The organism is Evansella tamaricis (assembly GCF_019042215.1).
GTDB lineage: Bacteria > Bacillota > Bacilli > Bacillales > Salisediminibacteriaceae > Evansella > Evansella tamaricis.
The window spans coordinates 1-42,803 of record NZ_JAHQCS010000134.1 but is presented as its reverse complement, the minus strand read 5'-3'; the positions used below and the strand labels follow the sequence as shown (position 1 = coordinate 42,803).

General features: G+C 37.7%; 48 protein-coding genes. 17 read left to right on the top strand and 31 right to left on the bottom strand.

What is annotated here, in order from left to right; all coding sequences use genetic code 11:
- Positions 1-430: 430 nt before the first annotated feature.
- The 3 genes from KS419_RS16805 to gpr all read right to left on the bottom strand — a co-directional run bounded on the left by KS419_RS16805 (position 431) and on the right by gpr (position 3,417).
- A complete protein-coding gene (locus tag KS419_RS16805; RefSeq protein WP_217067549.1) occupies positions 431-859 on the bottom strand; it encodes a hypothetical protein in 429 nt (142 codons plus the stop codon).
- Entirely contained in the window at positions 859-2,070 is a 1,212-nt protein-coding gene (locus KS419_RS16800) for a stage II sporulation protein P (RefSeq protein WP_217067548.1), read from the bottom strand. The genes KS419_RS16805 and KS419_RS16800 overlap by 1 nt, the downstream gene beginning before the upstream one ends.
- Before the next feature lie 180 nt (positions 2,071-2,250).
- On the bottom strand, positions 2,251-3,417 hold the full coding sequence (gene gpr / locus KS419_RS16795; protein ID WP_217067547.1) for a GPR endopeptidase: 1,167 nt from the start codon (positions 3,415-3,417) through the stop codon (positions 2,251-2,253).
- A gap of 202 nt (positions 3,418-3,619) precedes the next feature.
- Here gpr and rpsT point away from each other — a divergent pair, with 202 nt between their 5' ends.
- Positions 3,620-3,886 carry a 30S ribosomal protein S20 gene (gene rpsT, locus KS419_RS16790; protein ID WP_217067546.1) on the top strand — a complete coding sequence of 89 codons (267 nt, stop codon included), beginning with the start codon at positions 3,620-3,622 and terminating at the stop codon, positions 3,884-3,886.
- A 58-nt stretch (positions 3,887-3,944) separates the two neighbouring features.
- Here the strand turns inward: rpsT and holA are convergent, their stop codons facing one another.
- Entirely contained in the window at positions 3,945-4,970 is a 1,026-nt protein-coding gene (gene holA, locus KS419_RS16785; protein ID WP_217067545.1) for a DNA polymerase III subunit delta, read from the bottom strand.
- A 410-nt stretch (positions 4,971-5,380) separates the two neighbouring features.
- Between holA and KS419_RS16780 the strand changes: the two genes are divergently transcribed.
- The gene (locus KS419_RS16780) at positions 5,381-5,518 is read left to right on the top strand and encodes a YqzM family protein (RefSeq protein ID WP_217067544.1); all 138 of its coding nucleotides are present in this window, start codon (positions 5,381-5,383) and stop codon (positions 5,516-5,518) included.
- Positions 5,519-5,615: 97 nt separating this feature from the next.
- On the opposite strand, the gene KS419_RS16775 is transcribed toward KS419_RS16780, so the two are convergent.
- The 3 genes from KS419_RS16775 to KS419_RS16765 form a co-directional block, all read right to left on the bottom strand.
- Complete coding sequence (locus KS419_RS16775) at positions 5,616-7,913, bottom strand: DNA internalization-related competence protein ComEC/Rec2 (protein ID WP_217067543.1); 2,298 nt, start codon at positions 7,911-7,913, stop codon at positions 5,616-5,618.
- A gap of 80 nt (positions 7,914-7,993) precedes the next feature.
- Positions 7,994-8,560 (bottom strand): ComE operon protein 2, encoded by a 567-nt coding sequence (locus KS419_RS16770; RefSeq protein ID WP_217067542.1) that lies wholly within the window; start codon positions 8,558-8,560, stop codon positions 7,994-7,996.
- 108 nt (positions 8,561-8,668) lie between these two features.
- Positions 8,669-9,307 carry a helix-hairpin-helix domain-containing protein gene (locus KS419_RS16765; RefSeq protein WP_217067541.1) on the bottom strand — a complete coding sequence of 213 codons (639 nt, stop codon included), beginning with the start codon at positions 9,305-9,307 and terminating at the stop codon, positions 8,669-8,671.
- Between the two features lie 81 nt (positions 9,308-9,388).
- Here KS419_RS16765 and comER point away from each other — a divergent pair, with 81 nt between their 5' ends.
- The gene (gene comER / locus KS419_RS16760; RefSeq protein ID WP_246594219.1) at positions 9,389-10,234 is read left to right on the top strand and encodes a late competence protein ComER; all 846 of its coding nucleotides are present in this window, start codon (positions 9,389-9,391) and stop codon (positions 10,232-10,234) included.
- 53 nt (positions 10,235-10,287) lie between these two features.
- Here the strand turns inward: comER and KS419_RS16755 are convergent, their stop codons facing one another.
- From KS419_RS16755 to yqeH, 7 genes are read right to left on the bottom strand one after another with little or no spacing between them, the layout of a single operon-like run.
- Complete coding sequence (locus KS419_RS16755; protein WP_217067539.1) at positions 10,288-11,025, bottom strand: class I SAM-dependent DNA methyltransferase; 738 nt, start codon at positions 11,023-11,025, stop codon at positions 10,288-10,290.
- A 35-nt stretch (positions 11,026-11,060) separates the two neighbouring features.
- Complete coding sequence (gene rsfS / locus KS419_RS16750) at positions 11,061-11,417, bottom strand: ribosome silencing factor (RefSeq protein ID WP_217067552.1); 357 nt, start codon at positions 11,415-11,417, stop codon at positions 11,061-11,063.
- Positions 11,418-11,424: 7 nt separating this feature from the next.
- Positions 11,425-11,997, bottom strand: a complete 573-nt coding sequence (gene yqeK, locus KS419_RS16745; RefSeq protein ID WP_217067538.1) for a bis(5'-nucleosyl)-tetraphosphatase (symmetrical) YqeK — start codon at positions 11,995-11,997, stop codon at positions 11,425-11,427.
- Positions 11,990-12,568, bottom strand: a complete 579-nt coding sequence (locus KS419_RS16740) for a nicotinate-nucleotide adenylyltransferase (protein ID WP_217067537.1) — start codon at positions 12,566-12,568, stop codon at positions 11,990-11,992. The genes yqeK and KS419_RS16740 overlap by 8 nt, the downstream gene beginning before the upstream one ends.
- A gap of 12 nt (positions 12,569-12,580) precedes the next feature.
- A complete protein-coding gene (gene yhbY, locus KS419_RS16735; RefSeq protein ID WP_217067536.1) occupies positions 12,581-12,874 on the bottom strand; it encodes a ribosome assembly RNA-binding protein YhbY in 294 nt (97 codons plus the stop codon).
- Positions 12,875-13,708, bottom strand: coding sequence for a shikimate dehydrogenase (aroE, locus tag KS419_RS16730; protein WP_217067535.1), 834 nt, complete (start codon positions 13,706-13,708; stop codon positions 12,875-12,877).
- Between the two features lie 50 nt (positions 13,709-13,758).
- Positions 13,759-14,874, bottom strand: coding sequence for a ribosome biogenesis GTPase YqeH (gene yqeH / locus KS419_RS16725; RefSeq protein ID WP_217067534.1), 1,116 nt, complete (start codon positions 14,872-14,874; stop codon positions 13,759-13,761).
- 547 nt (positions 14,875-15,421) lie between these two features.
- Between yqeH and KS419_RS16720 the strand changes: the two genes are divergently transcribed.
- Positions 15,422-15,562 (top strand): sporulation histidine kinase inhibitor Sda, encoded by a 141-nt coding sequence (locus KS419_RS16720; RefSeq protein ID WP_217067551.1) that lies wholly within the window; start codon positions 15,422-15,424, stop codon positions 15,560-15,562.
- A gap of 19 nt (positions 15,563-15,581) precedes the next feature.
- On the opposite strand, the gene KS419_RS16715 is transcribed toward KS419_RS16720, so the two are convergent.
- Positions 15,582-15,806, bottom strand: coding sequence for a hypothetical protein (locus tag KS419_RS16715; protein ID WP_217067533.1), 225 nt, complete (start codon positions 15,804-15,806; stop codon positions 15,582-15,584).
- A gap of 328 nt (positions 15,807-16,134) precedes the next feature.
- Here KS419_RS16715 and KS419_RS16710 point away from each other — a divergent pair, with 328 nt between their 5' ends.
- The 7 genes from KS419_RS16710 to mnhG are packed head-to-tail and all read left to right on the top strand — an operon-like array spanning position 16,135 to position 21,880.
- Positions 16,135-18,525, top strand: a complete 2,391-nt coding sequence (locus KS419_RS16710; RefSeq protein WP_217067532.1) for a Na+/H+ antiporter subunit A — start codon at positions 16,135-16,137, stop codon at positions 18,523-18,525.
- Complete coding sequence (locus KS419_RS16705; RefSeq protein WP_217067531.1) at positions 18,522-18,947, top strand: Na(+)/H(+) antiporter subunit B; 426 nt, start codon at positions 18,522-18,524, stop codon at positions 18,945-18,947. Before KS419_RS16710 ends, KS419_RS16705 begins: the two co-directional genes overlap by 4 nt.
- The gene (locus KS419_RS16700) at positions 18,947-19,285 is read left to right on the top strand and encodes a Na(+)/H(+) antiporter subunit C (protein WP_217067530.1); all 339 of its coding nucleotides are present in this window, start codon (positions 18,947-18,949) and stop codon (positions 19,283-19,285) included. Before KS419_RS16705 ends, KS419_RS16700 begins: the two co-directional genes overlap by 1 nt.
- On the top strand, positions 19,278-20,768 hold the full coding sequence (locus KS419_RS16695; RefSeq protein WP_217067529.1) for a Na+/H+ antiporter subunit D: 1,491 nt from the start codon (positions 19,278-19,280) through the stop codon (positions 20,766-20,768). The genes KS419_RS16700 and KS419_RS16695 overlap by 8 nt, the downstream gene beginning before the upstream one ends.
- A gap of 5 nt (positions 20,769-20,773) precedes the next feature.
- Positions 20,774-21,250: a Na+/H+ antiporter subunit E gene (locus tag KS419_RS16690; RefSeq protein WP_217067528.1), complete on the top strand. Its 477-nt coding sequence runs from the start codon at positions 20,774-20,776 to the stop codon at positions 21,248-21,250.
- On the top strand, positions 21,250-21,531 hold the full coding sequence (locus KS419_RS16685; protein ID WP_217067527.1) for a Na(+)/H(+) antiporter subunit F1: 282 nt from the start codon (positions 21,250-21,252) through the stop codon (positions 21,529-21,531). The genes KS419_RS16690 and KS419_RS16685 overlap by 1 nt, the downstream gene beginning before the upstream one ends.
- Positions 21,512-21,880, top strand: a complete 369-nt coding sequence (gene mnhG, locus KS419_RS16680) for a monovalent cation/H(+) antiporter subunit G (protein WP_217067526.1) — start codon at positions 21,512-21,514, stop codon at positions 21,878-21,880. The genes KS419_RS16685 and mnhG overlap by 20 nt, the downstream gene beginning before the upstream one ends.
- A 46-nt stretch (positions 21,881-21,926) precedes the next feature.
- Here the strand turns inward: mnhG and KS419_RS16675 are convergent, their stop codons facing one another.
- The gene (locus tag KS419_RS16675) at positions 21,927-22,703 is read right to left on the bottom strand and encodes a phosphatidylserine decarboxylase (protein WP_217067525.1); all 777 of its coding nucleotides are present in this window, start codon (positions 22,701-22,703) and stop codon (positions 21,927-21,929) included.
- A gap of 226 nt (positions 22,704-22,929) precedes the next feature.
- Here KS419_RS16675 and KS419_RS16670 point away from each other — a divergent pair, with 226 nt between their 5' ends.
- The 3 genes from KS419_RS16670 (at position 22,930) to deoD (ending at position 27,155) form a co-directional block, all read left to right on the top strand.
- Positions 22,930-25,512: a CBS domain-containing protein gene (locus KS419_RS16670; protein ID WP_217067524.1), complete on the top strand. Its 2,583-nt coding sequence runs from the start codon at positions 22,930-22,932 to the stop codon at positions 25,510-25,512.
- Positions 25,513-25,677: 165 nt separating this feature from the next.
- Complete coding sequence (locus tag KS419_RS16665) at positions 25,678-26,325, top strand: TetR/AcrR family transcriptional regulator (RefSeq protein ID WP_217067523.1); 648 nt, start codon at positions 25,678-25,680, stop codon at positions 26,323-26,325.
- A 125-nt stretch (positions 26,326-26,450) separates the two neighbouring features.
- Complete coding sequence (deoD, locus tag KS419_RS16660; RefSeq protein WP_217067522.1) at positions 26,451-27,155, top strand: purine-nucleoside phosphorylase; 705 nt, start codon at positions 26,451-26,453, stop codon at positions 27,153-27,155.
- A gap of 164 nt (positions 27,156-27,319) precedes the next feature.
- Here the strand turns inward: deoD and sigK are convergent, their stop codons facing one another.
- A complete protein-coding gene (gene sigK / locus KS419_RS16655; RefSeq protein ID WP_217067521.1) occupies positions 27,320-28,039 on the bottom strand; it encodes an RNA polymerase sporulation sigma factor SigK in 720 nt (239 codons plus the stop codon).
- A gap of 429 nt (positions 28,040-28,468) precedes the next feature.
- On the opposite strand from sigK, the gene KS419_RS16650 reads away from it, so the two are divergent.
- Entirely contained in the window at positions 28,469-29,086 is a 618-nt protein-coding gene (locus KS419_RS16650; RefSeq protein ID WP_217067520.1) for a class I SAM-dependent methyltransferase, read from the top strand.
- Positions 29,087-29,114: 28 nt separating this feature from the next.
- On the opposite strand, the gene KS419_RS25660 is transcribed toward KS419_RS16650, so the two are convergent.
- The 3 genes from KS419_RS25660 to KS419_RS16635 all read right to left on the bottom strand — a co-directional run bounded on the left by KS419_RS25660 (position 29,115) and on the right by KS419_RS16635 (position 31,571).
- A complete protein-coding gene (locus KS419_RS25660) occupies positions 29,115-29,399 on the bottom strand; it encodes a HesB-like (seleno)protein (RefSeq protein WP_425514164.1) in 285 nt (94 codons plus the stop codon).
- 97 nt (positions 29,400-29,496) lie between these two features.
- On the bottom strand, positions 29,497-31,191 hold the full coding sequence (locus KS419_RS16640; protein WP_217067518.1) for a glycoside hydrolase family 13 protein: 1,695 nt from the start codon (positions 31,189-31,191) through the stop codon (positions 29,497-29,499).
- A gap of 137 nt (positions 31,192-31,328) precedes the next feature.
- Positions 31,329-31,571 (bottom strand): HPr family phosphocarrier protein, encoded by a 243-nt coding sequence (locus KS419_RS16635; protein WP_217067517.1) that lies wholly within the window; start codon positions 31,569-31,571, stop codon positions 31,329-31,331.
- A gap of 215 nt (positions 31,572-31,786) precedes the next feature.
- Between KS419_RS16635 and KS419_RS16630 the strand changes: the two genes are divergently transcribed.
- Positions 31,787-32,398 carry an NUDIX hydrolase gene (locus KS419_RS16630; RefSeq protein WP_217067516.1) on the top strand — a complete coding sequence of 204 codons (612 nt, stop codon included), beginning with the start codon at positions 31,787-31,789 and terminating at the stop codon, positions 32,396-32,398.
- Positions 32,399-32,422: 24 nt separating this feature from the next.
- Here the strand turns inward: KS419_RS16630 and KS419_RS16625 are convergent, their stop codons facing one another.
- The 3 genes from KS419_RS16625 to mtnN form a co-directional block, all read right to left on the bottom strand.
- Complete coding sequence (locus KS419_RS16625; RefSeq protein ID WP_217067515.1) at positions 32,423-33,913, bottom strand: MDR family MFS transporter; 1,491 nt, start codon at positions 33,911-33,913, stop codon at positions 32,423-32,425.
- Between the two features lie 117 nt (positions 33,914-34,030).
- A complete protein-coding gene (locus KS419_RS16620) occupies positions 34,031-34,252 on the bottom strand; it encodes a YrhC family protein (RefSeq protein ID WP_217067514.1) in 222 nt (73 codons plus the stop codon).
- 173 nt (positions 34,253-34,425) lie between these two features.
- Complete coding sequence (gene mtnN / locus KS419_RS16615; RefSeq protein WP_217067513.1) at positions 34,426-35,127, bottom strand: 5'-methylthioadenosine/S-adenosylhomocysteine nucleosidase; 702 nt, start codon at positions 35,125-35,127, stop codon at positions 34,426-34,428.
- A gap of 126 nt (positions 35,128-35,253) precedes the next feature.
- On the opposite strand from mtnN, the gene KS419_RS16610 reads away from it, so the two are divergent.
- Positions 35,254-35,463 (top strand): DUF2536 family protein, encoded by a 210-nt coding sequence (locus tag KS419_RS16610; protein ID WP_217067512.1) that lies wholly within the window; start codon positions 35,254-35,256, stop codon positions 35,461-35,463.
- 38 nt (positions 35,464-35,501) lie between these two features.
- Here the strand turns inward: KS419_RS16610 and KS419_RS16605 are convergent, their stop codons facing one another.
- The 8 genes from KS419_RS16605 to KS419_RS16570 form a co-directional block, all read right to left on the bottom strand.
- On the bottom strand, positions 35,502-36,164 hold the full coding sequence (locus KS419_RS16605) for a YrrS family protein (protein WP_217067511.1): 663 nt from the start codon (positions 36,162-36,164) through the stop codon (positions 35,502-35,504).
- A 104-nt stretch (positions 36,165-36,268) separates the two neighbouring features.
- On the bottom strand, positions 36,269-37,531 hold the full coding sequence (locus tag KS419_RS16600) for an ABC-2 transporter permease (RefSeq protein WP_217067510.1): 1,263 nt from the start codon (positions 37,529-37,531) through the stop codon (positions 36,269-36,271).
- Positions 37,528-38,394, bottom strand: a complete 867-nt coding sequence (locus KS419_RS16595; RefSeq protein WP_217067509.1) for an ABC transporter ATP-binding protein — start codon at positions 38,392-38,394, stop codon at positions 37,528-37,530. Before KS419_RS16595 ends, KS419_RS16600 begins: the two co-directional genes overlap by 4 nt.
- Positions 38,394-38,780 (bottom strand): GntR family transcriptional regulator, encoded by a 387-nt coding sequence (locus KS419_RS16590; protein WP_217067508.1) that lies wholly within the window; start codon positions 38,778-38,780, stop codon positions 38,394-38,396. Before KS419_RS16590 ends, KS419_RS16595 begins: the two co-directional genes overlap by 1 nt.
- Positions 38,781-38,974: 194 nt before the next feature.
- A complete protein-coding gene (gene greA, locus KS419_RS16585) occupies positions 38,975-39,448 on the bottom strand; it encodes a transcription elongation factor GreA (RefSeq protein WP_217067507.1) in 474 nt (157 codons plus the stop codon).
- 288 nt (positions 39,449-39,736) lie between these two features.
- Complete coding sequence (udk, locus tag KS419_RS16580; protein ID WP_217067506.1) at positions 39,737-40,372, bottom strand: uridine kinase; 636 nt, start codon at positions 40,370-40,372, stop codon at positions 39,737-39,739.
- The gene (locus tag KS419_RS16575) at positions 40,372-41,661 is read right to left on the bottom strand and encodes a peptidase U32 family protein (RefSeq protein WP_217067550.1); all 1,290 of its coding nucleotides are present in this window, start codon (positions 41,659-41,661) and stop codon (positions 40,372-40,374) included. Before KS419_RS16575 ends, udk begins: the two co-directional genes overlap by 1 nt.
- A 21-nt stretch (positions 41,662-41,682) precedes the next feature.
- Positions 41,683-42,618 carry a peptidase U32 family protein gene (locus KS419_RS16570; protein ID WP_217067505.1) on the bottom strand — a complete coding sequence of 312 codons (936 nt, stop codon included), beginning with the start codon at positions 42,616-42,618 and terminating at the stop codon, positions 41,683-41,685.
- Positions 42,619-42,803: the final 185 nt, after the last annotated feature.

The window sequence follows — 42,803 nt, the reverse complement described above, 5'->3', positions numbered from 1 at the left end:
GCTTTCCTGTAAAGCACGGAAGGTAATTCTTTCTATCTCTTTCATTGTGATGTTAGGTATGGTATCTTTCATAGTAAGGGTCCTTTCTCTTTGTACAGTTGGTTTCTTGGTCGTTACTTACTATACAAAAAGAGGATCCTTTTTTCATGTGATGTGCTCACACCTACCGCGCTTTCGCTTGGTGTCCTTGGTGACGAGTGGGGAATAAAACCACTTCCCCACTCGTCACCAAGGTTACATATTCTTCCTTAACTTACTTTTTTTCCACCCACAAACATTTTACTCTAACTTTAAATTAGTATTGCATTTCTAGAGATTCTCATTTAGATTTTGTAATATTTGATTTCCGAATCACATCATATGTTACACCTAAAAAAACACGCCTAAAGGATAGGCGTGTTCCAATACCATACTCTACGATTCGATTATATCATTCACCCACAAGAGAAAAGAGTTTTCGAAATGTCCCTTCAAATACCCCCGCTGTCCGTAAACCCATTTCGGAAAAAAGGTTTCCTGTATCCACTACATGAAGTTGTTTTTCCATTAAATCCCTTTGGATGTCCACACCTTCCAACAAATCTTCCAAAACCTCTTCTTTATCAGGATTATAGATCACAAGATGCTCTCCATCCTCCATGTGGATTTTCAAGTCTTGTGATTGGTCCTGTTCTTTCAATTTGAAAGGAGGGGAAGGTGACTCCTTTTCCTCTTCCTCTTCTATCGTTTTTTCCATATCCGTTTTTTTAAAAATAGAGTCAGGTCCTTCCGTCACATGGTTGGAGTAAACGATTCCGAAGATAAATCCAAGCATTAACACAGCAGACAGCAACAGAAACTTTGTGAATAGTTGGACCATTACTCATCCTCCTCTGGTGTACCTGTAACGATACCGTCATGTACTTCCCAATAATAATCACTAAATACTTCTGCAAATACCTCAACTGAACGATACACTTCCTCTAACGAATTATCCACACCGCCAAACTCAATTAAAATCGAATTGGGAGAAATATCTTGGTTGTATAGACCATTTCTACCTGGTCCTTCCCTTGTTGGATCAAAGACACCTCTTGATAATCCTGGCTTAATCCTCTCAATTTTAGCATGGAGATTTTCCATTAATTCCTGGTTAAGCTCATGATTTTCATTACTTCCACCGAGAACAAATAATATCCTTGCATACTCTTCCCCATTAATTTCTACCGTCGTCACTTCCCTGCGCTGACTATCACGATGGAGATCAAAGTAATATTCAAACTCACCGTGCTCTTCTATTGCTTCAAGTAAAACCTCACGTGACATACTATAGGAGCGGGAATATTGCCAGCCACGGTCCACTAGCTTTGCATTGATGTCACTCTTATCCACTTCAGTACCAATTCCCCGTTTTGCTAACTCAATTCCTAGCCTTTCCCCAACGAGGGTGATGTTTACCGAACCATGGAATGCATTATTAGAACTTGTTTTGTCAACGTCCTTTAATTCCGGGAAATAGGATTCCCTATTGTGGGAATGCATGATATGGACAATATTATCTAATACTTCTAACTCACTGTCTTCCATTTCTTCTCGAATCTGATCCATTTCTTCCAATCTTTCTGTGGCAGCTTCCCTTTCTGCCATCAGGATTTCCATTGGTGGTGCTGATTCTACTGGCATATGGGTGAAATCCACCCCTTCACCTGCAACAAGAATGCGTCCATCGAATTGTGCGAATCCAGGTAATTCTCTCCCCAAAAGACTTCTGTGATCTCCTGGATCTATACTTGTCATTAATTCGAACACCGTTGCTGAAACAGAGGGAGGGGAGTAATCCTCCGGTAATGCTTGCGTAAAATAAGGATTTTCCATTCCCATCATATATACAAACAGTTCCTTGGACATACCTCTGCTTGCATCGTTAATAGAAGCTGAGGATAGAGAATATCCTGGTCCAAAAGCTGTTAAAATGGATACAAAAAAGAATAGAGATACTATTCCCATGATTAAGGAGAAAATGCCCTTCTGTATGCTTGTCCCATTTGAATGAATATAACGTTTTTTCCTCCGTTTTGGCCTTTTCACCATTGGACTTTCATCCTTTCATCAACTGTCTCATGAAGATATTTATGATGAAAAATATGGATTTAGACCTTATTCCAAAAATAAATTGGACAAGCATGTAGCTATTAGGATTACACAGTTTTTAACTTAGGAAAGAACCTAGGGATAATCCGCTAGGTTCTTCACAAATACTCATTTAGTTAGTTAATGCGTATAAGATCCAACATTATCTTGGTTAATCGCCCCATGAAGGGCAGCATTTAACCCTTGAGCTAAAACATTCCCCATATCTTCAATAAATGCATCCACCTCTTTTGGTGTAACCATCAAGTTTTGACCTAATGGAGCAAGGACTTCTTGAATTAACTGACGTTTTTCCGAATCGTCTAAATTACCTACAATTCCCATGTACTGTTGCCTTTCCTGCTCCCCAGGGAGATCTTCCTCTGTAAGTTTCCGTTTCTCCCCAAAACTCATTCCGGCAGGTGCCAAAGAACGTCTTGGATTTCCTTGATCCCTCACTTCTCTCCCAAAATGCTTTAAGACAAAGTCAATCGTATCGCTCGTAATCGATACGGCATCCACTACTGTTGGAATTCCAACTGCAATCACTGGTATTCCAAGCACTTCTTTAGAAAGTTCCTTTCGTTTATTCCCAACTCCAGAACCTGGATGTATTCCCGTATCAGATATTTGTATCGTTGTGTTTACTCGCTCGATCGACCTTGATGCTAGTGCGTCAATTGCAATAATGAAGTCTGGCTTTACCTTATCAACCACTCCCCTAATAATATCACTTGTTTCAATACCGGTAATACCCATTACCCCTGGAGTTATGGCACTCACAGGACGATATCCCTCTTGAACATTCTCAGGCTGCAATTCAAATAAATGGCTGGTTACCATTAAATTATCGACCACAAGGGGTCCTAAAGCATCTGGAGTAACGTTCCAATTCCCTAAACCGACAACAAGACAGCGGGCATCTGGATTAATTCCTATTTCAGTTAAGAATTGACTGAATTCCCTCGCAAAAACTTCTTCTACTCTATCTTGCAACTCCGTATCCTTCTGCCGAATTCCTTGTACTTCAAAGGTTAAGTATTGACCTGCTTTTTTGCCAATCTGTTCTTGTGCCACTTCTGATATATCCACCTTCGTAATTTTGATCCCATCTACTTCTTTATCTTTTACAACCACCCCATCAATTGTTTCCCTCTGTTGCCCTTCTTGTTGTTCCTTCTGAATAGGCGATTGTTGTTGCTGTTTATTTTCTTTCTTCCCTCTGTTCTTCTCTAAAAGCATTTCATGTGCTTCCACTGCCAAGTCTGTTCGAACCTGAAACTGACTTAAATCTAATTCCTTATTCACCATAATCACCTCTGTTTTTAAATAAGTATTCTTTTCGCAATTCGGCAATCTTATACTGATTTCCCTAAAGTATAAAGAAGGTTTACTTGACACCTACAACATTTTCTATTGCTTTTTAAAAACGCATTTGGTACAATCCTTAGTGTTGCACGGAAATAGAAACGTTATTACGTATTAAGGTTGCATCAAGGAGGTGAATCGGATGGCAAACATTAAATCTGCTATCAAACGTGTTCAAACTAGTGAAAAGCGACGCGCTCAAAATGCTTCTTTCAAATCAGATCTTCGCACAGCTGTCAAAACGTTTAACACAAAAGCTGATAATAAAGATGTTGAAGGTGCTAAGCAAGCATTCTTGGTGGCAACCAAAAAACTTGATAAAGCAGCTAATAGAGGTCTTCTTCATAAAAATGCAGCAAACAGACAAAAATCTGCATTGCAAAAGCGTTTGAACGAAGTATCTGCATAAAAATTATCTTCTTTTTAACAAGAAGTAGGCATTCACCAATGAAGTGAATGCCTTTTTATTATCCAACTTTACTCCGTTTTGAGAAAAATAATTCTACTGCAAGGAATTTATCGATTTGTCCTGTCTTAATTTTATAATCCATCTCTGCTAATTGATCTAATAAGTCCAGTAGTTCTTCATCCTGAAACCCAGACGCTTGTCCAGATGCTAATTTCACCACATAAGGATGTAATTTGAGCTGACCTGCCATTTGCTTTTGAGAATACCCTTGTTGTGCTAATTGTTTCACTTGGTATAAGATTCGAAATTGCCTAACCATCAAGGAGATAATTTTCAATGGCTCTTCCTTTTGTTTAAGTAAATCCAAATATATAGCCCAGGATTTTGCAATATTCCGTTTTACAACACCATCTACTAAAGAAAAGATATTTTGATCCAATGATCTTGAAACTAACGAATTCACATGGTTTATTGTTATTTTTCCCCCATCACCAACGTATACTGCTAACTTCGCCAGTTCCGATGCCATCATCATCAATTGGGCACCTGTTAAAGTAATTAATTGATCTATGGCATTGACGTCCATTTCCACTCCATGTTCTTTCACTCGTTCTGTAACCCAAATATGTAATTCCTTTTCTTCCAAAGGGGATCCGTCTAAAAACACCCCATTCTTTTTGGCCAGTTTCACTATCTTTTTTCGTTCGTCCAGTTTTTCATAAGAAGCAACGATGACGAATACTGTTTCCGGTGCCGGATTCTCTAAGTATCCTTCTAATTTCTTTATGTCATGTTCTATATTGCTTTTTTCCTTTGCCGTACTGTAAAAAAAAGCGTCTTTAATAATAACAATTCTCCGTCCACCCATAAAAGGAAACGTATAAGCTTCTTCAATAGCTGTTTCCACAGAATATTCCTTCATATCATACTTGGATAAGTTGAACTCACGTTCCCCTTCAGACAATCCAGCAGCTACGATACGATGTACTGTATCTTCAATTAAATAGTCTTCTGTACCTGATAATAAATATATTGGTGATATTGTTCCTTTTCTTAAACTTTTAACGATATCTACATACGACAAGGCAAAATCTCCCCTCTCACATCTTCATAAGTAGTGTATCACAGGAATAGAAAAAGGGAAGGAAAACAGATTATGTTTCCTCCCCATTTATGATAAACGCCATTGCAAAGTACCTAGGATGCTCCGCGATGGCGATAATCCGTATTAACTCTTTATCTCTGTATTCGTTATCTTATCCTATGCAGTATACTTCTATAGGTGACAACTCTTTACAGAAAAGAATATGTATACTGGCGAAACCCCATCGTAAAGGTTTTCCCGTCATTCTATTGGAAGCCATTAAAACTCATATCCAAAAAGTACATATTAAAGGTGCTAACAAGCACAAAACAATTTTGCTCTAAATAACATTATCTGTGGATTTTTTTTTCATGTTACCGTATACTAAATTGGTGACAGGAGGGATTAAGATGAACGAATTTGAAAAGAGTGTACAGTCAAAACGAAATGATGCCATTGACAGTGGTGTAGGCTTTATTGTATCTTTCGGATTTTTTGTGACAATCTTCATCATTGCCCAAGTGATTGAGTTTTTCGGTACACGATAAAGGATCAATTTATTACATAGTAGGTTAAAGTCTCAGGGGTTTATTTATCATGTTTAAACACGTCTTGTTGAAAAAGACGTGTTTTTTAATGTTCATCCTAATCCAAATTACTTTCTTCTCTTTGGACCTTAACGGTTGCAATACCTTTCCGCATATAAATTTGAACTGCCCCATGATTATCTGTTCGAAAAACAGGGATGTTTCTTTCTTGAAACCTTTCTAAAACATCACGATGTGGATGGCCAAAACGATTGTTTTTTCCAGCGGATACAATCGCCATGTCTGGTGTCCAGTGATCCAGGAACTGGTCAGTGGAGGAAGTTTTACTTCCATGATGACCCACTTTTAATATATCAATATCCATCGGTAATCCAGATCTAACAATTCTTCTTTCTCCACCTTCCTCCAGATCTCCAGTAAATAAAATCGAAATTCCTTCGATAATGGCAAGAATGACAATCGACCTATCATTTTCATTTTTTTCATTACCAGCAGGATTTAAGACAAAAAATGTTTGTGAACCATCTTCCCAGTGATCCCCTTCTTTCGTCCATTTCCAGGACTTACTGTTTTCATACGTACACTCCAATTGCCCTTTAACTTCTTCAGGAATCTTTTCTGATACTGGGTACAATACTTCCTCTATCTTAAATCTTTTGGAAAGATAACAAGCTTCACCTGCATGATCAATATGGCCGTGAGTTAAAATAAGTCGGTCAATTTTCCCAATACCGTTCCCTTTTAAAAATGGTTCAATGACGCGCTTTCCTGGACCATCTTTAACATCCCCCTCCTCTCCCCAAACCATAATCCCACCTGTATCAATGACATAAATACTTTTTCGATAGGGAAGTTCAATGACAATGCTGTCCCCTTGACCAACATCGAGGACAGTTACTACACCATGCGGTCTCAAGTATGGAAGAGCTACTTGTAAACATAACAAAAAGAGTAGCAATAAAACTGACCATGATGTTAAATTCTTTTTCCTTTGATCCAACGCAAAAAAAAGCATCAAAATAACAATAAACAGAAATATCATCATAGTGGGTGACGGTTGTCCAAACACTACCATTAGTCCATTGCTACTTAAAATGAAATCCATAATACTGTGCATTATCTCCAATAAGTTAGCCGCTAGATAGAATGAAACTTCCCCCATGAAAGGTATGACCTGTAAAAGAAAAACAGTGAAGAAGGAAAGGGGAAGAAAAAACATGGATATAAATGGGATAAACAATAGATTAACCGGTAATGTCAATAGGGAGACTTCGAAGAAATGATAAAGAGTTAATGGCAACGAAATAAGTTGTGCAACAAAAGTTACTTTTAGCAAAATAACCATATTATTTTTACCGTTTAAAAGTCTATTCGATACAAGGAGTGCAAAACTAGTTAGGAAAGAAAGTTGAAAACCTAAGTGAAAGATAAGATAGGGGTCATAAATAAGTAAGCTAATACATACGAGGGATAAAATAGTCAAAGCCGTTACTTTCTTTTTCCAAATAGAGAAGAACAAAAAAATCATACACATAACAGAGGCACGAGCAACAGATGGTGCTCCCCCAGCAATCATGATATAAAATGGTAATATGAGAATTAAGAGTATACTTGCTTTTTCCCTTGTTAGTCCCAAACGGACCAGAAAATAATAAAGGGAAAAGGTTACTAAACCAACATGGAGTCCTGAGACTGCTAACAGATGAAGGATACCAAGCTTTTGATAATCACTTAATCGCTCCTGTGGAATGAAAGAACGATCCCCATATACTAATGCGATCATCATCGCTGCTGTTTCCTGGTTTTCCATTTTTTTTAGTGTAGTAATCCCGTGTTTTCGAAGTTGATGAATGTTTCTGGATAGGAAGGTACCGTTTTCAAAGGAACAGGAATCTTTTTTCACTTCCCCTTGTAAAATCCAGTGTATTCCTTGATGTTTCAAATAAGATCCATAATTAAACCCATACGGATTTCCTGCAGGATGAGGAATTTTTAATGTCCCCTTTATATGACACTTACTCCCGTATTGCGGGATGAATTCCTTTTGATTTAGGAAGACTTGGGTTTTCTCCCCATTTTCTAATTGGTACTGAAAAGACCACTGTGAAGAGGATGTTAAGGTAGGTTCTGTCATCACATTTCCAATAAAACTTGTTTCTTCACCATGTAGATTTGTTTCATCACCTTTTATTTTCCAATGACCAAATACAAAAAATAGCATAAATATAACGATAGCGATAAACAAATTTTTCAAAGAGTTTTTAGATCGGAAGGAGACGATTAGAGGAATGGAACCGAATGATAGAATAATCCAAAACCAGATGGAGATACCATTAAAAGCTAATAGTAATGCGGCAATCGCCACAAATGGTTGACAATAAAACCGATTCAGCAAAGGCACACCTCAATTCTCTTTTTAGTTTTCTAGGCTCGTAAATTTGATGCAAAAGGGGGAGGCGGAACTATCTTCCCGCCTCAAGGGGATGTATACAATTTATTTGCATGATGCTTTAACGTCTGTAATTCTTCTTCGTCCAATCCAAGTCTTTCTAATTGGGAAAGGAGTTCAGCAGTAAATTTGAGTTTATCATGATTATTCCGATCTAGGACCATCTCTTCCAATTCCACATGTTCAATCATCACTCCCGCTTGTTTAAACAGTTCTATAGCATAGGGATGATTTTTATAATCTGTCGCATAATAAACCTTTTTAATCCCTGCTTGAATAATCGATTTACAACAATTTAAACAAGGAAAATGTGTTACATAGATTTCTGAACCTTCTGTTGCCACTCCAAACTTAGCACACTGTAATAAAGCATTGACTTCCGCATGAATCGTTCTTACACAATGATTATCAATGACATAACAACCATCATCAATACAATGTACACCACCGGAAATGGCACCGTTATATCCCCCTGCAATAATTCGTTTTTCCCGGACAATCGTTGCTCCTACCATCAATCTGCTGCACGTACTTCTCAGAGCTAACAAATGACTTTGAGCCATGAAGTATTGATGCCATGATATTCGTTCCAAGGGAGTTCCCCCTTTCTGGGTAATTGGTTGCGATAAAGTTTGTTCACATCATTAGTTTAGACACGCCTGCCCCAATGGTCAAATGTTATTTCAAAATGATCAAACATTTTAAGGAATAGTTAGATGGTCACGCATGTTTTCCATTGTTTTCTCACCTATTCCCGGAACATTAACCAAATCTTCCACTGTCTTAAACGGTCCGTTTTCTTCACGATATTGAATTATCGCTTGTGCTTTCGCAGGCCCAATTCCGGGTATTTTAACTAAGTCTGTCTCGTCAGCTTGGTTAACTCTTATTTTTCCATCTTCTTTAGACGTTGATAACCCTTCCGAAAGAAACGTTCCATCCTCTTCTGTCCCAATGGTTGGAACAAAAATAACCATTTCATCGTAACATTTTTCAGCAAGATTCAATCCCCTCTCTTCCGCAAGAGAAGTAAAACCTCCTGCTTTTTGGATAACATCAAACACTCTATCCCCTTCTGTCACGACATAGATCCCCGGCATTTTCACCTCCCCTTTAATATCCACTACCATATTCGGAATAATTTCTTCCCCTGGCACGAGGCTTTTTTCCCCAATATCTTCTATACTATCTTCCCATGGTAGCAGAAGTCCTTCTACTTTTGGTTCACTTGGTTCCTTGGTAAACGTTTGATAAAGGATGGTCAATCCAATACCAATTGCCATACAAAACAGACCTGTGAGCAAAAACAAACCTTTTTTTTGTAATTGTCTCCAATACATAAAACTCATCCTTTCAATTCATATTCTTTCTTTCATGTCATACAATGGTTAAGAGAGATGTTTTCGAAGGAGGGGAAACGGTTGAAGAGAATAGGCTTCATCGGTACAGGAAGCATGGGGAAAATTATTATAGATTCTTTCCTTGAGGCCCATGCAATGCCCCCGGCCAATGTGACAATCACGAATCGTAGCCTTCATAAAGCACACGAGGTGGCATCTAGACATAAAGGAGTAACAGTCGTAGAAGATGCTCAATCGGTGATTGAGCAAAGCGATTGGATATTTCTATGTGTTAGACCTCTTCAAATGATTCCATTATTGGAGGAAGTAGACCACATATTAACGAAGGACAAAACTCTTATATCCATTACTAGTCCTATTTTAGTAGAAGAACTGGAGGAAATTATTAGTTCACACGTGGTTCGGTTTATACCTAGTATTGTTAATAGAGGCCATGAAGGCCCATCTTTAGTCACATTTGGAAAAACAATGTCAGAGGAGATGAAGGAGGAATTTCTAACGTTCTTTCAATTCATTTCAAGGCCAGAAGTGATAGAAGATCGGATAACAAGAGTTGCTTCTGACATTGGTTGTTGCGGTCCTGCCTTTTTAAGTTTTTTAGTGGAAAACATAATTCAAGCTGCTGTGGATGAGACAAACATTTCAAAACAGGAAGCCACAAACATCATGGAATCCATGCTCATTGGCTATGGGGAATTGTTAAAACAAAAACACTTTACACTTGAAACACTTCGAGAAAGGGTAACAGTTCCAGGAGGTGTAACAGGAGTCGGTCTAGAGGCTTTAAAAGAAGGAATCTCCACAAAGAAAGTGTTTCATCAACTATTTCAGAAAACCCATGAAAAATTTGATGAAGACCGGTTTCTCGTGCAAAAACAGTTAACAATACAAGAAAAAGAACAGTAAGAGAACAATGAGGTTGTCTCAGTAGGTCAAAAAGACCTAATGAGATAGCCCCTTTATTTTATCCCTTTAAAAAATATTCGTTCTTCCTGTCCAGTGAAGCTAGTTTGGCCGAAGTTACTCGTAATTTCAATTTGATGAAAACCAATTTCCTGTAACCATCTCGAATACCGGTCTGGGGGAAATGTCCGTTGAAAAAGTTCTTCATCCATTCGCTCATATGTACCATCCTCCCGTTTCACGAAAAACGTCAAAGCATGTTCCACACTTAATGGAAATTCACCTGGATGACAAAACCACAAATAAGTTAAATCTTGGCGATCTTCCCCATACAGCTGGCCATTAAACACATGTTCTAGTTTAAATGGAGAATGAACATCAAATAAAAAAACACCACCGGACTTTAACGAATTATAAATACATTGAAATGTATTTTTTACATCTAATTCATCAGAAAGATAATTTAATCCATCACAAAATAATGTTACACCATCAAGATCTTGAAATCCATCTAATTTTCTCATATCCTGATGGAAAAGTGGAACTTGTTGCCCAGATTCCCTTATTTTTGCTTCAGCAATAGAAAGCATGTCTCTTGAAATGTCAGAACCAGCTACCTTATATCCTGCCTTCGCCAGTAAAATGGTTAAAGTACCTGTACCACAGGCTAAATCTAATACATTCCCATGTGGAAGGATACGACTAGTGGTATATTCTAACCATTTTCCATAAGGTGCATCTTCCATTAATGTATCATAGAAAAATGCAAAGTGTTCCTCGTTACCTTTATTCATTTTAATATCAAACTCCTTAAAAAGCACAAATTCCCCTAGGTATTGAGAACTTGCTCCACAGTCATCGTCGGGGCATCACCCCATAATTTTTCAAGATTATAATATAATCGCTCTTCCTTATGAAACACATGGACGATGACATGATTTAGGTCAATTAGAACCCATCTTGATTCATCTATACCTTCGAGTCTTTTTAAATTAAGTCCTTCCTCTTGGGCGCGATCTTTGATTTCTCTCGCGATAGCTTCCACTTGTTTCTCGGAATTACCATGGCAAATGACAAAATAGTCAGCAATTAATGAAATGCCATCCATATTCAAAATAGTTATATCTGCTGCCTTTTTATCATCTGCTGCACGTACTGCCAGATCTAACACATCATTTGTATTAATCAATGTATTATTTCCTCCTTTTTATGTTTAAGCAATAGTCATTATAGGCGTTAAACGTATCTGGGTAAATGGGGATTTCCTTTTTCACCAGGAAATCTATCGTGTTCCTCAAAGTGAGAAAACAAGCCATATCTAGATCCTTTTCGGCCCAGTCACGGACTTCATTAACTGCTTCAAATGTTCTTCCCGGCTCAATATAATCGGCTAAAAAAACTACCTTTTCCACTTGAGTCATCTTTGCTCTCCCAGTGGTATGATATTTTATGGCGGTCAAAACATCTTCATCATTTACTTTTAACTCCTGTTGAACATAGTATGCACCAACAAAGGCATGAAGAATTTCATCACCATATAATAATAAATCAGTGCGGAGACCTTTTTCCTTAATTGTTCTTCTCATTTCCTCAATGGGACGGTACTTTGCATAATCGTGGAGAATAGCAGCTAATCGTACTTTCTCCACATTAACATGAAAACGTTGCGCCAATTTTGCAGCTTCCTCCACTACCCTTTCGGTGTGTTCAAACCTTCTTTTTTTTAAACTTTGCCGGACGGCATGGAAGGCCTGTTCTTCATTCATATAAACCCCGCCCTTTGATAATTCCATAAACTTCCTTTACCAATAAAAACCGATTCAACTTCTTCTCCCTGATTTTTTCCCTGATGGAAGAGGAAGAGACGTCAATTGTTGCCCCATCTATAATGGTAATTCCATTAGGGAGATCCATTCTGTCAGCCACTTCAATCCCAGGTCGTCGAATGACAATAAAAGAAACTAAAGATAATAACTTCTCACTATTATGCCACTTGTGTAATGTTCCAAGGCTATCTTCCCCAATAATAAAGAAAAATTCTGTATTGGGATGTAACTCCGTCAACTCTGCCATCGTGTCAGCCGTATACGATGGACCCTCTCGTTGTAATTCAATTTTGCACAATTTGTATTGATGGTGCTGTCGAACCATGATTTCGATCATTGCCATTCGATCCACAACTGTTGTGTCGCTTTCTTTTTCCTTATGTGGTGGAATTCGATTTGGCATCCACCAAATCTCATCCATACTCATCTGTATTCTCACTTCTTCCGCCATCAGTAAATGCCCAATATGAGGGGGGTCAAATGTGCCTCCTAAAATACCTACACGTTTCATGTTTCCACCTCTTTATGATGGCAGTTCAATTGTCTTCTTTTCCCTCGACTCCTTATAGAAAACAATTGTATTTCCTATGACTTGGACGATATGAGCTTTCGCCCCATCTGCAATAGATTCCGCCACTTCTTCCTTATCTTCCTCACAATTTTGCAAAACACTTACTTTAATAAGTTCCCTTGCTTCTAGCGCATCCCAAACTTGTTGAATTAAGTTTTTATTTACCCCACCCTTTCCAACTTGGAAAATTGGCTTTAAATGATGTGCTTTACTTTTTAAATAACGTTTTTGCTTGCTTGTTAACATTTAACTTCCTCCCAATTGACGTAATACCGTTTTTCTCATTGTTGCAATTGGAGCTTTTTCTCCTGTCCATCGTTCAAAGGCTAAGGCTCCTTGATAGACAAACATTTCCACCCCATTCAGTATATCTGCACCACTCTTTTCCGCTTCTTTTAACCATTTCGTCTTTATTGGGGTATAAATCAAATCGCAGACGAGAGATCCCTTCTTTACATTCGTTAAGGATAATGGCATGTTCTCTACTTCTGGTTTCATCCCAATAGAAGTCGTATTAATAATGATGTCATATTCCATTAAGTTCCTTGCTGCATCCTCTAATGAAATAGAGGTGGACTGAGTATATCTAGAACAATTTCGAGCCAGATCTTCCCCCTTTATAACTGTCCGATTGGTTATGGTGATCTCCTTTACACCATGCTTAGCTACTGCTAAAGAAACGGCTCGGGATGCTCCCCCTGCTCCTACGGCAAGAACTTTCTTTTCTCCAATATTACCTATTCGTTCAATAAGTGACCTCACAAAACCTTCTCCATCAGTATTATACCCCTTCAATTTACCATCCTCATTTACGATGGTGTTTACTGCACCAATTTCCTTAGCTAGTTCATCCACCTCATCTAGATAAGGAATGACAGCAACTTTATGGGGTATTGTTACATTGATGCCTCTAAATCCTAAGCTGCGTACTCCGTCAATCGCCTGCTTAAGTTGCTCTGGTTGAACTAGAAATGCATGATAGGCCATTTTCAAACCTAGCTTTTTAATGGCAGATTCATGCATTTCAGGCGATAAGGAATGACTGATGGGGAACCCTATTACACCCATAACTTCCTTCATAGGATCAACCCCTTTTTAATATAGGCTATTTAAGGCTACAAAGCCTTTATTTAAAAAATAGATGGCCTGACGCTAACATGAACACCTTTCGGCGCATACGTGCGGACAGTTGCCCCTTTACCATGTACAGTAATCCAACCTAAACCTGAATAAACAATATCTTGTTTATCTTCATCTAACTTCCATTCCTGCTTTACAAGGGGAGGGAAAAACTCAACATTCTCTTTAAATGGCGGTGAGAGTAGCCCCCCTAAATGATTTTCATATAACTCATCCGCTTTTTCTAATTTTGTACGATGAATAGTTACTTCATTCGAAAAGTAGCATACAAATGATTGGTCCTCACCATGAATAAAGTCAAAACGCCCCATCCCTCCAATAAACAATGTCTGCTCGGGTGATAATTGGAAAACTTTTGGTTTCACTTCTTTCCTTGGCGAGATTATTTTTAACTCCTTCTTATCTAATAAATGTGCCATTTGATGATGATTAATGATTCCCGGTGTATCAAACAAGGATGCTCCATCATCTAACGGTACATCGATCATATCCAATGTGGTTCCAGGTATATTGGAAGTCGTAATCAAAAATTCATCATCTGCTCCAAATTCTTTTAACAGACGGTTAATAAACGTGGATTTCCCTACGTTTGTACATCCCACAACATAAACATCGCGATCTTTTCGGTATTGTTCAATCAAATTGGCAGTTTCCAATACACCTTCTCCAGATTCTGCACTCATGAGATGAACATCTGTCGGTTTTAACCCGTACTCTTTACTGACCCGCTTCATCCATTGAATCACTTTCGCCCGTTTTACGGACTTTGGCAAAAGATCCACTTTATTTCCAACTAAGAGAATTGGATTTTTCCCGACGAACCGCGGAAGTCCTGACAACCAACTTCCATCGAAATCAAAAATATCGATAACCTTTACAATTAAGGCATCCTTTTTTCCTAATTCATTTAAGATTTTTAAGAAGTCATCATCTGTTAAGGAAACATCTTGAACTTCATTGTAATGCTTTAACCGAAAACAGCGTTGGCATATAATGACATCCCGTTCCAACGCTGACTTAGGTGTATACCCTATTTTGTCTTTTTCATCCGTTTGAATCTTTATTCCACATCCGGAACACATGATGGGGTGAGTTTCTTCTTCCATATAGATCCTCCTATGGCACTCCTAGTTTGTGTAAATTATAAGAGTCTCGTCCACATTATTTCGTTTCTATTAGTATATCCGTTTAGGAGCAAACATTAACTCCAAAATCCTACCTTTACCTATCATAATAATGTTTAGCAAAGATTACAAATGTAACTATATTTTACTAACCAAAAAATAAGTCTTTATGATGATAGATTAAAAAAATGATAAAAACTTTTCGACATTTTTTTCCAAAGTCAAACAATTGTGGATAACATTATACACATATTCACCTATAGTTTAATACGTTTTCTTTTGTTTATTTACATGATATCCACAGGTTGTCCACTGGCGAATGTGGAAAAGTAGTCCATTGAGAACGTAAGTATAACGTGGTATCATCAACATCACAAAGACATATAAGGGCCTGTTTCGTACAGGCCAATTACCATGAATCCATATGAGATAGAGTATATAAAGAGGTACCTAATGTCTATACTGGACAACCTATGTTCAAAAGGTAAAACTGCGGGGAGGTGAAGCTGCCATGGGGCGGCAAGGAGCTATGCGATATTTGTCGGATGATTTATTACTGGAAACTTATTATAAAGCACGTGAACTTAAACTGAGCAAAGATTTTATTACACTTGTGGAGCAAGAACTAAATCGGCGTTCAATCCAGGATAAATATACAAAAAGTTCATAAAACCGTTTCTCTAACGTATTTATTCTAGTCTTTCAAGGGGATCAGTATCATTCCTGCCATTCCGGATATATTCCCTTGGTCTAAACTTTCTATCTTTTCGGTTCTCACCAAAAATTAAACCGTGTATCTCATCCTCATGAATCTGTTTACCTACAATTTGATTTGTTGCATCTAGATGGAAAGGTAATGCAATAAATAACAATAAAAGAAAGACAGAACATGCATATACTATTTTTTTATTCAAACCGTATCACCTCATTATAAAGGATGGTACGGTTTTCCTTATTTTATACTACCTTTATGTTCTCTCTACCAAAATTCCAATGATTCCAATTATCCCCTTTAAACAATAACTAACCAACTATTTTTTATTACAGTAAAAAAAATTTTTTAAGTATTTTTGTTGTCTTTCTTCATATTTAATAATTCACAAGAAACCGGAGTATCCTAAGTTGGTAAGAGATGCAAGGATAAGAATTTTATATTATAATTTTACATACGCTTAAATGGGGAAATCCTTGGTAAATCCGTGTTTAATAAGGGAATCATTTTTTATAAAGGAGGTAAATCATTTGTCAACGCTTCATTATTTAGTTTTAGCACCCTTCATTATGGCAATATTTGTTCCTTTTTTATATAAAATACGCCATATACATACAGGGTGGTTTGTTCTAGCTCTCCCCCTGGTACTGTTCCTATACTTATTGCAATATATTCCCATTGGAGTATCAATGGTTCCGGTGGAGGAAATTGTTCCATGGGTTCCACGAGTAGGCATAAACTTTTCTATTTACTTAGACGGACTTAGTCTATTATTTGCCCTTTTAATTACGGGAATAGGTACTTTAGTTGTTCTGTATTCTATTTTCTACATAGCAAATAAAAAAGACGAACCTTTAAACAATTTTTACGTCTACTTGCTTATGTTTATGGGGGCAATGCTTGGAGTTGTCTTGTCCGATAACTTAATTGTAATCTATGTATTCTGGGAACTTACAAGCTTAGCATCTTCTTTATTAATCGCTTACTGGTTTCATAAGGAAAAATCACGTTACGGTGCTCAGAAATCCATGCTCATTACTGTAACAGGCGGATTTGCAATGCTAGCGGGTTTCTGCCTCTTATATATTATGGCTGGATCCTTCAGTATCAGGGAAATTATTAGTTATTTTGCACAAGTAGAGTTCAACGAATCTCTATTTATTCCAGCAATGTTATTAATCTTATTAGGTGCATTTACTAAATCAGCCCAATTCCCATTTCATATTTGGTTGCCAGATGCTATGGAAGCACCGACTCCTGTAAGTGCCTATCTCCATTCTGCAACGATGGTTAAGGCGGGGATTTATTTAGTGGCTAGGTTCACACCTGTTTTTGGAGGAACACCAGAGTGGTTTTGGATTATTACTAGCTTTGGCCTTGTGACCCTTATATGGGGATCCATTTCCGCCGTCAGACAAACTGATCTAAAAGCTATTCTCGCTTTTTCAACCATTAGTCAGTTAGGTTTAATTATGGCTTTATTAGGACTAGGTTCCGCATCCTTTTTGGACAGTGTTGCAGAAGTAGCTATCATCGCTGCGATTTTTCATCTGATCAACCATGCCACCTTTAAAGGAAGCCTGTTTATGGTAGTTGGTATCGTTGATCATGAAACAGGAACAAGGGATATTCGAAAACTGGGTGGTCTCATGGCCATTATGCCAGTTACATTTACCATATCTTTGATTGGAATAGCCTCAATGGCAGGCTTACCCCCATTCAATGGATTCTTAAGTAAAGAAATGTTCTTTACTGGGGTGTTGGAAGCAACGACCTTATCTGTGTTTAATGTTGGTACATTGGGTATCATCTTTCCTATTGTAGCGTGGATCGCCAGTATCTTTACTTTTGTTTATTGTTTAATTATGTTCTTTAAAACCTTTACTGGTAAATATCAACCTGAAAAATTAGAAAAAGACGCACACGAAGCACCGATTGGTTTACTTTTATCTCCAATTGTTCTTGCGTCCCTTGTGGTGATTTTCGGATTATTTCCGAACATGTTATCTTACACCATTATCGAGCCAGCTGCTCAGTCCATACTACCGTATATCGTTGATCCGTATATAAATATCTATCATTGGCATGGACCGAATACAGAATTGTTCATGACCATAGGCGTTGTCCTATTTGGTGTGTTAGTATTTATTAACTTGAAACGTTGGCAGGAAGCTACATTCTTCTTACATGAACGGGATCCATTAAACAGAGTGTATGATGGAGGGTTAGATGGCCTTGTTTCCGGATCCAAGCGTGTAACAAATCTTCAATTAACCGGTTTATTAAGGGATTATTTCGTCTATATGAGTGTATTTATGATCCTGCTATTAAGCTGGACGTTCTTCCGATATGATGCATTGGCATTTGACTTTACCAATGTATCAGAGATTTCACCATATCTTTGGGTCATTACATTAGTATTAATTGGCGCAACGATCAGCATTCCATTTATTCAACACCGAATTACAGCTATTATCGGTGTTGGAGTAATCGGTTTTATCGTAGCACTGCTGTTTGTCGTATTCCGAGCTCCAGACCTAGCATTAACACAACTCCTAGTGGAGACGGTCATGGTTGTTCTGTTCTTACTATGTTTCTACCACCTGCCAGAACTTAGGAAGGAGAAGTTTAAACCAAAGTTTCGAATGACCAACTTGGTGATTTCCATTGGTATGGGAGCGATTGTAACTCTTATTGCATTTAGTGCCCACGCCATGAGGCATAATTTAAACTTTACTCCTATCTCCCAATATTTTGTGGAGAACTCGAAGCCATTAGCAGGGGGATACAACATGGTAAACGTTATATTAGTTGATTTCCGTGGTCTTGATACTTTATTAGAAGTGCTAGTTCTCGCTGTTGCCGCTTTAGGGATTGTCGCTCTCATTAAATTGAAAGTAAAGGAGGGGCAGGACGTATGAAAACAAACTTTTTAATGCTCCATACCATAACAAGGATCGTTTCCTTTATCATATTGTCCTTCTCAATCTTTTTATTTTTCGCAGGGCACAACAATCCAGGTGGAGGATTTATCGGTGGCTTAATGACCGCATCTGCGCTCCTCCTCCTTTACATTAGCTTTGATATAAAAAAAATCAAAAAGGCCATACCATTTAACTATTCAACAGTTATAGCTATTGGGTTGTTAATTGCGATTGTTACAGGGTTAAACAGTATTTTATTCGGAGATCCTTTCCTGACACAGTATTTCGAGTACTACAATGTTCCTGTTTTAGGGGAAATTGAACTAACAACAGCACTGCCATTTGACCTTGGAATCTATTTAGTGGTTGTGGGTGTCGCCCTGTTATCCATATTAACCATTGCGGAGGATGATTCATAATGGAGATATTAATGATACTAACAGTTGGTGTTCTCGTCTCCGTAAGTACGTATCTTTTATTAACAAAGAGTTTACTTCGGGTAATCCTTGGAATCGTACTCTTATCGCACGGAGCACATCTCCTGTTTTTAACGATGGCAGGATTAAAGGAGGGAGCACCTCCACTACTGGGGGAAGAAGCGGCTTCCTATGCTGACCCATTACCTCAAGCGCTTATTTTAACAGCGATAGTAATTGGGTTTGGGGTAACTGCTTTTCTCTTGGTTCTAGCTTATCGAACTTATAAAGAGCATAAAACAGATGATCTTGATCAATTAAGGGGTAGTGCAGATGAATAATATCGTATTACTTCCTGTCTTGATACCTTTTATAGTAGGAGTATTCCTTATCCTGCTGAGAAAGCAAGTACACTTACAACGAATTATAAGTGGTGTAACTGCATTTTTTCTCGTGTTTCTAACGGTGTTTATTACCTATCAAATTTATCAAGACGGGATTATAACTATCGAATTAGGGAGTTGGGAAGCACCATTTGGAATCGTCCTTGTGGGGGATTTATTCTCTGGAATAATGATAGTATTGGCGAGTATTGTCGCTGTTGCCTGTTTATTCTTTGCTTTCTTAACGTTACACCCTGACAGGGAAAAATATTATTTTTATCCATTCTACTTTTTCCTTTTAACCGGTGTAAATGGATCATTCCTGACGGGAGATATATTTAACCTTTTCGTATTCTTTGAGGTAATGCTTATCTCTTCCTTCGTTTTAATCGTCATGGGTGGAACGAAATATCAACTGCGAGAATCCTTTAAATATGTAGTTATCAGCACATTTGGATCCATGTTTTTCGTTATTGCCGTTGCTTTACTCTACTCTGTAACTGGGACTTTAAATTTTGCCCATTTAGCAGATCGGATCAGCCAGGTTGATTCCGCTGATTCAGGTATTCTGACGGTTATTGCAATTCTATTTTTGATTGTGTTTGGTTTAAAAGGTGCCTTAGTCCCACTCCATTTCTGGCTTCCAAATGCCTATTTTGGACCACCTACAGCTGTCGCTGCATTACTCGGTGGACTATTAACCAAAGTGGGAGTTTACTCGATTATGAGAACATATACATTGATTTTCAGTCATAATCAGGATTTCACCTTAAACATTATTTTAATATTAGCTGGTTTAACCATGTTTATTGGTGTACTAGGTGCTGTCTCTAAGTTCGATTTCAAGAGAATATTAGCGATTCACATTATCAGTCAGGTTGGATACATGATTATGGGATTAGGGATTTTTACTCCCCTCGCCATCGCTGGATCCATTTACATTATTGCCCATAACATGATTGTAAAAACTGCACTATTTTTATTTTGCGGTGCCACAGAAAAAGTTACAGGGACAACGAATTTAAAGAAAATGAGCGGGTTATTAAAAACACACCCTTATCTCGGGTGGATGTTCTTTATTGCTGCCATATCGCTAGCTGGAATACCACCATTAAGTGGATTCTTCAGTAAATTCGCCCTCGTATTAGCAGGGTTAGAAGAGCAACATTATTTTATTGTTTTTGTCAGTTTAGTGGTTGGACTTTTAACACTATTCTCCATGGTGAAAATTTTTATGTATGTTTTCTGGGGCTCACCATCATTAACACCTGAAGAAGCGAAGAAGCGAAAAGTGGGAAAACTGTTACTTCCGGGAATTCCCCTCGTGATCATCAGTTTCCTCATGGGTGTTCTAGCAGAACCGATGTTTATTCTATTATTTGAAACTGCTGAACAAATGTTGGACCCGTCAATCTATATTAATTCTGTACTTAAGGAGTAGGTACTATGGCATTTCAAATCCTGCTTAACATTTGTATTGCGCTTATTTGGATGTTATTAAGGAATGAATTTTCCGGAGTGGAATTTCTGATTGGATATTTGGTAGGACTACTTTTACTATTTGTCTTGAGACGTTTTCTTCGCTTTGACTTTTATTTCAGAAGGGTCATTGCGATCTTCAAGCTAATGTTTCTATTTACCTATGAATTAATTTTGGCAAACATCGACGTAATCAAAATCGTATTAAGTCCTAAAATGGATATACAACCTGGGATTATTGCAGTTCCATCTGACCTTGAAACAGACTGGGAGATAACATTATTGGCTTGTCTAATCTCTTTAACACCTGGTACTCTTTCAATGGATTTCTCCGAAGATGGGAAAACTATTTACGTCCATTCCATACACGTTCCTGATAAGGAAGCAGCCATTAAACAAATTCATAATACGTTTGAAAAGGCCATTATGGAGGTGACGAAGTAATGGTACATACAGTATCTTTAATTGTATTGTTCTTTATGTCCCTTTCCATTTTCGTCTGTTTTATCCGATTTATCATAGGGCCTACACTATCTGATCGTGTCGTTGCGCTAGACACTATTGGTCTGAATCTTATTGGTTTTATTGGTGTCATTATGATTATTCAAGAAACAATTGCTTACGCGGAAGTTATCCTTGTCATTGCAATCTTGGCCTTCATAGGCTCTATCGCATTAGCTAAGTTTATTGAAGGGGGTGTCGTTCTTGACAGAGATAATCATTAGTATCTTTTTACTCATCGGGGGCGCATTAAGTGTCTTAGGGTCCATTGGGATCATTCGATTCCCTGATGTATACGGAAGACTTCATGCGGCGACAAAAAGTGCCACCTTAGGAGTCATTAGCATTATGATAGGCACCTTCTTATTCTTTCTATTCGTTGAAGGGATTTTTGTAGGCAAGTTCTTATTAACCATCGTTTTCGTTTTTCTTACGGCACCAGTTGCAGGATTCATGATTTCAAGATCTGCTTATCGAGTTGGCGTGAAGCTCTGGGACAAAAGTATACAAGATGACTTAAGTGGACACATGATTCACGAGAAAAAACAAACTCAACAAAAGGTAAAAACATAATTGGAAAGCCCTCTCAAACATTGAAGTTTGAGAGGGCTTTTTATAATTAAATCCAGCTGGCGATCTCTTCCCCTTGTTTAACGTAATGGGGAACAGTCCTTTCTGTAAATGATGGCTCAACCATTCCCTTTTCAAATAACAAAATAACACTTGATCCAAAAGAAAAATAGGCCAACTCTTCCCCTGTTTCTATCTCTTTCTGATGATGAGTGGGATGAACACTGTTCACATTCAATGCTCCAATTTTCACCATGGCCATACGTTTACCAATTTGTTCTATCTCCGTTACAAGACGATAATTATTTGCTAAAGGCTCCTTCCCTAATAAAAGACCCATTTGATTAACAGGCTCCGAATACTTTCCTAGAGCCCACCTTTTAACAACGTTCCCGCTGATGGGACTGTGGATTCGGTGATAATCTTTTGGGCTCAAATAGAATAGCATATACGTACCACCGAGATATCGGTTCGTTGTATTCGGTAATCCAAGCATTGTTTTTAATGAATAATGCTTCTCTTTCACTTGAAATGTTGCATCTTCCGTAACGATTCCCATTTGGGATAACAGACCGTCAACAGGACTAACTATGACATCCTTTGCGATCGGTCGCATCCCTGTCTTTAATTTACGTGAAAAAAATTCATTTAATGATTGATACTTATTAACATGCCCTTCCATTTCTTCTTGATTAATCTGATAAAACCTCGAAAAAGACGGGATCATTTTTCTGCTGATTTTAGAAGTTGTGAATGATTTAATTACTTTTGTATAGATTGGATTTCGCGTTAACTCCACCATTGATTTGTATAAATGTTTTTTCATCTATCCTACTACCTTTCTACAATTAGTTCCTTATATCATTTGTAGTTGCTCCCATTTTTCCTATGGTATAATTATCCTCTCAGAACTAATAATTTGAAATAATTATATTTCATACTTCTTTATCATTTTAACACTTTTATTCTTTAAACATGAACAATTGTTATATTATAGAATGTAGTAAAACATTACAACTTCTTTTACTAAGGAGAAGAAAGGAGGAATTACAGTGCAGATTATTGCTTCCCACACCAATTTAGACTTTGATGGATTGGCTTCCATGGTAGCTGCAAAAAGACTATATCCACAGGCAGAAATGCTTGTCCCTGCAAAACTTAGTCCAGATGTGGAATATTTTTTAGCGATCTACAAAGATACATTTCCATTTAAACGAAGAAAAGATATAGATTGGAATCTTGTTTCCACGGTTATTTTAGTTGATACGAACGTCATCTCCAGGACAGGTGACATAAAACAATACATCCACTCCCACATGAACTTCATTGTATACGACCACCATCCACATTCTGAAGATACTGTTATAGCGGAGAAAAGTATCATAACATCCGTGGGGGCAACCGTCACATTACTAATTGAGGAAATGCAAAAAAAGCAAGTAGAGATCACTCCTTTTGAAGCCACGATTTTTGCATTAGGTATTTATTCTGATACTGGTTCCTTTACATATAATCAAACATCCTCCAGAGACTTATTAGCTGCTGCCTGGTGCATGGAGAAAGGTGCAAACTTAAATGTGATCGGACAATATAAAGATGCCAGCTTAACGAAAGATGCCCAACACCTCTTACAAAATTTATTAGACCAATGTGAAACACTTTCTATCGATGGATTATTAATACTCCTTGCTACGTTCGATCAAAAGTTTTATACCGGACATCTCGCTTCCATAACGAGAAAGTTAATGGAAATTACCGGCACAGATGCAGCCTATTCCATTGTTAAGATGGGGGAGAAACTATTTATTACTGCAAGGTCCGCCTCCGATAGAGTTAGTGTATTACCTGTTATTCAGAGGTTGGGAGGTGGGGGACATTCAAAAGCTGCTTCCGCGATGAAAAAATCAGTAACTATCTCTGAAGTTCTTCCTGTTATTAAGGAGTTGATTCCATCTGCTATTAAACCATCTATTACAGCGGCAGATATTATGTCAAGTCCAGTTAGAGTAGTATCTCCTGAAACAAGCATAGAAGTAGCCTCCAAGATGCTTTACCGCTATGGACATACTGGATTTCCAGTAGTAGATGACGAGAAACTAATCGGGATCATTTCCAGAAGGGACGTTGACAAAGCGTTACATCATCATTTAGGACACGCTCCTGTGAAAGGATATATGAGCCGAAAGCCAATAGTGATAAACCCTGATGAATCTTTGGAAACCATACAGGAATTTATGATAGAAAAACAAATTGGAAGGTTACCTGTAATTGACAGGGGAGAATTAGTTGGTATTGTCTCCAGAACAGACGTTATTTCTGTCATGCATGGAAATATACCTTACGAACGAATATCAAGTACAAAAGTTCCATTAAAGCGACAAATGAAAGATAACATGGAGAAACAACTCTCTCCTGAAGCGTATGAATTACTTACTTTTATTGGAAAAGAAGCAGATAGTTTAGGAATGAAAGCTTATTTAATTGGTGGGATGGTTAGGGATTTATTAATGTCTCGAAAAAATGAAGATATGGATATCGTTGTGGAAGGGGATGGTATTACCCTTGCAGATCATCTGCAACAAAAATATGGTGGTCATGTACGTTCCCACGAAGAGTTCCGGACCGCAACCTGGAAGTATTCCTATGCTTTTAAAGTGGACCTTACAAGTGCCCGAACGGAATATTATGATTTTCCTGCTGCATTGCCGAAGGTAGAACTGTCCACCATTAAAGAAGACTTATTCCGACGTGATTTTACCATTAATGCAATGGCCATCTGCCTCCATCGAGATGAATTCGGAGAACTGATTGATTATTTCCATGGATTTGAGGACTTAAAACAACGTCAAATAAGAATTCTTTATAATCTCTCGTTCGTGGAAGATCCCACTAGAATATTACGTGCAATACGGTTTGAAAGTCGATTTCACTATGCCATGGATCAACAAACGGAAGCTTTAGCTGTGGAGTCTGCCAACAACCTCTTGTCCGTCTCTAAATCCCGTATTGCCAATGAACTATCACGTTTATTCATGGAAGAAAACCCCCTTTTTAGTGTGAAACGCTTTGTAAAACTTGGCTTGCTCCCTTTTTTAATTAAAGATACGGATACTGAAACTATTATCCTGCAAAGAATAAAACGTTTGTATGATGCTGTATATCGAATCAAGAAATCTGAGGTGCAAGTAAATAATTCTTTATGGATCATTTATGTGTTATTTCTGACAACTATTAAAAATAAAAGTTGGATGGAAGTGGAGAAATATTGTCTAACCAAAGAAGATATGAAATTATTGAGCAACCTACAGCTTCTCCTAAAAAGCGACCCCCTACTAGACTGGAGTTATCATGCTACTAAAGATGAATGGCATGAAGTATTTTCAGAGTTCGAGGTGGAAGTTTTGATTTCCTATTTTTCCCTTTATCCAAACGTTTTGACACAAGGCTGTGACTATTTAATTGCCAGGGAAAAACTAACATCTATTATTACTGGAGAAGATCTTATAGAAAATGGTTTTGATCCTGGTCCCCATTTTAGGAAACTATTATTAGAATCTGAAAAAATACAGTTAAATAATCCAAAGATAACGTCAAAAGAGATAATAGAACATTTAATCTCTAGGAATGATATATAAGTCCATTTATTTCATTTACAACAGACTCCTTCATGATTCTGTTGTTTTTTATTTGAAAAAGAGGGTAACTAATAAATAGACGAAGTTTTTTGACAACTTCTATTCTATCAAATATGATTGCAGTAATATAACTTGCATACAATAACTGTAAAAAGGGGATGTGAAATGGAAATTGTGAAAACCGTAGAGGAAGAGACTATCATAAATATGGACGACAATGTAAGTGACAAAGAAAAAAAAATTTTAATTGCAGCTATTCGCATTATGTCAGAGAAAGGTTTTCGTGCCAGTCGAACGAGTGAGATTGCTAAAGAAGCAGGTGTTTCAGAAGGAACATTGTTCCGGTACTATCCCAAAAAAAAAGATTTGCTATTAGCCCTTTTACCACCACTTATTTTATCATTTTTTCAACCTATCATTACTGAGATGTTTTCTAAATCAAATGCCCCAAAATCCAGCACATTAAAATATGAACTAAAACATTTTTTTTCTACCCGTTTAAGTTTGCTGGACGACAATAAAGGGCTACTAAAGATTATCATCTTAGAATCTATCTATTACCCAGAATTGCAAAAATCGATTCAAAAATTAATGACTGAAACCGTCTTTCCTTCCCTAGAGCAAATGATTATGGAGCAAATAGAAAAAAAACATATTAAAAAAATGAGTGTAACAACTGTAAGCAGAATATTAATGAGTCAATTGCTCGGATATTTTATTCTGTCAAGTTACTTTCCTGACCAGTATCCACGGGATGATGATAAGGAGATTAATGAAATGGTTGATATTATTCTAAACGGGATTAAGCGATAAAGAGATAACTTTAAGAACTTTCCATTGTACTATTGGAAAGTTCTTTTGTACTCTTTTGCGAATTAACATTTAATATGATAAGTTGTACTTATCAAATTGTAAAATCACTTGAAAGGGTGTTGAATATGAGTGTACATATAGGTGCCAAGTCTGGGGAAGTTGCAGAATCTATTTTACTTCCTGGTGATCCCCTAAGGGCAAAATACATAGCAGAAAACTTTCTGGAAAATAGTAAGTGTTACAATGAAGTTCGGGGGATGCTCGGATTTACCGGAACATATAAAGGTAAGAAAATATCTGTTCAGGGGACAGGGATGGGGGTCCCATCTATTTCCATCTATACCCACGAATTGATTAACAGTTACGGCGTAAAAAATCTCATTCGTGTTGGGACATGTGGTGCATTAAAAAAAGAAGTTAACGTAAGGGACGTCATCATTGCAATGAGTGCCTCCACTGATTCAGGAGTGAACCGCCGCTACTTTAAAAATTTGGATTTTGCACCAACAGCCAGTTTTGAATTATTGAAAAAGGCTTATGAAGGTGCTGTTAAACAAAACATGAATGTCAATGTGGGCAGTGTCTATACAAGTGATGTCTTTTATAATGATGACAAAGAGATCGTAAAGATTCTAGCGGATCATCAAGTATTAGCAGTTGAAATGGAAACATCGGCACTTTATACAATCGCTTCCCGTTTTGGTGTCAATGCCTTATCGGTGCTAACAGTAAGTGATCATTTAATTACCGGAGAAGAAACAACATCTATGGAACGTCAGGAAACCTTTAACGACATGGTAAAAGTAGCCCTTGAGGCTGCCATATCCTAATATCTCATTAATAAAAGCTGGCCGAAAAGAGTGACTACTATTCTTTTTGGGACAGCTTTTATTAATCTAATACTCTCTCTTAACAATCCTCGTTTTTTTAACGTTAGTTAGTTTATACAAAAAGGGCACACCTTGTTCGGTGGACCCTTCGTTGTTTATGCTTTTTATTCACTAGTTCGATAAGCATTTTTTTGATGCCGATAAAATTCATGAAACAACTTCATCAATGCCCTTTTTTCAATTCTCGATACGTAACTTCTGGAAATTCCCAATTCTTTCGCAATTTCTCGCTGAGTTTTTTCCTTTTTCAAATCGAGACCAAAACGCCCAACTACTACTTCCTTTTCCCTTTCATCCAACACATGGATGTATTGATAAATTTGCTTTTTTTCCATATTCAATTGGATGGTTTCAACTACATCATCCGTTTCCGCCTGGAGTACATCAATGAGACTAATTTCATTTCCTTCCTTATCTTGACCAATTGGGTCATGTAAAGAAACATCTTTCCTGACTTTTTTCAGGGCACGAAGATGCATAAGTATTTCATTTTCAATGCACCTTGCGGCATACGTCGCAAGTTTCGTACCTTTTCCTGGAGAATAGCTTTCAATTGCCTTAATTAACCCGATGGTTCCAATGGAGATGAGGTCCTCGTTTTCTTCACGAGTGTTCTCAAATTTTTTGACGATGTGAGCCACGAGTCTCAAATTATGTTCAATAAGCAAGTTTCTGGCTTCCTCGTCCCCTTCATTCATACGCTTAATGTACTCTTGCTCTTCCTTAGCTTTCAGCGGCTGCGGGAATGCGTTATTCTTTACAAAAGATACAAAGACTAATAATTCTTTAACGATATGGGCGATCCCTGCAATCATACTGGACATGCACATACACCTCCGTTTTGGGCATCGTACCTCATCTATATGCGCCCAAGGGGATGTCTGTGTCTGTCTTAATTAATCAATTAAGAATAATATTGAAATGTCCCATTTTAGGTTTAACACAATCATTTTTCGGGAAGGATCTTTTCGTTAACTTTGTTGCTTTTTGAGTAAAGCTTGGAGAAGTGAAAGGCGGCGACTCCAGCGGGAACAGCGCGAGGTGAAGACCCCGCAGACACGGTTTTCGTCTAGGAGGCTGAGGCCGTGCCCGCGGAAAGCGTCCGCATGTAGTGTATCCAAGCAAAAATTTTTATTTAAAACAACAATCTATGCGAAGAGAGCCTTCGGGAAATAATTTACGTTATCTTTATCTCCTTTAAAAAAATGATATAATTCACATGTACAATATTATACAAATAAGCGGTGAAGTACATGTTAGAGTATACTGGAGAACGGGTTATTCCCGAAAAAATGAATCCCATGAATGGGATGTTATTAGAACATATTGCCAGGTATTATTTTGCAGAGCCTTTTGTGAGTGGGCGTGTATTAGATATCGCATGTGGTTCCGGATATGGAAGTAAAATGTTAGCGAAAGCGCGGAAAAAGGAGATCAGTGGGCTAACCGCAGCAGATATATCCCATGATGCCATTGATTATGCGATCAAAAACTATTATCATCCACTCCTCACCTACAGACAAGGCGATATCATGAACCCCAAATTAAAAGACGAAATAGGTACATTTGATACCATTGTCAGCTTTGAGACGATCGAGCATGTGGAAGATGACATAACATTTATGGAACGAATTACGGCATTACTAAATCCAGGGGGAACACTTATTTTATCCACACCGTTTGGGCAAGGAAGGGGAAAACCTTCAAAAGAGCCGTTCCATTATCATCAATTAACTGTTCAGGAGTTTAAGGAACTTTTTCTTTCGTTTGAGACAGTGGAATTTTATTTCCAAAGGGGAGTAATGTTTGAACACCCAAGGAAAGACCGATATTACCCTATCGGTATTGCAGTTGCAAAAAAAGAAACATAAAAGGCTGCTGCCACAGGGCAGCAACCTTTTAGCAACAGTCCGATTCATTACCTGTTATCATTAACCCCTTCCCTTCAGGGGTTACTTTTAATTCCAGCGTTAATTCCTTTGTGTGGGAATGAATCATGGGATCAAATGCCACAGATATGCCATTAATTACTTCTATGATATCATCTTCTGCTGTCTCATCCAGAGACAGACCCAATTGGGGACCACCTCAGCCCATTCCAGCAAAAAAGACTTTGATTGTAGTCACCCCATGCTCTTCCATAACTTCTTGAATAAATTCTTTCGCGTTATCAGATATGTTCAACTTTATCACCTCATTAGTAAAGACCTTGTCTATTCCTAAAATATCTTAACAACAATTAGAGAATTTGACAATTAACTTGTTTAGGATCTGTCTTACTTCAGACTTTCTCTCTACAGTGAATAACTTTTGCCTCATAAGGTTTTAAGAGGACATAGTCCCCCTCAATTTTATTAGTAGGATAATTTGAGATTAGAATGTCTTTTTTAGCTTGTACAGTGTCACTCGGCATATCCACTTGAAATTCTTCCTGTGAGAAATTGCAATAAACAAATAATGATTCATCCCCTAGCATTCTTTTATAAGCGAAAATCGATTCATGGTCATCTAAAATCAGATCATAACTTCCATAAACAATGATTGGATGTGTTTTCCGCAAATTAATCAGTTGTTGATAATAATAAAAAATAGAGTTCTTATCTTCAAGTGCCTTTTCCACATTTATTTCATCATAATTTGGATTTACTGATATCCATGGATCCCCTGTAGTGAACCCACCGTGCCTGGTATTATCCCATTGAACAGGAGTTCTTGCATTGTCACGCCCTTTAACATATATACGTTTCATTAACTCTTCATGGACAATTCCTTCTTGGAGCTTTTCTTCATACATATTTATTGTTTCAATATCTTTATAGTCCTTAATGCTATCAAATTGCACATTTGTCATACCTATTTCTTCCCCTTGGTAAATATATGGTGTTCCTTTCATCATATGAAGGAGTGTTGCCAACATTTTTGCAGATTCCACTCGGTATTCCTTATCATTACCAAATCGGGAAACCATTCTCGGTTGATCATGATTATTTAAATATAAACTGTTCCATCCTTCTCTATCCAATGCCTTTTGCCATTTGGTTAAGTTATTTTTAAAATCTCTTAGTGGAAGTGGGCGTAAATCCCATTTACCCTCCGGGCCTGAATCAAGATCCACATGCTCAAATTGAAATACCATATTAACCTCTTCCCGATCCTCCTTAGTATATTTAACCGCTTGTTCTGGAGTTACACCCGGCATTTCCCCAACAGTCATGACATCATAACCCTTTAACGCCTTTTGATTCATTTCACGTAGAAACTCATGTATTCTAGGTCCATACATATAATACTCTCCGCCAGAAACATACTTCTTTCCTTTTGGATTAGCTCCATCAGGGAGTTCTGGTACCTTGGAAATAAAGTTAATAACATCCATTCGGAAACCATCCACTCCCTTATCAAGCCACCATTTCATCATGGAATAAATATCATGACGGAGTTGAGGATTCTCCCAATTTAAATCAGGCTGTTTTTTGGAAAACAAGTGTAAATAATATTCATCAGTTACTTCATCATACTCCCATGCTGAACCGCTAAAAGCAGATTCCCAGTTGTTCGGTTCTGTGCCATCAGCTTTACCGGGACGCCATATATAATAATCTCGATACGGGTTATCTTTTGATTTTCTCGCTTCCATAAACCAATGATGCTCATCAGAAGAATGGTTCACTACAAGATCCATCATCAATTTCATTTCACGTTTATGTATTTCCTCGACCAATCTTTCCCAGTCACTCATTGTACCGAATTCAGTCATGATCGCTTGATAATCTCGAATATCATATCCGTTATCATCATTTGGAGAATCATAAACTGGAGACAGCCAAATCACATCTATTCCCAATGCATTTAAATAATCCAATTTTTCTGTTATTCCATTTAAGTCTCCTATGCCATCCCCATTACTATCATAAAAACTCCTAGGATAGATTTGATAAACTACACTTTCCTTCCACCATTTCTTTTGTTGAACCATAAAACTTCCCCCTTCTTTATCATCACTCTTTCCATCCATACCTTCGAACCGATGACCATGTAGGATGATAAGAAAATTAGCTATACTAAGGAAAAAAAGCTGTTACCTTTACTTAGGTAGCAGCTTTTTATTTTACATTATTTGTCAAATAAACCAGAGGTAACAACTTCATCCAAAAACCCTTCGTCCTGTTCCCCATCCATCGTAAATTCCACAACGTCCCCTGGTTGTAAAGATAGTGCTAAAACACCCAGTAAACTTTTTGCATCTACCACCCAATGATCCTTCTTAATAAGAATAGTGGCAGAATACTTACTTGCTGTGTTAACAAATTTACTAGCAGATTCTGCAAAAATAGGTCGTTTAACAGTTAGTTTCATTATAACCGCCTCCTCTATTTACCTTTATAATTTTATTATAAGTTTAAGTTACTAATAATACAATTATTTCATGAAATTGAAACATTTTCATGAAAAAGAAAAAAACATTTGATACTATTAAATTAGGCTCTTTTCGTAAACTTAGGAGAAAAACCTAACATTACTTATTATTTAGTGGGGTGAAATCAGTGAACCTTGGGGACCTACCATATCTTATGAATCATTTTCAGGCAAGAAAAGCAAATATATTAGAACATGAATTATATAAACATTTTGCCATCTTTGTACCCTTGATCAAACGAAATGGGGTGTTACATTTCGTTTTCGAAGTGCGTGCTCAAAATATACGACAACCTGGTGAAGTTTGTTTTCCAGGGGGCAAAGTTGACTCAACAGACGCTTCTTACGAACAGGCAGCAACTAGGGAGTTATGTGAAGAACTAGGAGTAGTGCCTTCCGACACACAAGTAATTGGAGAATTGGATTATTTAATTACTCCATTCCAGATAATTCTATACCCATTTTTAGGGATGATTCATTCTGATGCCCCACTTAAAAAAAATGACGCAGAGGTGAAAGAAATTTTTTATGTTCCTGTTTCCTACTTCTTAAAAACGGCCCCACAGGAACATTATATTTATTTGCAAGTTCAACCTGAGAAAGAGTTTCCATATCACCTTATCCCAAATGGTGAAAATTATAATTGGAGAACAAGTAAAGTTACCGAGCAGTTTTACGAATATGATGGAAAGGTTATTTGGGGACTCACTGCGAGGATCCTCACTCATGTGATGGATGAGATAAAAAAAAGCAAAACGGGGGTATAAGTTAACCCCCATACTCTCATCACACTATTTATCCAAATCATTAGATTCATTTTTAGGCAAATTAATAATGAGGAAAAAACTTATTAAAGCAAGAATAAAAACCCCCACATAAACACTGTTAAGAGAGCTCGTAAGCCCTTCTTCGATCAATTCCCTTTCCCTCACTGTAAACTGTTCCCTCCCAATTGGATCTAACAATAGGTTCACGACATCCAAAGAAGGTTTTATTGTAAAGTCCTCCCCTTCCATAACACCTTCTAGATATTGCTTCATTCTAGTGTTTAAAATCCCACCAAGCATGGCAACTCCAAGGGCACTACCTAACAGACGCATAAACATATTGGATGCCGTTGCAACTCCCCTTAGACGCCAAGATACCGTACTTTGAATACTTACAATAAATGTTGTTGTTGAAAATCCCATTCCTGCACCAAGGAAAAAAGAACCTGCTCCTGCCCAAAGAGGATGTTGAACAATAGATAATGTAAGAAATAAAATAGATCCAATTAGGATGGAAACTCCTCCGTACATGGCTGTTTTCCAAGTTCCCTTTGTAATGATCCACCGCCCTGCCAAAGTGGAAGAGATCGGCCATCCAATACTTACCATCGTTAAGGTAAATCCCGCAATCACTGCTGGTTGATCCAAGACGATTTGTACATATGTCGGGAGAAAACTGGAGACCCCAATCAACATTGCCCCAAGTGTTAAAGACGCAACATTAGCAGTTGCTATTAACTTATGCCGCCATATGGACAACGACATTACTGGATCCTCCGCACGCTTTTCCTGGTATAAAAATAAGAAAAAAGCAACGACAACTAATAACATTAATGAAATAATTTGTGGTGATGTCCATGACCAATACACGCCACCTTGTATAAAGACAATCATTAATGCACTTACAGTTACAAGTAGTAATCCTGATCCAATATAATCAATTTTCTTTGTTTGTTTCTCCACCTCTTCGTGAAGGAAGATAATGACGCCAATCATTGCAATAATTCCGAAGGGGATATTAACCCAAAATACCCATTTCCAATGGGCAACTGCCACAAAGATGCCCCCAAGTACTGGACCCATTACAGAAGAAATTCCCCACACACTGGCTAGATATCCTTGAATCTTGGCACGCTCTTCCTTTGTATAAATATCTCCAACGATGGTTGTTGCAATTGGCTGAACTGCACCTGCCCCAATACCTTGAATAAACCTGCTTAGTATTAAAAACTCAATAGTGGTAGACAGTCCACATAAAAAAGAACCAACAAGGAAAATAGATATTCCAATACAGAAGATTATTTTTCTGCCGAACATATCAGAAAGCTTTCCGTAAATGGGAATCATTACAACTTGCATCAGTAAATAAGAGGAGAATACCCAGCTAAATAAGGAAAATCCCCCAAGGTCTGATACAATACTTGGCATTGCAGTTGCAACGATCGTTGCTTCCACGGCTGCCATAAACATGCCTAGCATAACAGCAGCTAAAACGAATGGTCTTTTTGTATTCATAATATTCACTCCGCTTATGTACTAGATATACTTTTACTTCCTCTAATCTACTTATTATATAGTACAATCTAGCAAAAAACACACTCTCCATTTGGAAAGTGTGTTATAGATTTGGTATTATCTTTCTTCATTAATAATACGTTGTGTAGTCATTGCTGATCGGTGAATGAAAAAAGCAGAAAGTAATAAGATACCAATTAATCCTACTATCATTCCTTGTTGTTCCGCTGTAATCGTCTCATTTGGCAATACAAGACCTACACTTAAAAAGCCGCTTAACGCTAATAAAATAAAAGCAAATCGCTTTAGATCTATTACTTTATTCTTTAAATCTATCATTTTTTTATCATCCATTAAACTCACCTCTTCTAATTATCAATAGATAGATGAATGTTAAACCACGAATAATATTATACCATAATAATGAATGCGCGAGATGTAGTAATAATTACCTTTGGATGGAATAATAAGAGATGTATTCAATATTTTTAAATACATCTCCGGAAACGTTCCTATTCTTTTTTCCTCAGTTCTTCTAACATTAATAACACTAAATTTGCAGAGTTCACAGAAGCCTTCTCTAAAAACTGGTCATAGGAGACTTTGGCATCCTGTCCTGCAATATCTGATAATGAACGAATGATCACGAATGGACATTGGAACTGATGACAAACCTGTGCGATCGCTCCTGCCTCCATCTCGGAACAATAAGGTTCTTTAAACTTCTTACGTAGTTCTTCCACCCGATCATGATCACTCATAAAAGAATCTCCGGATATGATTAATCCCGTTACTGACTTAACATCAACTTCTTTAGCACATTCCATTGCCATTTCCACAAGGTCCCTATTTGGAGTGTAAAAAGCAGGCATTCTAGGAACCTGTCCAAATTCATATCCAAACACGGTGGCATCCACGTCATTATATCGTACTTCGGTGGAAACGACGATATTCCCAACCGCTAATTCTTGATGAAATCCACCTGCAGAACCCGTATTAATAATATAATCTGGTTGGTAAAGCTGGTTCATTAAAGTAGTTGAAATGGCAGCATTTACTTTTCCGATTCCAGATTTAGACAGTACGACTTCTACCCCTTCTAATTTACCTAGGTAAAACTCACAACTGGCTATGAGTTGCTTTTCAGGGGAATTCATTTTCCCTTTTAAGAGTTCCACTTCTTCTTCCATCGCACCAATAATTCCGATTCTCATATCCAAACCTCTTTTCTATATAAAGCATTATTATCCTCAATACTTTTTTTCTACACCATTCACTCATTTGTCATAATACCATAAATTTAATATGATATACATATTGATCAAAAAGAGGTGATACTAATGCTTCTTCATACTAGTCCCCTAGAGGATAAGGTGGAGTTTTTTGAATCCGGGAGTTTGGAGCAATTAGAAAGACAGATTTCAAAGAAAGTGGAAGACAATCAAGCCATTATGCTTACTGTTCATCATGTATCTCATCAAGTGGCTATTGATCCCCAATCGGGGAAAAGACATTATTCTGCTGTTGTCCACTTTAAAACAAAAAAATAAAAACGCACATTGATGCGTTTTTATTTTCATTAACCGTATCATCGGAATGGATTTTCATCTTGCTCTTCTACCGAAACTGGTACCCATCCTTCGTTTGTAACCCATTCGAGACGGACTTTATAGGGATTATCACGATGTTCCCATGCACCTACCCAGCCTTCCACACTTTGCATGTCACCACCGTTATTTACTCGCCATACAATGATATCTTCCTCATCAATACCTGTAGCATACATGAATGCAATAGTCATCTCTTCCCAGTTAATATGCTCTTTACTAAATTTTTCACTGGACAATTGGAATGGTTCCTCCTGCATTGTTCCAACCGGTTGCCATTCTCCATCAAATTCTAAGGAAGTGGAATCGGAAGAATTGTCCTCATCAGTACTGTTCTGAGCGGGATTTTCATCATTATTTTCAGATTCAGAATCAGATGGCTCATTGTCTACCTGTTCCTCTTGGTCTGTGTCTTCCGCACTTTCTTCTTGTTCCTCTTCCGTTGCCATATCCGCCTGGTTCTGCTCATCACGATCCAGATCATCTCCTGAAGCAGGTTCTGAACTTCCACCACCAAAAATGAGACTGGCAGAAACAAACACGATTGCCACTACTACTATTCCAATCCCTACATTTAACCATATATTCTTACGTTTTTCCTTCTGCATATCGGATCTTCGTGGTCCGTAACTTCCATAACTCATCTATAAGTTCCTCCTTTGAACATTTTACCCTTGTCCTACTTTATTATAATCTATGCATGGAAGAAATTCGAGATTACAATTAATTCTTTGTCCGTAGGTAATTCCTATTTATCTTCTTGAATCCAATCCATTTCAATTTTTCCATCTAACCATCGACTTTCCAATTCGAAGATGAAATCACTCTCGTCAAAGTGAGTGAGAAAGCTTTTTTTCTCCTCTTCCGACAATAATACTGGAGCCTCAGATTCAGTAACAAAGTGTTCCCGACCATCATGAATTCCTCTATATGACCCTAAACTAAAAGCCGTTTCCATTGGAATTGAGAACCCATGTAATCCTAAATAATCTGAAGTCGTACCTGTGACGGTAACGATGATTAATCCCCGTTCAACATATTGCCAATCTCGATACAAAGATAATTGATTACTTGAAAACTCAGGAAAAATAAAAATGCGATATTGTTCCAATCCATCTACTGTGTCAGTGGGAAAAGCTTCTACATGAACCCCTTCCACCTTGATTTCATGCAATGTGTTTTTCACTGTTGTAAAAGTGTTTACCTCCGCCAGTTTTGCAGCCCCCATAAATAATACAGCAATGCAGATGACGAGATTTCCAAGGGGTAAAAAACTTCCTTTGTTTCTCCACTTTAAGCGATAGCACCATAATGAAATATAATAAGATAAAATGAGGACTACAATAGAAACGAGAGTTAAATAAATGCCAAGACGCTCATAATATATTTCGGGCACATATTGTTGATGTGTCCATTGAAAATATACAGATGGTAAAAAAAACATATAAATCAACCAGACCAAGGTTGAAATTCTCATTCCCCATGTTGCAACATTACTGTTCTTTGAAAAATAAAACGGAATGTAAATGGAGATGATGACGAGTAACAAGTGAAATACAATAAAAAAATAGTTACTGAAATTACCTGTTTGAACCCTCTCTGATCCTGCTAGGATATAGAGCAAGAAATAGAGAACACAGTTTGCAAGCAACACCATCCCTATTAATAGAAAAGAACTACCATAACGGGATAAAATAAGTATTCTATAATCCACGGGTAATTGAATCATCCGTTTATTCACCCGATTTAAATCTTCCACCCGGCAGATATGGGCCACGAGACCATACCCCAAGAACACAATAACAAATCCTGGAATAACTAGAAAGTCATTTAAATCTGTAATTCTTGTCAAAGTAAAATAATAAATAAATGCCCAAACACCTCCTACAGCCAATATGACAAATAACCAGACGTTTTTAGTGGATAGGATATCCCGTTTTATTAGTGGAATCACTCGTATACCCCTAAGAAATGACAAATTCATAAGTTCCAACGTATTTAATTTAGTCAAGACCATTCTCCCCCTTCCTCATTTTCCACCACATACTGAAAAATATCATCCAGTGAAGGTTTTTTGATGACAGCATGGTTTGGAAGAGTGGCAACTGTTTGTGACTGAATAACACCTTTTGTTTCAACGGAAGTGGTCGTAAACGATTCTATCCCTTTTACTCCTGACAAGTCTTCTTTGGGAGGCACTGAAAAAACATGGTAACTTTCCTTCATTTCCTCTACTTCACCTACTAAAGAAAGCATCCCATTTTTTAAAAATATTACATGATCACATATTCCTTCCACTTCTTTTGTATAGTGAGTAGACATCACAACCGTGCATTCTTCCTGCTCAACGTATTCTTGAAGTAAATTAAAAAATTGCTGACGAGAAATGCTGTCTAGTCCATCTGTTGGTTCGTCGAGAAAAACAACGTCTGGCCGGTGCCCTAAACCTAATATTAAATTTAATTTCATTTTCATCCCTTTTGATAGTTGATGAATCTGTACACTTGCCCGAATCTGAAACACGGTCAACCAATGATTCACCCAACTCGTATCCCAATTTTTATGTAATGTTGACACAAATTCGATCGCCTGTTTAACAGAATAATCACTGTACATTTGGATATCATTCGAAATGTAAGTCATTTTGGTTCTTATTTCTGGTTCCAGAAAATTAATTGGGGTCCCATAATAGTAAACATCCCCCTTTTGAAATGGTGAAAGTCCACTTAACCCTTCCAATAAAGTCGTTTTTCCTGCACCGTTTCTTCCAATTAGTGCTGTAATCACACCAGTGGACAATTGAAGATCCATCGGGCCTAACTGGAAATTCTTATATTTTGTAATGCCATTTCGTAATTCAATGATTACTTCCATCACTCCTTACCCCTTTCTTCACGAAAACAGCTTAAAAGAGCCGTTTTCATTTCTTCGTCTGACAGATGTTGTGTTCTACCAAAATGGATAAGTTCTTCCGCCTTTTGTGTGAACATTTTTACCTTTTGAATTCTCTGTTCTTCTTCATTTTGTTGTTTTACAAAACTTCCTTTTCCCGCTCTAGTATAAATGTAGCCTTCAAGCTCTAAATCATGATAAGCCCTCTTTACGGTAATTACACTTGTCTTTGCCTCTTTCGCCAGCTTTCGAATAGAGGGGAGTTCTTCCCCTGGTTTTAAAGAACCATTTAAAATATCCCTCATAAGCTGCTCTTTTACTTGAACATAAAGTGGCCTCGAATCCTCATTATTCAAATGGATCCACATGACAATGTTCATCACCTCGATTCTTAACTGGATTACCTGTGATTACTGTATATATTGTTTATATACAGTATATATAAAAGTGTGCTCTTATTACAACCATTTTTTTGGATTTATTTCACCAAAACAAAAAAAACCCTCCATAGGCCATCAATTACATGGCAGCCTACGAAGAGCCCTACTATTAGTTCTAATGATTATTTTACTTCCAGTATTTCAACTTCCATATCGCCACCAGGAGTGGATACGGACACTTTATCCCCTATTTTCTTACCCATTAAACTCTGCGCCATTGGAGAATCGTTTGAAATTTTCCCATCAAGGGGATCAGCTTCAGCACGTCCAACTATCGTATAGCTCTCTTCTTCACCATCTGGTAATTCCATAAACTTTACTGTCTTACCAAGGGAAACGGTTGATGGATCAGAGTTGTCCTCTGAAATGATTTCAGCATTACGGATCATTTTTTCCAATTGATTTATGCGGCCTTCCACAAAAGCTTGTTCTTCTTTAGCAGAGTCATATTCCGAGTTTTCCGAAAGATCCCCAAAGCTGCGGGCCACTTTTATTCGTTCAACAACTTCCTTACGTCTTTCCGTTTTTAAAAAATCAAGTTCCTTCTCCAGCTTCGCCTTTCCTTCTAAAGTCATATAGTGTTTTTCTTCTGTCATATCCCTTCACTCCTTCGACTATTCTTCTGTAGCGAGCGCTTACACTTTTATTTAAGCACTCGACGATGTTCGCTTAATGAGAAACGGTTTATTTGAACCATATGAATCTGTTTGGGAAAAATGAGTAATAACCACTTTTATATAAATGTCAGCGCCCAACATTTATTCCCTTATCCTTTTACAATGTAAAAGTGATGGGGGAGGTGTTGGGGCGCTGAATACTCGTTTCATATTGAATAAATAAGATTGCCGTTTCTACAGGCGTTTTTTATTACTTCTCTTATGCTATTACAAAATGGACTTTTCTTCAAGAACCGTTTTTATTTTTGTTACCATTAAATCGATAGCAACCTGATTTTGGCCACCCTCTGGAATAATAACATCTGCATACCGTTTCGTTGGTTCAATAAACTGAAGATGCATGGGCCTAACAACGGAAATATATTGATCAATGACAGAGTCGATTGATCTCCCCCGTTCCTTAATGTCACGAATAAGACGGCGAATAATTCTCACGTCAGAATCCGTGTCCACATATAATTTAATATCCATCATATCACGTAATCGCTTATCTTCCAAAATTAATATCCCTTCCAGGATGATAACATCGCGCGGTTCCACCTGTTTTACTTCCGTAGCACGAGTATGGTTAGCATAATCATAAATAGGTTTTTCAATCGTTTCCCGATTCATGAGCCTCTCCAGATGAGCAAGGAGTAAATCATTATCAAAGGCCAGCGGATGATCATAATTTGTCTTTAATCTTTCCTCCATTGGAAGATGTGTCTGATCCTTGTAATAGGCATCCTGCTCAATCATAAGTATATCCTGATCGCGAAAATTGCAGTAAATTGAGTTTGCAACCGTTGTTTTCCCTGATCCTGATCCCCCTGCCACTCCAATAATAATTGGCTTTTTATTCATTATAGTGTTTCCTTTCGCATCATATTATTAGGATATACAGGACTATTCACCCTGAATTTCACGATTTGTAATGGATGACGTGCAGCATCAAGTTCATTTCCATCTTCATCCCAAATCTTCTCAACTGTTTGACGAAAATTAGTAATTTCAGGACCAAAGAATTCCACCTCGTCCCCTGGCCGGAAGTGATTTCGCTGCTGAAGTGTCACCAAACCAGAATCACTATCAAAGTCCAGGACAAGACCTGCAAAGTCAAATGCTGTTTTTTGACTGTGGTTTTGGAATAACTGCTCTTTAAAACCTGGCGTATTTTCAAAAAATGCGGGAGCTGTCGGACGATTAGCACACTTTGCAAGTTCCTCTACCCATTCTGGATTAATGACAAAATGATCAGGGTCTGCACAGTAGGCGTCAATTACTTTACGGTATACACTTACAACCGTTGCCACATAATGAATGGACTTCATGCGACCTTCAATTTTTAAGCTGTCAATACCTGCCTCAATTAATTTTGGAATGGACTCCACCAGGTTTAAATCTTTTGGAGACATGGCGAACGGAGCGTCCTCTTCTTCAAATAACTTGACTTCTTCTGCAGGATCTTTACTGTTGTCACTTTCTTCGTATAAGAAATAGTCCCAGCGGCAAGATTGACAGCATCCACCACGGTTAGAATCCCTTGCAGTCATGTGGTTACTGAGTACACAGCGACCAGAATAGGAGATACACATTGCCCCGTGGATAAACGTTTCAATTTCGATGTCCACTTGACGTTTCATTTCCAACATTTCCTCTAATCCAACTTCCCTTGCCAGAACAACCCGCTCCAGACCTTCCTCTTTCCAAAATTTCACTGCCTGCCAATTCGATAAAGATTGCTGAGTTGACAAATGAACTTCCAGATTCGGTGCAGCCTGTTTGCATGTTTCAATAATGAGAGGATCTGCAACAATGATTCCCCAGATGCCTACTCTCTCCAAATCTTTCAGATAATCCTCAAGCCCGTCCATATTTTCATTGTGTGCAAATATATTAGTTGTCACATAAATCTTAGCATTGTATTTCTTAGCAAATTGAACCCCTTCAGCCATCTCATCAATAGAAAAGTTGTCTGCGTTCGACCTCAAACCGAATTCCCTACCACCAATAAAAACAGCATCTGCTCCATAATGAACTGCAATTTTAAGCTTTTCAAGATTTCCTGCCGGAGCCAATAGCTCAGGCTTTTTCGTAATTACACGTTTTCCATCAGGTGTAATGGTTGAAATTTCATCTGTTTTTATTCTCATCCCCATCACTATCACTCCCCTCTAATAAACTGTCTCTTTAAAAAAGAATCCGGTGTCTATATCTCGATTAGGCGGTTGAATCCTTTTTATTGTTTCTATATAAGCTTCCTTTTTGTCTTCATAGGCTTCTCGGTCTTCCAAGCACAGATCAATTGCTTCCCTGTATAAGGAAGTTACTTTTATGAGATAGTCACTGCCCTTTAAGATACCATCAATCTTAAAACAATCAATTTCGGCATCAATCATTTCTTCAAGTTCGTCAATAATACAAATATCCTTCGGACTCATAATATGAGTCCCGTTCTGATCTTCCCAAATGGGATATTTCGCATCCCGTTCAGGATCATGGAGAAAAAGACTCCGATCTTTACTCCGTCCTTCCACTTTCAAATCCTTCCCCTGAAATTCCATATAGTTTCCAACAAGTGTCCGTTTTGATTGGAACATACAAGTCATTCCATGAACTTGTACCTCAACTTCCACATCCGCATTTTCTTTAATTTCAACAATGGAATCCATATTTAATTCTCTGGCAAGTACCGCACGCCTTGCCCCTTTCCTGCCCCAATAATTTGCCGTATACCAGTTTGTAGCGGTTGTTTCTGTGTTCCAATGGAATTTCATCCTGTTCACCGCTCCCACTTCTCGGGCTGCCATTAAAACGGCCGGATCTCCAAAAACAATCGAATCCACACCTACCTTATTTAAAAACTGAATATACTCTGGTAACGAAGGAAGGATATCATTATGGTATATCCCATTCATAGCAACATATACTTTCACTTTTTTATTGTGGGCAATATTTACAGCCCTCTCCACATCTTCCTTTGAAAATTCCCCTGCAAGACGTAAACCAAACTTCTCTTCTCCAATCATAATTGCAGTAGCCCCTGCTTCAATGAGAGGTTCTATATCATCTACATTAGTTGGAGTAACCAACAATTCTGGCTTTTTCATATTATTCACCTGCCTACTCTATGTTCAGAAATCATCCTTTTTTAAAAGAAAGTATAAGTTTTTGCACCTTCGGGCATTGTCCAGCTCCACCGCCTACTCGCTGCGGGGCACTTCGGAAATGACAACCGAAGTCTAAGAGCGCACTTCTAGTTGTCATTCCTCCACTGCCCTACGCTCGTGAGCCT

Bases quoted from the DNA above. Each gene is read 5' to 3' on its own strand.
- aroE (WP_217067535.1), bottom strand. From the start codon at position 13,708: ATGAAGGAAGTTATGGGTGTAATAGGGTTCCCCATCAGTCATTCCTTA.
- KS419_RS16650 (WP_217067520.1), top strand. From the start codon at position 28,469: ATGTTAGAGTATACTGGAGAACGGGTTATTCCCGAAAAAATGAATCCC.
- yhbY (WP_217067536.1), bottom strand. From the start codon at position 12,874: ATGTTAACAAGCAAGCAAAAACGTTATTTAAAAAGTAAAGCACATCAT.
- udk (WP_217067506.1), bottom strand. From the start codon at position 40,372: ATGAATAAAAAGCCAATTATTATTGGAGTGGCAGGGGGATCAGGATCA.
- KS419_RS16630 (WP_217067516.1), top strand. From the start codon at position 31,787: ATGAATCATTTTCAGGCAAGAAAAGCAAATATATTAGAACATGAATTA.
- KS419_RS16595 (WP_217067509.1), bottom strand. From the start codon at position 38,394: ATGGAAGTAATCATTGAATTACGAAATGGCATTACAAAATATAAGAAT.
- yqeH (WP_217067534.1), bottom strand. From the start codon at position 14,874: ATGGAAGAAGAAACTCACCCCATCATGTGTTCCGGATGTGGAATAAAG.
- KS419_RS16575 (WP_217067550.1), bottom strand. From the start codon at position 41,661: ATGAGAATAAAAACAGATGAAATTTCAACCATTACACCTGATGGAAAA.
- KS419_RS16635 (WP_217067517.1), bottom strand. From the start codon at position 31,571: ATGAAACTAACTGTTAAACGACCTATTTTTGCAGAATCTGCTAGTAAA.
- KS419_RS16590 (WP_217067508.1), bottom strand. From the start codon at position 38,780: ATGTGGATCCATTTGAATAATGAGGATTCGAGGCCACTTTATGTTCAA.
- KS419_RS16695 (WP_217067529.1), top strand. From the start codon at position 19,278: ATGAATAATATCGTATTACTTCCTGTCTTGATACCTTTTATAGTAGGA.
- KS419_RS16705 (WP_217067531.1), top strand. From the start codon at position 18,522: ATGAAAACAAACTTTTTAATGCTCCATACCATAACAAGGATCGTTTCC.
- rpsT (WP_217067546.1), top strand. From the start codon at position 3,620: ATGGCAAACATTAAATCTGCTATCAAACGTGTTCAAACTAGTGAAAAG.
- KS419_RS16765 (WP_217067541.1), bottom strand. From the start codon at position 9,307: ATGTATTGGAGACAATTACAAAAAAAAGGTTTGTTTTTGCTCACAGGT.
- KS419_RS16685 (WP_217067527.1), top strand. From the start codon at position 21,250: ATGGTACATACAGTATCTTTAATTGTATTGTTCTTTATGTCCCTTTCC.
- KS419_RS16780 (WP_217067544.1), top strand. From the start codon at position 5,381: ATGAACGAATTTGAAAAGAGTGTACAGTCAAAACGAAATGATGCCATT.
- KS419_RS16800 (WP_217067548.1), bottom strand. From the start codon at position 2,070: ATGGTGAAAAGGCCAAAACGGAGGAAAAAACGTTATATTCATTCAAAT.
- KS419_RS16690 (WP_217067528.1), top strand. From the start codon at position 20,774: ATGGCATTTCAAATCCTGCTTAACATTTGTATTGCGCTTATTTGGATG.
- KS419_RS16755 (WP_217067539.1), bottom strand. From the start codon at position 11,025: ATGAATAAAGGTAACGAGGAACACTTTGCATTTTTCTATGATACATTA.
- KS419_RS16805 (WP_217067549.1), bottom strand. From the start codon at position 859: ATGGTCCAACTATTCACAAAGTTTCTGTTGCTGTCTGCTGTGTTAATG.
- sigK (WP_217067521.1), bottom strand. From the start codon at position 28,039: ATGTCCAGTATGATTGCAGGGATCGCCCATATCGTTAAAGAATTATTA.
- KS419_RS16640 (WP_217067518.1), bottom strand. From the start codon at position 31,191: ATGGTTCAACAAAAGAAATGGTGGAAGGAAAGTGTAGTTTATCAAATC.
- deoD (WP_217067522.1), top strand. From the start codon at position 26,451: ATGAGTGTACATATAGGTGCCAAGTCTGGGGAAGTTGCAGAATCTATT.
- KS419_RS16620 (WP_217067514.1), bottom strand. From the start codon at position 34,252: ATGATAGATTTAAAGAATAAAGTAATAGATCTAAAGCGATTTGCTTTT.
- yqeK (WP_217067538.1), bottom strand. From the start codon at position 11,997: ATGAATGAAGAACAGGCCTTCCATGCCGTCCGGCAAAGTTTAAAAAAA.
- KS419_RS16700 (WP_217067530.1), top strand. From the start codon at position 18,947: ATGGAGATATTAATGATACTAACAGTTGGTGTTCTCGTCTCCGTAAGT.
- KS419_RS16675 (WP_217067525.1), bottom strand. From the start codon at position 22,703: ATGAAAAAACATTTATACAAATCAATGGTGGAGTTAACGCGAAATCCA.
- KS419_RS16610 (WP_217067512.1), top strand. From the start codon at position 35,254: ATGCTTCTTCATACTAGTCCCCTAGAGGATAAGGTGGAGTTTTTTGAA.
- greA (WP_217067507.1), bottom strand. From the start codon at position 39,448: ATGACAGAAGAAAAACACTATATGACTTTAGAAGGAAAGGCGAAGCTG.
- mtnN (WP_217067513.1), bottom strand. From the start codon at position 35,127: ATGAGAATCGGAATTATTGGTGCGATGGAAGAAGAAGTGGAACTCTTA.
- KS419_RS16605 (WP_217067511.1), bottom strand. From the start codon at position 36,164: ATGAGTTATGGAAGTTACGGACCACGAAGATCCGATATGCAGAAGGAA.
- KS419_RS16665 (WP_217067523.1), top strand. From the start codon at position 25,678: ATGGAAATTGTGAAAACCGTAGAGGAAGAGACTATCATAAATATGGAC.
- KS419_RS16720 (WP_217067551.1), top strand. From the start codon at position 15,422: ATGCGATATTTGTCGGATGATTTATTACTGGAAACTTATTATAAAGCA.
- KS419_RS16570 (WP_217067505.1), bottom strand. From the start codon at position 42,618: ATGAAAAAGCCAGAATTGTTGGTTACTCCAACTAATGTAGATGATATA.
- KS419_RS16740 (WP_217067537.1), bottom strand. From the start codon at position 12,568: ATGAAACGTGTAGGTATTTTAGGAGGCACATTTGACCCCCCTCATATT.
- KS419_RS16625 (WP_217067515.1), bottom strand. From the start codon at position 33,913: ATGAATACAAAAAGACCATTCGTTTTAGCTGCTGTTATGCTAGGCATG.